A 56,551-nucleotide genomic window follows, 5' to 3' on the forward strand; every position below is an offset into this window, starting at 1 on the left:
GAGGAACTACGACCGATCGATGTCGCTCCTCGGGCGACCGATCCCCCGGATGGTCGAGCTGGCTGGTGAGGCGACGCGCGGTCTGCAGCGTGTGCTGGAGGTGGCGGCCGGCACCGGCCTCGTCACGCCTGCGCTCGCTGCTGGCGCACGAGAGGTGGTCACCACCGACTACTCGGCGGCGATGGTCGCCGCGCTCGAGCAGCGCGTGCGAGACGCCGGAGTGACAAACGTGCGATGTGAGCAGGCCGACCTCTACGCGCTCCGGTTCGACGACGGAACGTTCGATGCGGTCGTCGCGGCGAACGTCCTCCACCTCGTGCCGGACCTCCCGGGCGCCCTGGCTGCGCTGCGCCGTGTGCTGAAGCCGGGCGGGAGAGTCATCGTTCCGACCTTCTGTCACGACGAGACGGCGCTCTCGTGGGTCGTGTCGCGGGCGCTCGCCGTGACTGGCTTCCCCGGGCAGCGGCGCTTCACGACGAAGTCCCTCCGGCAGGCAGTCGAGGCAGCGGGCGTCCGCGTGACAAGGGTTGAGACGCTTCCCGGCCTCATCCCCGTCGGCTACGTCGAGGGGACGTCCGGGGCGGGGTGACCACCGCAACGTTCGCCCGCGTGGCGCAGTGAGGCCGCGGCCCCTCGGAAGTTGCGCCCAGGAGCCAGGGTGTGAGCGCCAGTCGCGCGTGGCCCCCCACTCGCGAGTGGACGCTGCGAATCCCGAGAGCTGTCCAGCGTTGGCGCCTCGAAGGCCGCGAAACGCAGGGCTTTGGCCCTCGGCTGGACGGTGCGATTCTCGGCGGTCTGTCCGCGAAAGAGCCCCAGAGAGCGGTTCGCAAACGGCTCCCCATGCGGAGCCAGTTTACCCCACTGCGAGTCGTCGACGGTGAGAGCCTCCACGGTCCTACCGTCGGGGCTCTCGCCGTTTTGGCCCCGTTTTTCGGGGCTTCCGCGCGATGCGGCGTCGGCGACGAGCGGCCGCGGTGCTCTCGTCGAGAGCGCGCGCGTCTCGTCGAAGACGCACGGCGACGCGCTCTCGGGACCGATCTGGGCCCGCGCGGGCCGAGAGACGCCCCGAGACGCCTCGCGGCGCTCAACACCAAAGAGCACCTGGTTGACTCGGGCGAGTGGGACACCTTGACGGCGACGTGCATCCCATCGTACATCGACGATGAACGTTCGCCGCTTGACGGGAGCCTCGTGAAGAAGACCAAGACCAGAGCGTGCTGCCCTCCGGCCGAGCCGATGCCGCCGGTGCCGAAGGACGAGGACGAGGCCAACGAGCATCTGGCCCGGCTGGCGAAGGCGATCGCACACCCTGTGAGGGTCGCCATCCTCCGCATGCTCGCGCACCAAGAGGGATGCATCGTCGGCGACATCGTCGACGAACTCCCGCTCGCGCAGTCCACCATCTCGCAGCACCTCAAGCAGCTGAAGGACGCGGGGCTCGTCCGCGGTGAGGTGGACGGACCGCGGGTCTGCTACTGCGTCGAGCCGGGCGCCGTCGCGCTCTTCAAGGCCCTGGTCGAGGCCTTGTGATGCGCTGCTCTTCGGTCACCTTCACATCGCACTTCGGCGATGAACGATTGTGGCTCTTCCATGGGAATTTTTGAACGCTTCCTCTCGCTCTGGGTCGCGCTGGCCATCGCCGCTAGCATCGGGCTCGGGCTCGTCGCCCCCGGGCTCTTCGAGGTGGTGTCCCGCCTCGAGTGGGCGCGGGTCAACCTGGTCGTCGCGGTGCTCATCTGGCTGACGATCTACCCGATGATGCTCAAGGTGGAGCCATCGTGCCTCAAGGACGTCGGCAAGAAGCCCAAGGGCCTCGCCCTGACCCTGGTGGTCAACTGGTTGATCAAGCCGTTCACCATAGCGGCCCTGAGCTACGGCAACTTCGCAATCTCCTACGGGCTCGCCCGCGTGCTCAAGCTGCCATTCAACGTCGCGGCACCGGCTGCGATGATCGGCAGGTCGAGTTTTTTCGAGTTGGCCGTCGCGGTCGCGATCAGCCTCTTCGGGCTCGCGTCGGGCGCCGCCCTCACCACCGTCGGGGGCGTGCTCATCGAGGTCCCGGTGATGCTCTCGCTCGTCGCCTTCGCCAACCGTACCAAGGGGCTGGTTCCCGGCTCCGTCATCCGCACCCGCCTGAGAGGACACCATGCCTGGACTTCACTTCGACTCCGTCCTGTTTCTCTGCGTCGCCAACTCGGCGCGCTCCCAGATGGCCGAGGGCCTCGCACGCGACATCTTTGACGACGCCGTACGCGTGCAGTCGGCCGGCTCCTCGCCCTCGCGGATCAACCCCTTCGCGATCCAGGCGATGGCCGAGCTCGGCTTCGACCTCCGGACCCACACCTCGAAGTCGGTGCAGACCATCGACCCTGGGAGCGTCGACCTCGTCATCACGCTCTGCGCCGAGGAGGTCTGCCCCGTGTTTCTCTCGAGCGCGCCGCGCATGCACTGGCCGCTGCAGGAGCCCGACCGCAAGCACGAGGACCTCACCGACGACGAGCGACTGCAGCACTTCCGGGTCGCGCGTGATCAGATCCGCGCCCGCCTCCAGGTGCTCGCCGCGTTGCGAGACGTCCCCGAAGGCCCCGACCCGCAGGAGTTCCACGCGAGCATCCGTGTGCTCGACCTTCCGGCCGCCGCACGCTTCTACACCTGGCTGCTCGGTGTGGCGCCGAAGGAGTGGACCCACCGGTACGTGACCTTCGTCAGCGAAGCGCTGCGGACCAACTTCGTGATCCTGGTCGACGACGGCAAGGAGCTACACCAGGACACGCTCTACCACCTCGGCGTCGACGTCGGGACCCGGGCTGCCGTCATCGACGCGCATCGACGCGCCGAAGTCGCGGGATGGCCGATCCACAAGCCGGCGCGCACCACCTGGCGAGGCACGCCGCTCCACGAGCTGTGGCTGAAGGACCCGGGCGGGAACCTCGTCGAGATCTACGCCCGCCTCACCGACGCCGAGCTCGCCGAGATGCCTGCGGACAAGGAGCCCGCGTTCCTCGTGGGGGGTGCATGAGTCTCCACCGCGCTAATCCGCCAGCTTTGGAGCCCGCCCCCTTTCCTGAGCTCCGCATTCGGCCCGATCCGCCGCGCATCCTGATGCTCTACGGCTCCCTGCGCGCGCGCGCCTACAGTCGGTTGCTGGCCGAAGAGGCGGCGCAGGGCGGGCGGATCACGCCGATCGGCTCGAGGCGTATCGCGGCCATCGGACCCACGCTCAGAGACCGCGGTGCATCATCGCGCGGTCATGGTGCCGTGCGGCGCGGTGCGTCAGCAGCACCTGCTCGGGCTCAGTGACCGCCGTGCATCATCGCGCGGTCATGGGGCGGACCCCGTCCTCGCTTGCCAGGTCGCGGCGTCAACGATGTCCTGGCGGTACGTCGCGTGGCAGCTCGTGCAGGCCTGGAGCGTGTTCGACGTGGCGCGCAGCACCGCCGTGGCGTCCTCGGCCTGCGCAGCGACGCCGATCGCGTCCGCGCGACGGTGGAAGTCGAGCGCGAGCTCGGTGAACCCGTCCGCGCCGGCCCCCATGTGCTCGCACTGCTGCTGCATGCTCGGCGAGAGACCGATGCGCCCCGACGCCGACGCGACACCTTCCCAGTCCTCGCGCCCGAGGGCGTCGGTAATCTGCTGGATGGCCACGAGGTGGTCCATCATGTCTTGCTTTTGGTGCCACGCCATCATCGGCTGGAGCGGCACCGGCCGTCGCGTGTCCATCGACGCGAGCTGCTCGAACGGGGCGCAGGCATTGGGGCTTGGTAGGTCGCTGGTCGCAGAGGCGGCAGCCCCCGGGGGTGCCGATTCAGTCGCGGACGGTGCGACCTGCTGCCTGTCGCACGCGGCGACGACGCATGCGGCGCCAAGGAGCAGCGCGGCCCCGCGTTGAGACGAAACAAGAAAAGCAGGGTTCATGCGCAGTTCTCCTGAGTGCTGGTGGAGCCCATCGCCCACGTGAGCGCGCCGAGGAGCTCGATGGCGCCAGCCACGTCGGCATCGAGTCGGCCGAGGACGAGGGCGAAGTGGTCGGTGCTCGATCGATCGACCGTCGCTGCCAGACGCTCGCCCTTGTCGGTCAGCTTCACGAGGCGGGCGCGCCTATCCTGCGGGTGGACGACACGCGCCACCTCACCATCCGACTCCATTCGAGCGCAGAGACGTGAGACGTTGGTCCGATCGATGTTCAGGCGCTCAGCGAGCGCGCTGACTGTGATCGAACCCGCGTCTCGCAGCTCCAGCAGCGCCCAGGCGTGGGACGTCGTGAGCGGCGCTCCGCAGGGGCGGCACGCTTCGTCGAGCGCCCCGTGAGCGACGAGCAGACGCCGCAGGGCGTCCCGCAGCGCGCGAGCGTGGTCAGAGACTGGGGCATCCGTGTCCTTGCCGGCAAGTTGCATGCAAACGCACGCAGTCTCTACGTGCGTTCGCACGTATTTGTCAAGGCTGCCTTGATTTCCCCCTGTTTTGGTTGTATTCAAGTCATCAATTGATTACGTGATGACTTGAAAATGTCCGAGGTCAAGGTGTCGAAGTCCGAGTCCCGAACGTTCAAGAACGCCGCCTACGCCCACCTCGCCGAGGTCGGCAAGGCGCTGTCGAGCCCGGCGCGGCTCGAGATCCTGGAGCTTCTCGCCCAGGCGCCTCGGACGGTCGAGGTCCTCGCCGGCGAGGTCGATCAGTCTGTGGCGAACACGTCTCACCACCTGCAAGCGCTCAAGCGCGCCCAACTCGTCACCACCGAGCGGGACGGTCTGCACGTCGTCTACTCAATCTCCGGCCGCGACGTCGCTGAGCTGCTCGTGCACCTCCAGGCGGTCGCGGCCCAGCACATGGCGGGGCTCGAGAAGCTGACGCGGGAGTTCTTCGACGACCCCGTCGACCTCGAGCCGGTCGACCGCGACACGCTGCTCGAGCGCCTTCGTGCGAGCGATGTCGTGCTGCTCGACGTCCGCCCCGAGCAGGAGTTCGCCGAGGGTCACCTGCCCGGCGCGCTCTCGGTGCCGCTGCCGCTGCTCGAGTCGCGGCTCGGCGAGCTCCCGCGCGACCGCACCATCGTCGCCTACTGCCGGGGGCCGTTCTGCACGCTCTCGGCCGAGGCCGTCCGGCGGCTGCGGAAACTCGGCTTCGACGCCCGCCGCAGCGATGTCTCCGTCCACAGCACGGGCGCCGCAGGAGTCACCGCATGACCACGCCAGCCATCCAGCTCGGTCTACGCGAGAGCTGGGCGCAGTTCTCGCTACTCGTCCTCGTCAACGCCTTCGTCGGCGCCATGGTCGGCATGGAGCGGAGCATCGTGCCGGCCATCGCCGAGGACGAGTTCCAGCTCGCCGCGCGCACGGCGATCTTCTCGTTCATCGTCGTCTTCGGCGTCGCCAAGGCGCTCACCAACGACTTCGCCGGCCGCTGGTCCGATCGCTTCGGACGCAAGCACGTCCTCAATCGCGGGCTGGCTCGTCGCGGCGCCAGTACCTTTCCTCCTGATGTGGGCGCCCTCGTGGTCGTGGATCCTCGCGGCCAACGTGCTGCTCGGCGTCAGCCAGGGGCTCACCTGGTCCGCGACGGTCATCATGAACATCGACCTCGCCGGCCCGAAGAACCGCGGCCTCGCCATGGGCCTCGCGAACCTGGTCGCCGCGCTGCGCGTGGCCGCCCGCGGCGATCTGCCCGGTCCGGTCATCACGGTGACGTGCGACAGCTGGGATCGCTACCGGGCGAAGTCGTGGATGCAGAACTGGGAGGAAGCGTGAGCACCCGCGAGCACTGGGACCAAGTCTACCGCAGCAAGTCGCAGGACTCGGTCAGCTGGTACCGACCGCATCTCGAGCAATCCCTCGCCTGGATCGACCGCTGCGGCCTCGACCTGGGCGCCCACGTCGTCGACGTCGGCGGCGGCGCCTCGACGCTCGTCGACGACCTCCTGGCGCGAGGGTTTGAGCGCGTCTCCGTCGCCGACATCTCGGCCGAGGCGCTCGCCCGCACCCGGGCTCGCCTCGGCCACGCCGCAGACTCGGTCCGGTGGGTCGTCGGCGACGCGACGACGCCCCTCTTCGATGAGGACAGCATCGACCTCTGGCATGACCGCGCCGTGTTCCACTTCCTCACCGAATCGGCGCACCGTGACGCGTACATCGAAGCGCTTCATCGGTCCGTGCGTCCTGGTGGCCACGCGATCATCGCCACCTTCGGCCCGAACGGCCCCGCGCGTTGCAGCGGGCTGCCAGTGACCCGATACGCATCGAGCGACATCGCGACCGCGCTCGGGGCCGGCTTCGAGCTCGTCGAGCAGGCCGACGAAGAGCACACCACGCCCTCGGGCGTGGTGCAGGCCTTCGCCTATGCGCTCTTCCAGCGGAACGCTCCATGAGCCAGCCCACCGCCCTCGATCCACGCCAGTACGCGGGCTGGCGTGCGACGCTGCTGGGCGCGATCACCGAGCGGCTCGAGCTCGACCTTGTCTTCGAGCTCGCCGGTCCGGTGGTGGGCAAGTCGGTGCTCGACGTGGGGACTGGTGATGGGACCTACGCTCTCGTGGCCGCCTCGCGTGGCGCCGAAGCGACCGGCGTCGACGTCGACCCGGAGATGCTGCGCGCCGCCGAGCAACGCGCGGGCGCGATGAAGCTCGACGTGTCCTTCGTGAAGGGCCGGGCCGAGCGGCTGCCCGTCGACGACCGGCGCTTCGACCTCGTGCTCGCGGTGACCGTGCTCTGCTTCGTCGAGGATCCCGCGGCGAGCTTCCGCGAGCTGGCCCGCGTGCTCCGCCCCGGGGGCCGCGTGGTCCTCGGCGAGCTCGGTCGCCACAACCTCTGGGCCGCGTCGCGTCGCGTCCGCGGCTGGCTTGGGTCGCCGACGTGGCGTGCCGCGCACTTCTGGACGCGCGGTGAGCTGCGACGACACCTGAGCGACGCCGGGCTCACGGTCGAGGCGGCACGCGGCGCCATCCACTACCCGCCGAGCGCAAGCGCGGCCCGGTTGCTCGGGGTCGTCGACCCGTGGCTCTCGCGCGCCCACGCGCCGGGCGCAGCCTTCCTCGCCGTCTCGGCGACCAAACCACAGTGAAGTCATGAGCTCGAACGACCCGATCGACCTCGACCACAACGCCACGACGCCGATCTTTCCCGAGGTGGTCGACGCGATGCTCCCGTACCTGCGCCCAGGATCGAGCCGAGGCCCATCCACACGGCGCCCCACAGCCCGACGACGCGCGCGAGGGAGGACGCGCTGACCGAAGCTGCCGCGTCCGAAGCAGGCGAGTTCATGGCCGCCTCCGCCGCTGGAGCGCCGCATCGAGGGCGAGCGGGCCCGCGCCGACGATGAGCAGGAAGGTCGACCCAAGGACCATCGCCCGCGCCTCGTAGGCCCCAGCCGGGACACCCAGAGGTCGAGGTCGTTCGTCGTGCGGGTCGAGGTGGTAGAGGTCGCCCTCGGGTAGACCGGCGGCCGCCCCCGGCTCGCAGCGCTGCAGTGAGAGCAGCGCGCGCGAGTGCTCTACGATGCCGACCTCCTCGAAGCGGCCGGCCACATCGGCCAGGGTCATCGGCTCGCCGCGCTCGAGCAACGCCACGGGCAGCAGCGCGAACGTGTTCGCCTCCGCGGTGGCCCGCGACCGAATCGAGCTTCGGCAGTGTGATGCCGAGGGTCTGCACCAGTCGGTCGACGTCATGACGGTCCCCAGCGCAGCGAGGCGATCACCGCGGGCACCTCGGGGTCGTCCATGTCCGCGACGACCACGAGCTCGATGCCGCCCGCCGGCGTGAATCCGACGAAGTCCACGCCCTCGAGCTTGAGCGAGGTTCTTCCACCCGCCGCGTCAACGACCTCGGCCAGCACCACACGTTCGCCATCGAGGAGACCGACCCGCGCGCCGAGGACCTCCCCGTCGCTGTAGGTGTCGGGCGAGTCCTCCGCGCCAGCGAGGAACACGACTCGTCCGTCGGGGAGCGCGGTCGCGTCGGTGAAACCGAAGGGCACTCCTCGGATGTTGCCGAGGTCGACGCGTTGGACCGAGCGCAGCCGGGGCGACGGGTCCCCATCGTCCAACCAGCGCAGAAGGGCGCCGAGCTCGAGATCGCCGACGGCGTTGGCCGCAGCGTTTCCGTCGACGACGGCACCGTTGCCGCGCTGGAAGAGCCGCAGCCGATCGCCGACGACGACCGCGCCCTCGAGGTTGAGCTCTGAGCCGATGAAGTCGCGTCGAGCCCGCAGGTGCTCGAAGAGCGGCGCGGCGTCGACCAAGCGGACGTGGCGGTCTGCGCCGACGACGACCAGGTGCTCGCGCGCCGGGGTCGATCCGGAGCCGATGGCGAGCAAGCGTCCGTCCGGGAGCACCACGCACGCCTCGAGGTCCATCTTCGCCGCCTTATTGCCGCGGCGCTCGCTGAAGTGGCGGCGCCCTCCGGCGCCCGCCGGGAGCACCAGGGGCGTGACGCTGCCGGCCCGCTCGTCGAGCAGCGCCAGCGCGTTCACGTCGTCCTGAACGACGACGAGGCGCTCACCCCAGCGGCGCAGCCCGCTCCCGGCGCGAACGTGGCCGGGGAGATCGCGGGCCTCATCGGCGCCCGCGAAGCGCAGCGATCGCGGCGGGCCGAGACGCGCGACCCAATCGTCGCCGATGGTCACCGTCGACCTCACGCGCTGAGCTCCGTCGCTTGCCGCAGGTGCGCGAGATAGTCCTCGAACGCGACGGTCCGGTTCTTCTTGCGCTCGCCCGTCGGGCGCACGATCCCCACGGCCTCGAGGACATCTGGTGCGACCCTTCGCGCGGCGGACTCGACAAGGCGCTCGTCCGCGAACTCGCCACCGGTAAGTGCATCGACCATCACCACAACATCATCGTCGTGGGCAAAACCGGCTGCGGCAAGTGCTGCCTCGCCGCCGCCCTCGCGGACGCTGCGTGCCGTCGGGACTACGCTCGCTCTGCGTGCGCGTACCCAGGCTCGCCCACGAGCTCGCGCTCGCCCACGCCGTCGGCTCGCTGTCCGCGCTCCTCGCCAAGCTCGCCAAGCTCGACCTCCTCCTCCTCGACGACTTCCTCCTCGCTCCGCCCAAGGACCAAGAGCAACCCGATCTCCTCGAGATCCTCGAGGACCGCTACGGCAAACGTTCGACGATCATCACCGGGCAGCTCCCCATCAAGAACTGGGACGAAGCGCTCGCCGACCCTACGATCGCCGACGCGATCTGCGGCCGCGTGGTCCCCATCGCTCCATCCGAAACCTCAAAGGACTCAACTCGGCCAAGACCAACCTTCAACCCGAAGATCCCAGAGGCGAAGATCCTCGAGCTCGCGACCGGCGCCTTCATCTCGCGCCGAGAGAACGTCTGCCTGGTCGGGCCGACCGGTGTCGGCAAGAGCCACATCGCGCAGGCGATCGGCCATCGCGCCTGCCTCGCGGGCGCCAATGTGGCCTACGTCTCCGCGCACGAGGTGCTGCTGCAGCTCCGCGCTGGCCGGGCCGACGCGACCTACGACCGTCGGCTGCTGCGCGGCGCTGGGCTCAGCGCGAAGGGCCGCGGCGCTCGGTCCGGCTGACGCACCACCGACGCGTTGGTATCGTCAGGTGTCGTGGCGCCCCAGCGCGACGGGCGCTGGGCCCGGCGCGAGCAGAAATTTGGCTCGTCGGCAATCGACCGCGGCCGTCGTGCATCACCCCCATGCGAGCAGCAGGTGTCGTGTCGATCGAAGATTCCAGCACGCCCTGCTCCACGCCGCGTACGCGCCGAACCAATCCCCCGAACGCATCCGACAGCTGATGAAGCTGGTCGACGAGGACCCCGAGCTGAGCGTGCGGCAGGCCGCGTGCATCCGACTCGCCAACAAGGTCTCGGATCCCGTCGCCGAGTTCGTCGCCGCCCGCGTGGCAGACCCGAAGGTGCCGCCGCGCCTCGCGACTTCGTGTTTCGCGGGCCTGGTCGCGATGTGGTCGGGACATCTGGTGAGGCCCGCTGCCAGGCGGCGTACATCGCGACGATTCGCCTGATCCGCACGCGTCCAAGCGGCGACGACGCGGAGTGGCTCCGCGTGGTCGACCAGCTCGAGGACGCGATCCGACGCGAGAACCCACCGCGGTGGTACGACGCCAAGGCGTTGCGCACCGCGCTGCTCGACCTTCGAGGTCCTTCGCCTCGGGCGCGGCGGCGACCGGTTCGGCGGGCATCTCGGCACACGGTACGGTGCCCGTTCGCGCGGCTCGATCTCCAGGATGCCGCGAACACCATCGCCCGCCGGCCGCGGGCGATGCGCGACCGCTTCACAGCGGCTGCGTCCACACCGAGCCGACCGGCCCGCCACCGGCGATCGCGTAGGTCGTCGCGGTGGCGCGGTCGACGATTGCTTGGCGTCGCTGCTGCATCGGCGTCCAGACGGAGTAGCCAACGTGTGAGCCGTCGGCGGTGAGCATGCCGCCGAACAGCTCCTCGTCGCGCGCAATGCCCTCGTCGATGCGAACCGGCGCGCCGGGCTCGGCGCCCGATACGTCGATCGCCCACGCATGCCGCACTGGGTCACCGGGCTCGTTGCCCGCGACGTAGAGCGTTCCGTCGTCGGCGGACAACAGCAGCTGCCAGACGCCGAGCAGCGTTGGCGTGAGGCTCTCCGGCGCGCTCGGTGTGTCACCCGCGAGCGAGACCCTCGCGACCTCCTCACCGTCGTCGTGATCGAGCACGAGGTAGAGAAACTGCGCGTCGGCGGAGAACACGACGCTCGTCGGGTCGCTCTGCACGCCCGCTGCCGCGACCGGCATCTCGGGACTCGCGACGCCGTCGACGATGTGCACGAGGAACGTCTCGGACGGGTCCGAGGTCGCGAGCGCGACCCAGCGCGCGTCGTCCGACCATGTTGCGCCGCTCGCACGACCCGCGCTCGCGCCGGCGGACAGCTGCACGGGCGCGAGCGGCATGCCGTCGGCGATCGGGATCCAGGCGAGATCGGAAGCGTCCCCGGCGCGGAGGTGCAGCACGGTGACACCGCTGCTGTCAGGCGCCCAGCGCAGCTGACCGAGCAAGAGCGTGTCCGGCAGCGCGCCGAGCTCGATCGGCGCTCCAACGGGATCGCTGGCGAGGTCGACGAAGTGCGCCGCGAGCGACGCGGGGATGATGCCGCCCGTGCGGTAGATCAGGCCCGCGCGATCGGGTGCGAGCATGGGGCCGTAGAGATCGGTGCCGGGATGCTCGACCAGCGGGAACGCCATGGGAGCGTCTTCATCGGCCGGCGCGAGCCAGATCGCGCTGGTGTTCGCCATCTCGTCGTCGGCCGCGAACAACACCTGCTGTCCGTCGCGCACGAACGCGATGTCGCTCCCGACGGCGCTCGGTGTCAGGTCGTCGTCGACGTGCCACGGCGAGGACGCCGAGCCATCGTCCGCGACCGCGTACACATGGAGATCGGCGGCGGCGCCGTAAGTCGCGACCAACCAGCGATCGCCCGCGAGATCGAGCACGCGCGCATCGTCCGGGCTTCCCTGCAGCTCGAGCGGGTGACGATCGAACGGCGGTGGCGTGTCGAGATCGAGCAGGGTCAGCGTCGCCGGGCTCGCGAACTCGCGCGCGACCAGCCAGCGATCGGTGACCAACGTCGCCACGGCGTCGACCTGGGTGGGAAAGTACGCGATCGGATCTCCGAGCACGCCGTCGATCAGATCGACGAGCGTCAATACACGGACGTCGGGGTCGCTCTCGTCCTTGTAGAACACGCGCAGATCGGGACCCGGCGTCGCGCCCTCGGTGGTCTCGCCGCCGCTGGACCCACTGCTGCTGCTGGTGTCGCTGCCGTCGACGGCGGTGGTGGGTGTGCCGTCGCTGGTGCCGGAGGTCGTGCCGGTCGTGGGATCGTGCGTCGTGCTCGCATCGGTCGACCCGTCGGCGTCCGCACCACCGGTGGTTGTGTCGCCGGCACATGCCGCCAGCGCCGCGACCGCGACTGTTACCCCTACGCGAGCCCTCGATGAGACCATGGCAACCCCCATGGTCGACGAGCTGCGAGAGGATGACGAGGCCTGACCGGCGACCCCAACGCCGACGCCAGGGCCAGCGTCCCAAGATCCGGAGTCCCACCGATGCCGACGAACTCGCCTTCGAAACGGCCGATCGCCCGGCGTGCACCGCGGTTCAAGGAGACGCCAGGTCCGGTCGATGGGACGAGCCCGTGCAGGTCTTCGTCGCGCACAGCATCGACCCCTCGACCGAAGATGCGGCAAACGAGCTCGCAGATGCGCTGCGCGCCCAGATCGGCGACGCGCGCCCGGTCGTGGCCGTGGTCTTCGCCGCGGTCGACTACGACCATGAGCGACTGCTTCGAGGGCTACAGCGGGTCGTCGGCGACATCCCCATCGTCGGGTGCACCACCGACGGCGAGCTCAGCAGCGCGGGCGGTTTCGCCGAGGACTCGGCGGTGGTCGCCGTGTTCTGCGGAGACGACATCCGTGCTCGGATGGTCGTCGCGACGGGACTCTCGGCCGACGTCGACGGTGCGGTCGCGCGGGCGTTCGCGGACGAGCCCGACGTCGGCGCCCCGGCGGCCTGCATGGTGTTCGCAGACGGCCTCACCGTCGACGCGGTCGCGGTGGTTCGAGCGATGGGTCGTCGACTGCCCGCCGGCACCCCGATGTTCGGCGGGACGGCGGCGGACCAGCGGCGCATGACCGCGACCCGGCAGTTTGCCGGCACCCGCGTGCTCGGCGACTGCGCGGTGGCGGTCATGCTGTACGGCGAGGTCGCGATCGGCGTGGGCGTGCAATCGGGTTGGGCACCGCTGGGCAACGCTGGCACCGTCACTCGCTCGCGCGACAACGTGGTCTACGAGATCGACGGCCAGCCCGCCGGCGAGTTCTATCGCAAGTACTTCGGCGAGGGCGTCGAGCTGAGTCCCGATCACCCGCTTGCGGTCGGCGACGGGGCCACGTTCTATCTGCGCGCACCGCTCGGGCCCGGTGACTCGCCCGGTGCGATTTCGTTTGCCGGAGCGGTCCCCGAGGGCGCGCAAGTGCGGATCACTGCAGCGTCGCGCGACGAGGTGGTCTCCGCCTGCGAACAATCCATGGTCGAGGCGCTCGGGACGTACCGCGGCGGTCCCCCGACCGCCGCGATGATCATCTCGTGTGCAGCGCGTCGACGACTGTTGGGCACGCGCACCACCGAGGAGTTTGCCGCCGTCGACCGATGTCTCGGCGGCGTGCCGGCGTTCGGGTTCTACAGCTACGGCGAGATCGGGACCCGGCAAGGCTCCACCGTCGTCGACTTCCACAACGAGACGTTCGTCGCGGTTCTATTCGGACAGCGCGCACCGTCATGACAGAACTGCCGCCCGGCGTCGCGCGTCAGCTCCGGATCCTGGAGGCCAGCCTCCGACGGTCCGAGGCAAACCGCGTCAAGCTCGAGGAGCAGCGCGACTTCAACGACGCGCTCCATCGGCGGGTCATCCAGCAGATGCTCGAGACGGAGCTGCGCCTGCGTGAGTCCGAGCAGCGGGCAAACGCCGCGAGCCACGCGAAGTCCGAGTTCTTGGCGAACATGAGCCACGAGATCCGGACACCGCTGACCGGGGTCATCGGTCTTGCAGAGCTGCTCTCCGCCACGTCGCTCGATCGGCGACAACAGGAGCTGGTGAGCAACCTGTCGCGGGCCGCGAGCGTGCTCGCGCGACTGATCGACGACGTCTTGGACTTCTCCCGCATCGAGGCCGGAAAGCTCCAGTTGGAGGAGACGGAGTTCGACCCCAGCATCCCGCTGCGCGAGGCCATCGATCTCGTCGCCGAACGTGCCGCCGGGCAAGGCCTCGCGCTGGCCTACGACCCACCCCCGCCGTGCCTCGTGCTCGGCGATGCGTTTCGGCTCCGCCAAGTCTTGATCAATCTGCTCGGCAACTCACTCAAGTTCACCGCCGCGGGTGAGATCCGAGTCCACGCGGAACTCGTCACCCACGCGGACGGCTGCGATGTCGTGGTCGAGGTCGCGGACACGGGCATCGGAGTGCGGCCCGATCAAGTCGAGGTGATCTTCGAGGCGTTTCGCCAGGCCGACGGCTCGACCACACGACGCTACGGCGGCAGCGGACTGGGCTTGGCGATCTCGCGCGAGATCGTACGCGCGATGCGGGGAGCGCTCACCGCCGCGCCGCGGGTCGGCGGCGGGTCGGTGTTCACGTTGACTCTCCCGGCGACCGCCGCGGTGCCGGGCGCCAGCGCGGTCACGGCGTCGCAAGCGGTCCCCACGTCGCGCGGCATCCCGAGCATCGCCGGCTGTCGGATCCTCGTCGCCGAGGACAACGTCGTGAACTCGGAGGTGATTGCGAGCATGTTGCGCGATGCTGGCGCGATCGTGGTTCAAGCGGTCGACGGTGAGCAAGCGGTTGCCGCGCTCGGGAGAGAGCCGTTCGACCTCGCGTTCATCGACTTGCACATGCCCGGATGCGACGGCCTCACCGTCGCCCGATTCGCCCGCGGCTCGGCGACCGAGACGAGTGGCGTGGCGGCATCGCGGAATCCGACGACGCCGCTCCTCGCGTTGACCGCGGCCGTGCTCCGCACGGACCGCGAGCGTTGCGTCGAGGCAGGGATGTGCGACTTCGTCGCGAAACCCTTCACGCGCGCGTCACTCGGCGCAGCGCTCGATCGATGGTGCAGGCCCAGGGTCAGCGGCGCGATCGATCGGGCGGTGATCGCCGAGCTCGCCGAGTGGACCGGCGACGCCGCGCTGGATCGCGCCGTCGCGCGCTTCGGGACCACCACCGAGCAGGCCGTCGCAGCGATCGCCAGCGCGGTCGCCGACGGTGCCGCGTCGCGGGTGGGCGACCTCGCCCACGCGACGCAGTCCTCGGCGGGGCAGCTGGGCGCACGCGATCTCGCCGAGCAGCTCGAGCAGATCGAGCGGGGCGCACGCGAGGGTCGCCTGCCGAGCGCTGACGCGGTCGCGAGGTGTCATCAGGCCGCGTGCGACGCAGTGGCAGAGCTGCCCCGGGCGGTCGCAGCGACTCGCCGCTGACCGTGCACCGGTCGGGCGAACGGACCAACGCGATCGCGTCTCTGCGCGCGCGCAGCACGATCGCGATCGCCTGCGCTTCGGTCGCGAGCGCACGCCGGTGATGCGCGAGTACCCCGTCGAAGCGCAGGCGTCCCGGCTCTGTTCATTCGAACCGCCTGCTCGTACAGCGGAGATGATCTCGACATCGCGCGCGAGTGCGCACAGCGAGAACCCGGTCACTGCTCGGCATGGGCAGCCCGTCGTCGCGGCACCGCTCGACTCGAGCACGCGCAGGCGCGCGCACTCCCACGCGACACGCAACGATGGTCGGCTCGCCCCTTGCACGAGCGCAGAGCCCAATGCTCGATCGCACTTTGCACCTACTCCTCGTCGCGGGCATCGCCGCCGCCGCCTGTGCCTCCGCCGACTCCGCCGACAGCAGCGATTCCGCCGACGCATCCACCTCCAGCGGATCGTCGGTGACCACCGACGCCGGCGAGTCCGCTCCGACGTCCTCCGCTGGTGCAGCGTCGAGCAGCTCGGACGGAGATGCACCCACGGGCTCGGCCGACGACGGCAGCACGGGTGCAGACGGCGGCGAGTCGGGGGAACAACCGACCGGCGACGTCTGGGTCGACGCCGCCGGAACCGTGCTCGGGCTGTCGCGCACCCTGAACGACTTCCGCGACGACGCGGTAGCCGGCCTCATCACCCCCGACGGCGCCTCGTGGCAGGTCGTCGACGACGCGCAGATCCAAGAGGTGGTGGCGCTCGATCGCTACCTGGCCACCGCATTCTACGCGTCGATGGACTGCAGCGGACCGCCGATGTTCGCGACCGGCTGGGTCGCCGAGATCCGAACCGAGGTCGTCACCTCGGCACTCGCGGGCGACCTCAGTGAGGTCGAATTCGTGGTGCCCGAGGGCGTCGATCCCGTGCCGGCCGAGTTCGCCTCGTGGGTGGGCGACATCGGCTGCGTCACCCATGAACACAGCGATCCTCCGGCGGCGCTCTACCGCGCCGAGGACATCGTGCTGGTCGAGCCCCCCGCATTCGTCGCGCCGCTCGCGGTCGAATACCACTGATTCAGCGCGGCTCGTGCATCGATGCGCTCGCCGCCGCGGCCGCGGCCTCCTTGCTCGCCATCGCTCGATGCTCCTGCGCGTCGCGCGGACAGGCTACGCTGGTGCCGTGTCGACGACCGCGATCGTTCTCATCGTGTCGGCAGCGATCGGCCTGCTCGTCGCCCTGCTCTGGCTCGTCAAGCGGTGGCTCATGTCGATGGTTGCGACCGCCCGCACGAAGCTCGACGGCATCGCCGCTGGCCGGGTCGCGCAGCGCATCGACGAGCGCGCGAACTTCTTCGGCGTGGCGTCGGGGGCTGCGATGCAGGCACGCGGCAACGGCGTGCTCGCGCTGTACGACACCGAGCTGGTGTTCGTGCAGCTGATGATCGATCGCGTGATGCGGATCCCGGTGGTCTCGATCACCGAGGTCACGACGACCAAGGGCTTCAAGGGCAAGACGATCTTCCGCGACCTGCTGAAGGTGACGTGGTCGACCGCGGGGGCGACCGAGACGGCGGCGTGGTTCGTCGTGGATCTGCAGGGCTGGCTCGATGCGCTGCGGCGCGCTCAGCCGGCGGCGGCCTCCGCTGCAGCGCAGTAGCGGCCGAACGACGCCTCTGCATCGCCCATCGCGGTGCAACTGCCTGTCCAGGCGTCCGTCAGCCGTGCGTGACCCGATCCGCACTGTTCTGCGCGCTCGCGCCCCTGTTGCTGGCCTGCGGCAGCTCCCCGGCCTCGGACGGATCGGGATCGACCGCGACCGACGGCGAGACCGAGGCCTCGAGCGTCTCGACACCGAGCGGAACCTCGGAGGATCCCGACGGCACCGGTCCCGGCAGCGCCGACGCGACCGATGCCACCGACACGAACGACACGGGCGACACCGACGACACCGGGCCGTCGTGCGAGGCGAGTCACACCAGCGCCGAGCCCGGGTTGTGGTCGCTGCCGCAGCCCACTGCCAACGTGCAGTACGAGCCGTTCACCCAGCTGGGCGGCAGCACCTACTGCGTGGGTCAGGACTACGCCGACTTCAACTACACCACGATCGACCTCACCGGCGACGGCGCGCTCGACCTCGTGGTGACGTCGGCGTGCGACGACGCGGACGTCGGCACCGATCTCTGGTTGGTGTATGCCGGCGGTGTCGACGGCTTCGCCGACGACGCCGCCGTGTGGTCGCTGCCGACGCCGACCGCGAACGTGCAGTACGAGCCGTTCACGCAGCTGGGCGGCAGCACCTACTGCGTGGGCCAGGACTCCGCCGACTTCAGCTACACCACGACCGACCTCACCGGCGATGGCATCGTCGATCTCGTGGTGACCTCCGCGTGCGATGCGGGCGATGTCGGCACGGACGTGTGGCTGGTCTACGCCGGCGGCGCGGATGGATTCGCCGACGACGCCGCGCTGTGGTCGCTGCCGACACCGACCGTGAGTGTGCAGTACGAGCCGTTCACGCAGCTGGGCGGCAACACGTACTGCGTGGGCCAGGACTCCGCCGACTTCAGCTACACCACGACCGACCTCACCGGTGATGGCATCGTCGATCTCGTGGTGACCTCCGCGTGCGACGCCGGCGACGTCGGCACGAACGCGTGGCTGGTCTACGCCGGCGGTGCGGATGGATTCGCCGACGATGCCGCGCTGTGGTCGCTGCCGACGCCGACCGTGAATGTGCAGTACGAGCCGTTCACGCAGCTGGGCGGCAACACCTACTGCGTGGGCCAGGACTCCGCCGACTTCAGCTACACGACCACCGACCTCACCGGTGATGGCATCGTCGATCTGGTGGTGACCTCCGCGTGCGATGCCGGCGACGTCGGCACGGACGTGTGGCTGGTCTACGCCGGCGGCGCGGATGGCTTCGCCGACGATGCCGCGTTGTGGTCGCTGCCGATGCCGACCGTGAGCGTGCAGTACGAGCCGTTCACGCAGCTGGGCGGCAACACCTACTGCGTGGGCCAGGACTCCGCCGACTTCCACTACGTCACCACCGATCTGAACGCCGATGGTGCGCTCGACCTCGTCGTCACCTCGGCCTGCGACGCCGGCGATGTCGGCGCGGATCTCTGGCTGGTCTACGACGGGGTCGCAGGTGGCTTCGCCGACGAGCCCTCGGTGTGGATGCTGCCCCAGCCCATTGTTGACGTGCAGTACGAGCCATACACGCAGCTGGGTGGGGCCACCTACTGCGTGGGCCAGGACTCCGCCGACTTCCACTACGCGAGCGTCGATCTGAACGGCGACCGGATCCTGGACCTGGTGGTGACCTCGGCCTGCGATCCGGGGGACGTCGGGACCGAGGTGTGGATGCTCTACCCGGGCGCGTGCGACTAGCCGGCGAACTCACCAAGGCGCGCTTGGGTCGCGACTTGACCAGGGTTCCTATTTCGACTATCGTGGAAACGTACGATGGGCGCCAAGCTCGAACGACATGCCGAGCAGCTCGCGGCGCTCGGTAGTCCGATCCGCCTCGCGATCCTCCGGCTGGTCGTTCAAGGCGATGCCGAGGGCACCGTGGTCGGCGATCTGCAGGCGAAGCTCGACATCCCATGGTCGACGCTGAGCCATCACCTCGAGCGGCTCTCGTCCGCCGGCTTGCTCAAGCAGCGCGCGGCTGGCCGCTTCATCCACTATCGCGCGGAGTACACCACGCTGCGCGCACTCACGGACTACCTGTGGGAAGACTGCTGCAAGGGCGGTGGCGGCGGTGGCTGCTGCTGATTTTTTTGCTCAAACATTTCGACAAAACCGGAAACAGGACCTCGACCATGCAGATCCTCGAGCCCCACGTCTCGCTCGACGTCACCAACATCGATGCGTCGGTCGCCTTCTGCCGCCGGCCGGGGAGCGCCGCCGATGGCACCCGGTAGAGGCGCGGCCGGGCACCGCCTCGCGGCCTCGCTGCTCTACATCGCCGGGTGCCACGCCGCGGGGCCGACCGGCGGTGCCGAGGCGCGTCCGCCAGCCCGCGTCGCAACGGAGTCCACCATGCAAGCCGCAATCGTCGAGAGTCTCGAGCAACTGGTCCCGTCGATCGACGAGATTCCCGCCGAGCGACGCAAGGCGCTCGACCAGATCGCCGCGTTCGTGCGCGCTCACCGATCGGCCGGCTCGCCCGCGAAGCTCACGTTCATCTGCACCGGCAACTCCCGCCGAAGCCACCTCGGGCAGCTGTGGGCCGCTGCAACCGCGCGCTACTACGGCATCGATGGCGTGGAGACGTACTCCGGCGGCACCGAGCCGAGCGCGATCAACCCGCGCACGATCGCTGCCCTCGAGCGTGCGGGCTTCGTCGTCGAGCCACCGGCGCAACTGGGCGAGAACCCCCACTACCGCGTTCGCTTCGCCGCCGAGGCCGAGGCGATCGAGTCGTTCTCGAAGCGCTTCGACGATTCCACCAACCCCCATGAGGACTTCGTCGCAATCATGACGTGCAGCGAGGCCGACGAGGGGTGCCCCTTCGTACCCGGGGCGACGTTGCGGATCTCGCTCCCCTATGACGACCCGAAGGTCGCCGATGGGACCCCGGAGGAGTCGGCGCGATACGACGAACGGTCTCGGCAGATCGCCACCGAGATGCTCTACTTGTTCGCCCAGGTACGTGCATCGTGACGACGCAGCGGCGGCTCTCCTTCCTCGACCGCTGGCTGACCGCGTGGATCCTCATCGCCATGGTCGGAGGCGTCGCGCTGGGGCACTTCGTGCCGGCGACGCCGGCGTTCCTGCACCGCTTCGACGTCGGCACCACCAACGTGCCGATCGCGATTGGACTCGTGTTGATGATGTTCCCGCCGCTGGCGAAGGTCCGCTACGAGGAGCTGGGGCAGGTCTTCCGCGACAAACGCGTCCTGGTGCTCTCGCTCGCGCTCAACTGGATCGTCGGGCCGCTGCTGATGTTCGGACTCGCGGTGGCCTTCCTCTCGGATCAGCCGGACTACATGGTCGGGCTGATTCTCGTGGGACTCGCACGCTGCATCGCGATGGTGCTGGTGTGGAACGACCTCGCGCGCGGCTCGAGCGAGTACGCGGCGGGTCTCGTCGCATTCAACAGCATCTTCCAGGTGCTCCTCTACAGCGTCTACGCGTGGCTGTTCGTCGCCGTCTTGCCGCCGCGACTCGGCCTACCGGGCACGAACGTGTCGGTCGGGGTCGGCGAGATCTTCGGCAGCGTGCTCGTCTACCTCGGCATCCCGTTCGCGGCCGGCTTCGTCACACGGCTCGTGCTGCGACGGCGCAAGGGCGACGCATGGTACAGCTCGAGATTCGTCCCCGCGATCGCACCGCTCACCCTCGTCGCACTCTTGGCGACGATCGTCGTCATGTTCAGCCTACAGGGCGCAACGATCGTCCGTGCGCCCCTCGATGTGCTGCGCATCGCGGTGCCGTTGGTCCTCTACTTCGCGCTGATGTTCTTCGCGAGCTTCTGGGCGGCACGTCGTGCCGGTGCCGACGACTCGCGCACGACGACGCTCGCGTTCACCGCGGCGGGCAACAACTTCGAGCTCGCGATCGCGGTGGCGATCGCCGTGTTCGGCCTCGACTCGAAGGTCGCCTTTGCAGCCGTGATCGGACCACTGGTGGAGGTACCCGCGCTGGTGGTGCTCGTGCGCGTGTCCCTGTGGCTCCGTGATCGCGGCCGTGCGCGGCCCGAGCCAAGCGATGCGTTCTCGTCGTCGGAGTGATCGTTCGCGTCGGCAGCGCGGCTCGTTCTCGAACTGCCGAGCGATCGTCGGCCGAATCGACCCAGCCTGGCGTTGCGACGGCCTCGGTCCGCCGCCGCATGCGCTCGCGCCGATGGCCACTCGGCCGCACGTTGCGAACGTCGACGTGCTCGCCACGGGCGGGCCACCGTCGGCGAACTCGGGCGCCGTCCGACGCGAGGTGTCATGCCCAACGAGCCCCCGCGTCGCGGCGGCGAAGGACCAAGATGGTTGCCGCCACCGAACCCCGCCTGTACAGCGTCGGTGTGTCCCTCGCCCCGGGGGATGCCGAGGTCGAGGTCGCGCCGCCCGATGGTGCGCCGCCGGGCCCGTGGACGGTGGCGTCGGGCTACCACTGGTGCGAGCGGGTCGCCGCGTCGCACGACGAGAACTTCCCGGTCGCGAGCCGCTTCCTACCCGCGTATCTGAGGCCCCACGTCGCGGCGATCTATGCGTTCGCACGCACGGCCGACGACTTCGCCGACGAGCCGCGCTTCGAGGGCCGTCGCGCGCAGTCGCTCGACGCCTGGGAGGCGCTGCTCGAGGATTGCTACCGTCGCGAGGTCCAGCACCCGGTCTTCATCGCACTGCGCGACACCGTGCGCGCGCACAACATCCCGATCGGCCCGCTGCGGGCGCTGCTCACCGCCTTCCGCATGGACCTCGTGAAGCACCGCTACGGCACATTCGGCGAGCTACTCGAGCTCTGCGCGAACTCGGCGAACCCGGTGGGCGAGCTCGTTCTGCTCGTGCACGGACACCGCGAGCCCGAGCTGCACCGCTTCAGCGACGCGATCTGCAGCGCGCTGCAGCTCGCCAACTTTCTGCAGGATCTGTCGGTCGACATCCCGCGCGGCCGGTTCTATCTCCCGGTCGAGGATCTCGAGCACTTCGGCGTCCGCACCGAAGACCTCGAGGCGCGACGCCCGACGCGGGAGCTCGACGAGCTGGTGCGCTTCGAGATCGCGCGCGTGCGGGCGATGTTCCACCGCGGCCGCCCGCTCGTGCGCAAGGTGAGCCCCGGCCTCCAGATGGAGCTCGACGCCACGTGGCGCGGCGGCATGGCGATCCTCGACCGGGTCGAGGCCCTCGGCGCGAACACGCTGGTGACGCGACCGACGCTCGGCCGCGGCGACATGGCCGGGATCGCGGCACGGTCGCTGCTCTCGTTCGCGCGCCGCTTCCTCCGCGGCGACGCGTAGCGCACCGACGGGATCGGACGCGGGTGCTCCAGGCACCGGCGGGCAACCCGACGTCAGCGCGCGCGCCGGTAGTGCATCGCCACCGCGCCGTTGCGAAACGGCGTCGCCGCGAGCAGCTCGAGCCGCCGCGTGCTCGGCAGCCCGCCCTGGTAGAGCGTGGGGCCGTGGCCGGCGATCCGCGGATGCACGAGGAAGCGGTACTCGTCGATGAGATCCAAGCGATCGAGCGCGGCGGCGAGCTGGCCGCTCCCGAGCAGAACCCCGGCCTCGGTCGCATCCTTGAGCTGCTGCACGCCGGCTCGCAGGTCGCCGACGATCGCGTGGCTGTGTGGCCAGGGGAAGTCTCGCCGCGTGCTCGACACGACGTACTTGGGTTTGACCTCGAGCTTGGCCGCCCACGCCCGCGTCGCCGGTGCCGCCTGCACGTCGCCGCGGGCGACCGCGGGCCAGTAGCTCTCCATCATCTCGTAGGTGACGCGGCCCCACAGCATCGCGCCGGCCTCGTCCAGCAAGCGGGTGAAGAAGGCGTGCGTCTCGTCGTCGACGATGCCCTCCTGGTGGTCGACACAGCCGTCCAGGGTGACGTTCATGCTGAAGGTCAAGCGTCCCACGTGGCCTCGGATCCTACGCGGATTCGATGCCGTCAGTTCGCGACCTTGCTGAGCACGAGCTGCAGCTTGCCCCGCGGCGCATCGCTGCCCGCCAGCTCGAGCGTGTCGCCGAGCTTGCCGGTGACGTCGCCCGTGATCTTGCCGGTCGTCAGGTCGACGATGAGCGCGATCGACCGACCGAAGTCCTGGTGGTACGAGGTCTGCGTGTACGCCCGTGGACTGAAGTCGATCTCGTTCCACGTGTCCGGGCACACCCCGTAGAACACGCCCTCCGGGGACGTGCCGCACGGGAACCAGTGGTCGTTGTCGGCGGGCATCCACGCCGGGCCCGCGTCGAAGTCGGCGATCTGGATCGAGACGATGACCTGGTTCGCCGCGAGCTTGCGCCGCACCGCCCACGCCTGGGGATGAGCGTCATCGTTCTTCGCGAACTCGTGCACGAGCGACGCACCACCGATGTCGACCGTCGCCGAGAGGTCGTCGCCGCCGGCCTCGGGATCGAGCGAGTGGAGGTTCTTCACCGTCACCTGCAGGTTGGTCGTCGCCGCCCCTGCCGGCGTGGGTGCGTCGATGTAAAGCTTGTAGCGGCCGACCGGCAGATCATGGTCGTGGATCAGCTTGAAGGGGATCGCGCCGTCCATGCTCGCGGGCGTCGCGGCGAGCGAGGCAACACTCGCGTTGGCGGTCAGGACGGTCTTCTGCACGGCCCCGATCGGCCACCGCTGCGGCGCGGAGACCGAGAGCAGCCATGCGGTCTGATCGAGTGCGAAGACGAAGCGAGCGAGGCTCTTGTCCACCGAGTCATCGGGCTGCGCGAGTTGCTCGGCGAGCCCCTGCGCATACACGATCATCGCCTGGTACTCCTCGCGCGCGGTCGCGTCGTCGCCATCGCTCTCGAACACAGCGGACACGAGCATCGATCGCGAGCCGTTGTTCGGCATGCCGTCGTAGACCTTCGCGTCGAGCGGCATCGCAACGCCGCCCATCGCGCCCTCGACCGTCGGGACGGAGACCGTATCGATCTCGTAGGTCGCCTCGCCGTCGCCGCAGCGCACCATCGTGAGCATCGCCGCCACCTCGTCGCCGTCGGCCTCGGTGGTCTCGACCGCCACCAAGCCGCTCGCGCGCAGGCGGAAGGACTTCGGTGGCGTGACCTCGGCGGGCAGGTCGGTCGTCGAGGTGGTGCCGACACCCCCGAAGACCGGCACGAACCTCGCCGCGACGTCACGAAAGGCGGCGACGTCGGGGACACGCTGCGCGGAGCCGCTGCCGAAGGCCGCGGTCCTGCGGGAGGACGGCAGCGCATCGATGCGTGCGATGATTCGCTTCGCGATCACCTTCGCGTTGCGAACCCGTGCCATGCGCTTGGCGAGCGCGCGGTCGAAAGCAGTCGGATCGGCGGCCGCGTTCGCGAAGCGTCGCAGCGCCGCGAGCGTCAGGGCCGCCGCGGCGGGGTCTGCATGACCGACCGCGCGACGCAGCGCATCGTTGGGCGACGACGGACCGAGGTGGGGTGCCGGCCCCGGCACCCCAGCCGCCTGCACATGGGGCACCGCCGTCGCGGGCTTGCTCGGTCGGGCGGCGGTCGCCGAGGACGTGATGGCGACCGCCCCGAGGGCAGTGAGGGCGAGCGGGTTCCGGCACCAGGGGCGCATGGAGCGGTCGACGGGTGCCGTGGCCGATGTGACAGGGCCAGATCGCGCCGCCTGTGGCGCACGCGCCCCTGGTCGCGCGAATTTTCTGAGCCGCACGCGTCGATCGGAGCACCGCTCGTTCGTCGCCGGGGTATGGACGCCGTCGACGACGGTCGCCCGACCCCAACCCACGAGAAGGAGCGAACGATGCGAGTGATGGTCTGTGTCCCCGCGAGTGCCGAGTCCGAGGCCGGCGTGATGCCGTCGACCGAGGAGCTCGAGAAGATGACGCGATTCAACGAGGAGCTGGTCAAGGCGGGCGTCATGCTCGACGGCCAGGGCCTCACGCCGACCTCCCAGGCCAAGCGCATCCGCTTCGAGGCCGGCAAGCGCACCATCATCGACGGGCCGTTCGCCGAGACCAAGGAGCTCATCGCCGGCTACTGGATCTGGCAGGTGAAGTCGATCGAGGAGGCGGTCGCGTGGCTCGAGCGGGCGCCGTTCGACGGCGGCACCGAGGTGACCATCCGTCCGATCTTCGGTCTCGAAGACTTCGGTGCCGAGATGACACCCGAGCTGCGCGAGCGCGAGGCGGCGATGGCGGCCGAGATGTCGCGCCGCAGCGAGCGATGAGCGACGCTGCGTCTCCGATCCGCCGCGCGATCGCGGCGGTTTGGCGCATCGAGTCGCCGCGCATCCTCGGCGGCCTGGTGCGGATGGTCCACGACGTCGGGCTCGCCGAGGACCTCGCCCAGGCGACCCTGCTCACGGCGCTCGAGCGGTGGCCGAGCACCGGCGTGCCCGACAATCCCGGTGCGTGGCTGATGGCCACCGCAAAGCGTCGGGCGATCGATCACCGCCGCCATGAGCACATGGTCGCGCGGCGCTCGGCGATGATCGCCGACGACGCGCTCGACGATGCCGCGCATTTGTCGGCACTCGAGGCAGCGCTCGACACCGACGTCGACGACGACGTGCTGCGGCTGATGTTCGTCGCGTGTCATCCGCTGCTGGCGACACAGGCCCGCACGGCGCTCACGCTGCGGCTGCTGGGCGGCCTCACCACCGAGGAGATCGCGCGCGCGTTCCTGGTGCCGACGCCGACGGTCGCACAGCGCATCGTGCGGGCGAAGCGAACGCTCGCCGAGGCGCGCGTGCCGTTGCAGGTCCCCCACGCGGCCGAGCGCGCCGAACGGCTGCCATCGGTGTACGAGGTGCTCTATCTCATCTTCAACGAGGGCTATGCGGCCAGCCGCGGCGACGACTGGATCCGCGTGGAGCTCTGCGACGAGGCGCTCCGGCTGGGGCGCATCCTCGCGGCGCTGGTGCCCGAGCAGCCCGAGGCCCACGGGCTGCTCGCGCTGATGGAGCTGCACGCCTCGCGGCTGCGCACCCGCGTCGACGCGCACGGCGATCCGATCCTGCTGCTCGACCAGGACCGCGCGCGATGGGACCACCTGCTGATCCAGCGCGGACTCGCGGCGCTCGACCGCGCCGAGGCGCTCGCACGTCCGCTGGGGCCGTACACCCTGCAGGCCGCCATCGTCGCCTGTCACGCCCGTGCGCGCACCGCCGACGCGACCGACTGGCCCCGCATCGTCGCGCTCTACGACGCCCTGGTCGAGCTCACGCAGTCGCCGGTGGTCGCGCTCAACCGCGCGGTCGCGGTCGGCATGGCCTTCGGTGCGCACGAAGGCCTCGCGGCCGTCGACGCGCTCGCCGACGAGCCGGCCCTGCAGGGCTACCATCATCTGCCAGCCGCCCGCGCCGACCTGCTCGTGAAGCTGGGCCAGCTCGCGCAGGCGCGCGGCGAGTTCGAGCGCGCCGCCGGCCTCACGCAGCACGACCGCGAGCGCGCGCTGCTGCTGCGACGCGCAAAGGACTGCGCGCTGCCGCCCCGGACGCCGGACTGACGCACGCGGGCCGCGAGCGCCGTCGTCGAGTGACGACACCGTCGGCGAGCGTGCTCCCCACCCACGACCCCTTTCGGATCGGGCAGAAGAACCCGCACATCGGGCGGCAGCGATCCCGCAATGCCGCCCGCTCGAGCCCAGCGCGGGACGTCCCCGGGGACAGCCGACGCGACATCCCGCGCCGTCGTTCGTCCGCGACCAGGCGTGCGTGCGCGGGATCGTTGCGCTCCGCGGCGCGGAGGGCTCGCGGCGCGGGCCTTGCTCGGACATCAGCGCAGGAGCCCCTGCACATGTCACGACCGCCACGCACCATCCTCGATCTGTTGCTCGCGTCCACCCTGCTCACGGCGTGTTCCGCCGATGCCGAGCCATCGCCGCGCGAGCGCGTCGAGCTGCGGAAGTCCGGCGTTGCCGCGGCGGGATCGTGCGGCGGCGTCGAGTCGTGCGGGCAGGCCTCGCCCGACGGCTGTTGGTGCGACGAGCTGTGCGTGCAGTACGGCGACTGCTGCGGCGACGCGTTCGAGATCTGCGGCGTCGACGAGTGCGCACCCAAGGGCGCGAGCTGTCCGCCGGGCTCGACGTGCACCGCGATCGACGACGGCTTCGACTGCGTCGCGCCCGACCCGTGCGACGACGCGCGCATCGGCATCGCCTCGTACGAGTGCCCCGCGGGCTGGCGACTGGCGCCCAACCACGCCGGTGCAGCGTTCTGCCTGCGCGAGCAGCTGCCCGTCACCGCGGCGGTCAGCCCCCGCTGTGATCACCTCGACGACGGCTGGATCGGCTACGTCGACGCCGGCGCGGCGGCGTGCACCGCCGACGCCACCACCGTCGCGAACGCGCCGCTGCAGTGTCGCTACGACTTCACGCCGGCCAAGCGCGCCGATCCGTACTGCCACTGGATCGACCAGGGCTACTTCGGCTTCTCGTGGGACGTGTGCCCCGCTGGATCGCACTTCGAGCTCGGCCCCGGCAACGAGCAGCGCTGCATGGTGCGCCCGAAGCGGCTGCCGGTCGGCGCCACCGCCTACTGCGACTACGCCGAGGACGGGTACTTTGGCTTCTACTGGAACACCGCCGCCGATCCCGGCTACACGTGCCCAGCCGGCATGCGCACCGCGGGCAACGGCGGTGCACAGACCTTCTGTCTCGCCGAGGACGCCCAGTGGCCGGCCGCCGTGCGCCCGCTGTGCGATCTCGGATCCGGGTTCGTCGGCGTCGAGTGGGGCCTGGCCTGCGGCGCGTGAGCCAGCTCCAGAGCGACGACGGACGCCGCGCCACCGACACCGCGCAAGTGTCGTCGTGCCCGCGACGCCAAGGGCCGCACATCTTGCTCGAACCCTCGGGAGCACCGCACGGCCCCCACCCACGTGGGCATGCGCGCGTCGTCATCGATCTTCCTGTGCACCCTCGTCGCCTGCCGGGCCGGCGGGCATGGGCCTGCCCACGTCGATGGCGGGGGCGACGGGGGCGACACGATCTCGGGGGGCAGCAGCGGCGTCGGCTCGAGCAGCGGTGACGGCAGCGATGCGGACGGCGGCTCGGCCGACAGCAGCGAGTCGAGCAGCGGCAGCGGCCACCCCGACGATGCGCACTTCGATCTGCCGGCCCCGGTGACCGTGAACGACGGCAACTTCGCGACCTCGTCGGTGTGCGCGGTGTGCCATGCCAACGTCGACACGGCGACCGCCATGCGCACCGCGAGCGGCGACGCGATCGCCCCCTACGAGCTGTGGCAGGGCACGATGATGGCCAACGCCGCCCGCGATCCGGTGTGGTGGGCGGCCGTGCGGGCGGAGGTCGCGGCCACGCCGACCCGGCAGGCCGAGATCGAGGCCGAGTGCACGCGGTGTCACGCGCCGATGGCCGCGATCCGCAACGACCTGCACGGTGACGTCCCCGGGAGCTTGGCCAACCTCGCGTCCGGTGACGATCGATCGCAGCTCGGCCTCGACGGCGTCTCGTGCACGGCGTGCCACCAGATCGGCACCGCGGGGCTCGGCACCGAGGCGAGCTTCGGCGGCCACCCCGAGCTGACCACGGTTGGCGTGATCTATGGCCCGCACCTCGATCCCTTCGCGATGCCGATGCTCAACCACAGCGGCTTCACGCCGAGCTTCGCCGCCCACACCGACACCTCGGCGCTGTGCAGCAGCTGCCACACGCTCGACACGCCGACGCTGGCGCCGGACGGCACCGCCACCGGCACGCACTACTCCGAGCAGGCCACGTACCTCGAGTGGCGCAACTCGGCGTTCGACACCGAGCGTGCGAGTCCCGGACCGGATGCCCGCAGCTGTCAGGGCTGTCACATGCCGTCGTTCGACGACGACGGCCAGCCGATCGCGACCCGCATCGCGCACAACCCCATGGGTGGGGACTTCGGCGCCATCGCGGCGCGCAGCCCCTATCACCAGCACGCGTTCGTCGGCGGCAACGCCTGGGTCCCCACCCTGCTGCGCGATCATTCGGACGAGCTGCGACCGCGGGGCTCGGCCGCGGCCTTCGACGCCACCGCGGCCTGGGCCCGCGATCAGCTGGCGAACACCACCGCCGTCGTCGCGCTCGAGGGGCCAGCGCGCAGCGGGGACACGCTGGTACTGCCCGTGCGGGTGAGTAGCGCGGTCGGGCACAAGTTCCCCAGTGGCTACCCGGCTCGACGCGCGTGGCTGCGCGTGGTCGTGCGGGCAGCCGACGACGCGATCGTGTTTCGCTCGGGCGAGAGCGACGCGCTCGGGCGCCTGCTCGATCGCGCCGGTGGCGTGTTGCCGATCGAGCAGCTCGGCGGGCCGTTCGAGCCGCACCACGCCGAGATCGACGACGACACCCAGGTGCAGATCTACGAGACCGTCATGGCCGACCAAGACGGCGCGCCGAGCTTCCGGTTGCTCCGCGCGCACCACGACGCGAAGGACAACCGCCTGCTCCCACGCGGCTGGGACCCCGGCGGCCCGAACCTCGATCGCACCGCGCCGGTGCTCGGGATCGACGACGCGGACTTCGTCGGCGGCAGCGATCGCGTGGTCTACCGCGTGCCCGCCCCGATCGCGTCGGGCCCGTACACCGTCGAGGTCACGCTGATGTACCAGCCACTGTCGGCCCGCCACCTCGCGGAGCTGCTCACCAACGATGCCGCGGAGATCGCCGCGCTCGCCGGCATGCTCGCACCGCTCGACCGACGCGGCGAGGTCATCGCGAGCACCGCGACGACGCTGCCGTAGCCCCCGCCGATGGCACGACGGCGGCCGTGGGCGGCCCCCGCTGGGATCGGCGGCGAGCGCCGGACGCGAGGCCGCGCCGCGTCGCGCATCGCGAGCGCGGAGCAGCGCCGTCATCGGGGCCGGCGGCGCGTCAATTTGCGAGACATCTCGACGCCACCGGACTAGGGTGCCCGCGATGTCCGATCTCTTCCGTGACAAGGCGGCCGACTGGGACACGCGGCCGGTGCCCGCACAGATCTCGGAGGGCGTGTTCGAAGCCCTGCAGGCCCGCGTGCCGCTGACGTCGGAGCTGTCGGTGCTCGACTTCGGCGCTGGCACCGGGCTGTTGGTCGCCAAGCTGGTGCCACGGGTCGCGCGCGTGATCGCGGTCGACATCTCCGCGGCGATGCTCGAGCGACTCGCGGCCAAGCCCGAGCTCGCCGACAGGGTCGAGATCGTCTGCCGCGACCTGCTCCGAGCACCGCTCGATCGCCGCGTCGATCTCATCGTCAGCGCGATGGCAATGCACCACGTGGAGGACACCGCCGCCCTGCTCGCGACCCTGCGCGCCCACCTCGAAGCCGGCGGTGGGCTCGCGCTCGCCGACCTCGATCGCGAGGACGGCAGCTTCCATGCCCCGGGCACCGAGGGCGTGTTCCACCACGGCTTCGACCGCGACGCTCTGGCGGCTGCGCTCGCGCGCGCAGGCTTCGACGCGATCGAGTTCGGCACTGCGTGCGTGGTGCACCGCGACGAACGTGCCTATCCGGTGTTCCTGGTGACCGCGCGCGCGGCCTGACGCCAACCACCTCGTCGAGGCCCACCACCCATGCGCATCGCCGTCATCGGAGCCCTCGGTGGGCTCGGCGCCAACGTGGTCCGCGACGCGCTCGCGCGCGGCCATCGGGTGCGCGCACTGGTCCGGCGCGAGCCCCCGAGCGATGCGCCTGCCGGCGTCGAGTGGGTCCGCGGCGACGCCCACGACGTCGACACCGTGGCTGCGCTGGTGCGCGGCTGCGAGGCGCTGGCCCACTGCGCCAACGTGAACATCGGCCCGACGTGGGCCAAGACCGTGCTCGGCATGCTCGACACGGCGATCGCCGGCTGCCGACGTCACGACACCAAGCTGGTGTTCCCGGCCAACGTGTGGGTGTTCGGTCGCGGACGACCGGGCGAACGCGTCGACGAACAGGTGCCGTTCTCGCCCTGCTCCGACAAGGGCCGCGTGCGCGCGGAGCAGGAGCGACGGATCCGCGTCAGCGGCATCCGCCACGTGATGGTGCGCCTGCCGGAGTTCTACGGGCCGCACGTGGTGACGCTGACCGGCCCGATGTTCCGTGCCGCGCTGCGCGGCGACACCGTGCGGTGGTTCGGCGATCTCGACGCCGAGGTCGAGTTCGTGTTCATGCCCGACGGTGCGCGCGCGCTGGTCGAGGTGGCGGCCGCGCGCGGCATCGACCGCGGCCTCTTCCACCTCCCCGGCGCGGCCCCGATCACACCGCGGGCCCTGCTCGGCGAGGCCATTCGCCAGGCCGGCACCGCGTCGAAGCTGCGCGCGCTGCCGCCGTGGCTGGTGCGGACCGCCGGCGTGTTCGCCCCCAAGGCGCGCGCCTTCGCCGACATCCTGCACCTGTGGGAACACCCGATCGTGCTGGACGGCAGCAAGTACCGCGCACAGTTCGGGGAGCTCCCGGCCACGCCGTACCACGATGGCATCGCGCACACCTTGGCGTGGCTGCGCGAGCACCTCGACGTGCCCATGTACTACTGACCGCGGCCGCGGGTCGTGCCGTTCACACGCGACGCCGCTCACCGATCACACGCGCAGGGCTGCCGGCCACGATCGCGAAGGCCGGCACGTCGCGCGTGACGATCGCGCCCATGCCGATCACCGCACCGTCGCCGACGCGCACGCCGTCGGTGATGCCGGCGTTGGCCCCGACCCACACGTCGCGCCCGAGCGTGATGCCGTGCGAGGTCACGGCCTGCTCGGCGATGGGGCGGTCGACTGCGAGCCCGTGGTCGAAGGCGTAGATCGTCGCACCGGTGGCGATCCGACAGCCATCGCCGATCACGATGCCGGCGGCGCCACCATCGAGGCTCGCACGCGCGTTGATGCTCACGCCCGCGCCGATCGTCAGCGGACCGTGCAGGAACGCGAACGCAGCGACGGTGCAACGCGGACCGAACACGATGCCCCGCCGCGGCTCGGCGAACACCGCCGCCTCGGGTGCGACGAAGCAGTCCTCACCAAACGTGACCGCCTCGCGCCGCATCAGCTCCGCCTGCAGCTCGACCTGCCACGGTCGCACCCACGCCGCGAGCTCCGGCTTGAGCCCGTGGAAGAGCCACGGCATCCACGACAGCCGGCGTTGGTGCTGCTCGCGATAGGGGTCGATGGACTCGGGCTCCATGGGCCGGCGCTAGCACGGCCGAGCGCGTGACGTCCATCTCATCGCGACGCGGGCACCGAGCTCCTCGACGCCGCCGGTCGAGCCCGCCCGAAGCGACGCAGGTGCGCGCGGAGGATCTGCTCGAGCCAGTCGAGCACGGCCCGCACGCGCCGGGGCACCCGCCGCCCGTGGGGATGCAGCAGGAACACCGGCAGCGGCGCCGCGCGATGGCGAGGCAGGACCTCGACCAGTGCGCCGCTCGCCAGCCGCTCGGCCACGCCGGTGCGGGGCACCTGCACGATGCCGAGGCCAGCATCGCAGGCCGCCGAGAACGCATCGGCGTTGTTGACGGTGATGGCCGCGCGCATGGGGTGCACGCGATGGCGATGGCCGTCGTGGTACTCGAACTCGGGCACGCCGCTGCCGAGATCGGCGGCGTAGTTCACCAGCGTGTGGTCATCGAGGTCCTGCAGCGTCCGCGGGATCCCGCGCGCGCGCAGGTAGCTCGCGGCCGCGCAGTTGACCAGCTCGAGCTCGCCCAGGCGCAGCGCCACGAGGCCCGAGTCGCGCAGCTTCGCCACACGCACGACGGCGTCGAAGCCCTCGCGCACGACATCGACCAGACGATCGGTGGTGGACAGCTGCAGCTCGAGCCGAGGATGACGCGCGAGCAGCTCGGGCAGCCGCGGGATCACGGCGTTGCGCGCGAGCCCGACCGGCAGATCGACCCGTACGCGGCCCGCGAGCGCCTCGTCGGCGGCGAACAGGCCCGAGAGTTCCTCGGCCTCCAGCAGCAGTGGCCGCGCGCGCGCCAAGAAGGTCTCGCCATCGGGGGTGAGCCGAACCGCCCGCGTGGTCCGGTGCAACAGACGCGCACCGACGTCGGCCTCGAGTCGCTGCACCTGCTGCGAGACCCTGGCCTTGGGCACGCCGAGCTTCGCCGCGGCGCGGGTGAAGCCACCCTGCTCGGCCACGTGCACGAAGGCGCGGACCGTGTCGAGGTCGATCGGCATTGTCTGATCTCGTGCGTCAGTGTGTCGTGTTTATGCGCCTTCCGCAATCCACCGGATCGACGAAGACTGGCGCCATGACCGAGCGAACCACCCCCGCATCGAAGCCCGTCACCCTCGCCCTCGTCACCGGCGGCAGCCGTGGACTCGGCCGCAGCATGGCCTTGCACCTCGCCGCCCGCGGCACCGATGTGATCCTCACCTACCGCACCAACGAGGCCGAGGCCCAGCGCGTCGTGGAGCTGATCCGCGGCCAGGGCCGCAAGGCGGTCGCGTTGCAGCTCGACGTCGCCGACGCCAGCAGCTTCGCCGCATTCGTCGAGCGGGTGCGCGGGCAGCTGCGCGAGCAATGGCAGCGCGCCGACCTCGACGCGCTGGTGAACAACGCCGGCAACGGGGCCTACGCGCCGTTTGCCGAGACCACCGAGGCGCAGTTCGACGACATGGTCGCCACCCATCTGAAGGGCCCCTTCTTCCTGACGCAGCGCCTGTTGCCACTGGTCGCCGCCGGCGGCCGCATCCTCAACGTGTCGAGCGGCCTCGCCCGCTTCTCGCTGCCGGGCTACGCCGCCTACGCGGCGGTCAAGGGCGCCGTCGAGGTGCTCACGCGCTATCAAGCCGTCGAGCTCGGAGCCCGCGGCATCACGGTCAACACGCTGGCCCCCGGCGCAATCGAGACCGACTTCGGTGGCGGTGCGGTGCGCGACAACCCGCAGCTCAACGCGATGATCGCCGGTCAGACCGCGCTCGGCCGCGTCGGCGTCGCCGACGACATCGGTGGCGCCGTGGCAATGCTGCTGGCGCCCGAGAACCGCTGGCTCAACGGCCAGCGCATCGAAGTCTCCGGCGGCATCCACCTGTGATGCAGGTACTAGTCGTCGACCGCGCGGTGCCAGGCGTCGATCGCTCGGCTGCGCCCCTGCGCCGCGAGCTCTCGGGCGGAGGCTGCGGCCTGATCGGCAAACGCCGTGAGTTGCTCGGGTGACGCCGCGCCCTTGACCGCCGCGACCTCGTCGTCGACCACGCCGGTGAAGCCGAGCACCGCGCGCCCCGAGGACGTTTGCGCCAACTCGCCGCGCCAGTCGATCTTGGCCATCGTGCGCAACAGGTAGCCGCCGACGATCCGCGCGACCAGCAGCTTGTCGGTGATCTTGCGCAGTGCCGCGTCCGGGTCGCGGTCCTCGAGTGCAGCGATGGTGTCGCGCACCAGCTGCCGCTCGTCATCGCCGAGCAGCGGGCTGGCCTCGAGCTTGCGCAGGTTGGCAAGCGCGCGCTCCGGATCTTCGCGACGGATGCCGACGTAGGCACCGATGAGCCACACACCCTCGTCCTCGAGTCCGAGCGTCTGCGCGTCGGCGAGCCCGGCCTCGAGATCGACGAGCGCCTCGTCCTCGCGCTCGAGCTCGAGGCGGACGAGCCCCCGCAGCAGCACGCCCGGCAGGTGCCACTGCGCGTGGACGAGCGCCGGCTCGGGAGCCGGTGGTGCCATCGTCTCGATGAACGCCTGCAGCTCGTCACCATGTCCCTCGAGGTCGTCGAGGTACGCGGTGAGTGCCTCGTCGGCGAGGTTGGGCCAGTGGTACTGGTAGAACGTGCCGGCCCTGAGCAACCGCGCCAACAGCCGCACGCCGACCACGTCGATGCTCGCGGGCTCGAGCTGCGAGAGCTCGTAGACCACGAACGGCCGCGGCGCGGCCTGGCTGGCCGACCACAGGGTCGCGAGCACCAGGTGCTCCCAGTCGGGGCCGTACCACGGCAGCACCGCGTTCGCGCTCCGCGGGTCCCCCGACGCGGTCAGGAACTGCTGCAGCAGCGTGGGGTAGTCGTCCTCTTCGGTCACGCGCAGCTCACCGCGCAGGTCGTAGAAATCCTGCGCCAACGCGATGTAGTCCCGCGGCGCGAGCGTCGGCACGCCCTCGCTCGACGCCGTGGGTCGCAGCAGCCGCGTGAAGATGCCGGCGCTGAGGCGCCGGATCTCGCTGGCGGAGGGATCGATCGCCGCGCCGGGCTCGACCGGCGCCGAGCGCAGCGTGATCTTGAGCCCGCGGTACAGCACCGTCTCGGGCGACTCGGTCAGCTCCCGCAGCTCTCGACGTTCGCGCTCGATCGGCGTCTCGCAGGTGGTGAAGCCGCACGCGACCACGAAGAGCAGAATCACGGCGGCGACGGTGCGCGCGGCGGGGGACGGCGAACCCGGCATCGGCGGATCGTAACGCTCCACGGGCGTCGGGGGCTCCGGGACCATGCGAATCCTCCGACAACCGCGGATGAAAGCCGTGTCAGCTGCCGGCCGCGAGCGCGGCGATCTCCTCGGGCGGGAGCACGCGTCCGTACAGCCGCACGTCATCGAGTGCGCCGTGGAGGAAGCGCGCGATGCCGATGTCGCCGTGCTCGTCGTCGCAGCCGAGGTAGACCGGCTGCTCATCGACCTCGTAGAGCGAATTGTCGACCTCGTCGATCAACACGCCGTCCTGCCACAGCTGCATGTGCGCGCCGTCCCAGGTGCCGACCACGTGGCTCCACTGTTCATCGGGCAACGGCGTGGTGAGGGTGCCGCCCGTGTCGTCGACCAAGCCGACGTGGAAGCGCGCGACGTCGACATCGGACGCGTCGACGGTGACCGCCAGCCGCCAGCTGTTGTAGGGCAGATCGCCGACCGGCTTGGTGACTGCGCCCATGAACCCGTAGCCGGTGCCCTGGCGTTGCACCCACGCCGCGAGCGAGAACCCATCCTCGAGTCGGAGCGCGTCGACGAAACCGAAAACCGCACAGTCGTCGACGCCGTCGAACTGCGCCCCATTGCCCACGCGCCCCGGCACCACCGCGGGGCAGGTCTCGGTTCCGCAGACAGCGACACCACCGAGACTACCGGCGTTCTCGAAGCCCTCGGTCGACGCCGCCTCGAACTCGAACCACAGCAGAGGCTCGCTCGGCACCGGCGTGCCGGTGGTGCTGCCGACCGAGGTGGTATCGAGCGACCCACCCGACGAGCTCTCGCCGACGACGCCCGAGCTCTCGAGCGCGCCGACGGTGCTGCTGCTGCTGCCGAGCCCACCGGAGTCGGCGACTGCGCCGGTGCTGCCGGCCCACGGCACGCACATGCCGGACAGGCCACCGCTGTGCGCCCCATAGCGCTGCCCGGAGTCGCAGGCCACGTCGGGGAAGCTGCACACCGACTCGGGCTGACACACGCCGTCGCCACCGGCACCACGGCACTCGTCATCGCTCGCACACGCAAACCGCTCGAGCGTGCATGCACCGAACGAGAGCGGCGTGCAGACGCACGCCAGCCCGATGGCCGCCACTCGCAGCATGTCCGACCGCCAGGCTAGCACGCCGTTGGTCTCGCCGCTGCGCGATGGGCCTGCCGCGAGTGTCGTGCGCGCTACCGCGAGTGCGGCCGCGCGACCCCGATCGTCGTCGCGACGCCTGCGAATCGTTGGATTCGCGAGGCCACGAGAGTGGCGGCCTCGCGCACCGATGCCCGCCCGCGCTCCGCCACCTACGGCGCGACGCCTGGGCTAAGGCGCGAGTCCACGCTCGATCGCGGCGCGCAGTGACGGCGGGTCGTCGTCGCGCAGCAGGTCGCGCGCGTCGTGCAGCGCGGCGCGGGCCAGGTCGGGTCGAGCGCAGGCGCGATGGGCTTCGCCGAGGTGGACCAAGAACCGCACACGCGCGCGACGATCGCTGGCGGCGCTGCGCTCGACGACGTCGAGCGCACGCGTCAGCGCGGCAACTCCTGCCTGGCAATCGCCGCGCCGCTCGGCGACCTGTGCGAGGTTGCCGAGCGTGTCCGCGACCGCCGGATGATCGGCACCGAGGGCGCGCTCGCGGATCGCCAGCGCGCGCTCGAAGTCCGACTGCGCTGCATCGAGCTGGCCCTGCGCGAGCTCGACGTAACCGAGCCCCGACAACGAGGTCGCGAGCTCGGGATGTTCCGGTCCGAGGGCGCGTTCGCGGATGCGGAGGCTCTCGGCGAGATCGCTGCGGGCCGCGGCGACATCGCGCATCGACAACGCGGCCATGCCGCGGCCGTGCAGTGCCGCCGCGACATCGAGGTGATCGGAACCCAGCGTCGCGCGCAGGATGCCGTGTGCACGATCGAAGGCGGCGCGCGCCTGTGCGGGGCGATCACGACGACCTGCGATGCTGCCCAGCACCTGCACCGCAGCCGCCACCGCCGGGTGGCGGTCCCCCAGTAGGCGCTCACGCAGGGCCAACGCGGCGGCGGCGTCGAGCTCGGCCTGCTCGAGCGCACCGCGACGCGACGCGATCGCGGCGCTGACCAGCAGCGCCCGCGCCCGCAGCTCGCCCTCGCCGAGACCGGCGTGGGTGATCGCGAGATCGGCGTGGCGCAGCCACGCATCGCCGGCGTCGAACCTCGCCATGCGCTGGCCGACCAGCTCCGCGAGTGCGAGCGCAGCGGCGGCCGCCAGCTCGTCGTCGGCCGCCTCGGTGGCTGCGAAGTAGGCCCCTTCGAGGGTCGCCTCGGCGCGCTCGAGCTCGCCCTCGTCGACCTCGAGGCGCCCCTTGGTGAGCGCGACCGCGGCGTCGAGCGACGGCCACGCGACCGCGCGCGCCTCGAGCGATGCCGCCGCGAGACGCGTACGAGCCTCGTCGAAGCGGCCGGCGTCGGCGACGATCTCGACCAGGCCGAGCCCGCGCTCCACCGCCCGCACCGTCGTCGCGACCGCTGGATCGTTCGCGCGCGGACGAACGATCGCGAGCCACGCGTCGTCGTCGCATCGCGCCGGCGACGGCAGGTCGGCGGCCGCGAGCACGGCCCTGCCCGCGACCAACGGGTCGGGGTCACCGAGCACCTCGACCAGGCCCGACACGCGCGCGAGGTCGTCGGCGTAGCAGCCGCTACGCAGGGCATCGAGCGCCTCCGGCGGCTCGCCCGTCGCCGCCCGCAAGCACGCCTGCATGCGCCCCTCCTGCCACTGCGCGACGTGGCCGTCGAGCCACGGGCGCGCGAGCGCGAGGCTGGTCGCCGCCGACGGCGACAGCTCCGCTGCGATGGCGTCGTTCCACGTCGCCGTCATCGCATCGCGGGCTCGCTCGCACTCGAGCACATGGGCCCCCTGACGCTGCTCGTGCACGAGCTGCCGCGTCGCGAGCCCGGCGAGCACCGCGGTCATCGTACCGCTCGCGATCGCGAGCGTCCGCCGTCGCCGCGTCCGACGACGCCGACGGGCGGGCACCGCCGCCAACGCGTCGAGTGCGGCGCGCATGCTGGGGTAGCGCCGCCGGGGATCGACGCTCAGACCCCGCGCCACCACCCGCACCAACTCGTGTGGCACCCGAGCCCTCAGCTCGCTGGCATCGAAGCCGCGCTGCATCGACCGCAGCAACGCGACGAGGCTGCCGCCGCCGGCGAACGGTCGCCGACCGAGCAGCAGCTCCGCGAGCGCGACGAAGAACGCAAACTGATCGGCGCTGGGCTCCCGCTGCGTGGTCGACCAGCACTCCGGTGCGAGATAGGCCGGCGAGCCGACCAGCTCCGCCGCGGGGTCGTCCGCGGTGTCGCGCTCGGCCGTCACCGCCGCGGCGCCGGCGATCGCCCGCGACAGGCCGAAGTCGACCACGCGCGACCGACCATCGACGCCGACCAGCACGTTGTCGGGCTTGAAGTCGCCATGCACGATGCCGACCGCGTGCGCGGCGGCGAGCGCCTCGCCGGCCGCGATGCAGACCTGCAAGGTCTCCGACCATGCGCGCGCCCGCGTCTGCGACCATCGGCGCAGCGACTCACCGGCGACGTAGGCCATCGCGATGAAGATGCCGCCAGAGGTCGCGCCGACGTCGTAGACCTCGACGATGTTGGGGTGCGCGACCTTGGCCAGCGCGCGCGCCTCGGCGAGCAGCTGCTCGTCGCCGCCGGTCAACAGCGACGCGACCGTGGCGTTGGCCCCGAGCCGGTCCCACGCGAGCGCGCTGTCGCTGGCCCGCGCGTGCCGTCGGTGCACGATGAGCTTGACCGCCAGCTCGCGGTCGAGGTCGGGATCGTGTGCGAGGTAGACCACCCCCATCGCGCCACGCCCGAGCTCTCGCACGAGCCAGTAGCGCCCAACGTGCGTGGACGTCGCGCCGCGCAGGCTCGAGGTCGACACGTCGGCACCGACCACGGTGCCGACGTCGCGCGGGCTGTGTTGCTCGGGCTCCACGGGTCGCGAGCGGCAATCAAACCACGGCCGCGCCCGCTTGTACCCCTGCCGCGCCGGGTCGCCGGGGGTTTGCACGCAGGCCCGTGACAGACGCCGCGGTCTCGCGCCACACTGGCACCCTTCCCGTGGCCGAATCCGACGACGCCGCGACCCGCCCGAGCGTCGCCAGCAGCAGCGGCGCCCCCTGCCTGGTGGTGTTCGACGAGCAGGGCCTGCGACAGATCGCCCTGAACGACGGCGCCGAGCTTCGCATCGGGCGCGGCGCCGACGTCGAGGTGCGCCTCGATCGCGAGGCGATCTCGCGACGCCACGCGGTGCTGCGGGTGGGCCCGCCGATGACGATCGAAGATCTCGGCAGCAGCAACGGCACCCGCGTCGCCGGCGTGCGACTGCCCGCCAACGTGCCGACGCCGATCGCCCCCGGCGACGTGATCGCGATCGGCGAGGTCACGCTCTTGGTGCAGGGCGCCAGCGGCACACGCGGCGGCGGCAACATGGTCCGCGTCGGGGGTGCCGGCCTGGCCGACGACGACGTGCTGCGACGCATCGCCCACAGCGACATCAACGTGCTCCTCTTCGGCGAGACCGGCGTCGGCAAGGAGGTGATGGCCAAGAACCTCCACGAGCGCTCGCGCCGGGCCGGCGGTCCGCTGGTCGCGATCAACTGCGGTGCGGTGCCCGACCACCTGCTCGAGAGCGAGCTGTTCGGGCACGAGGCTGGCGCGTTCACGGGCGCGACCACGACCAAGCCGGGTCTGCTCGAGACCGCCGGTGGCGGCACCGTGTTCCTCGACGAGGTCGGTGAGTTGCCTGCGGCGGCACAGGTGAAGCTGCTGCGCGTGATCGAGGAGCGCAAGCTCGTGCGCGTCGGAGGGATCGCGTCGCGCAGCATCGACGTGCGATTCCTGGCCGCCACCCACCGCGATCTGCGGGCCGACGTCACCGCCGGCCGTTTCCGCGAGGATCTCTACTACCGCCTGTCCGGCATCACACTGGCGATACCGCCGCTGCGCGAGCGTCTCGGCGAGCTCGCGGGTCTGGTCGAGCAATTCGTGGCGACCGCGAGTGCGCGCCTCGACCGTTCGCCGCCATCGGTCGCGCCGGCCACGGTCGCGCGGCTGCGCAGCCACGCCTGGCCGGGCAACATTCGCGAGCTCCGCAACGTGCTCGATCGTGGGCTGGTGTTGTGCGGCGGCGACGTGCTGTTGCCGGAGCACATCGTCTTCGACGCGGTGTCGACGACGACTGCGCCCGCCGACGACGAGCGCGGTCGAATCCTCGCCGCGCTCGCGTCGTGCGCCGGCAACCAGACCCGCGCGGCGGAGCTGCTGGGTATCGCTCGCAAGACGCTGGGCCTGCGCATGGACGCGCTCGGCATTCCGCGGCCCCAGAAGAGCCGGTGAACGAGAGCCGCTGGACCCGCCGCCGCGCGCCGGGGCCGGTGGATTCGACCCGATTGCGCGATCGAACGCATGATTGCGCGACGATCGAAACATGGCGCCGATTCTCGATACGATGCGGACATGCGTGACACAGGAATGCTGTCGCGGTGGGTGATCGCGTGCTCACTCGTGGCGAATGGTTGCAATGACGTCGTCGAGGCCTCGGATACCGGTGAAAGCGGTGATTCGAGCACCAGCCGGACGACGACCGACACCAGCGGTTCGACGACGACGGCGATGACCGCCGACAGCAGCGGTGGGGGCAGCACCAGCAGCGCGACCTCGGAGGCGTCGTCGAGCGAGGGCTCGAGCGGGCGCGACGACACCACCCGAGGCAGCTCGAGTTCGAGCTCGACCGGCGACGGCAGCTCGAGCTCGACCGGCGACGGCAGCTCGAGCTCGACCGGCGACGGCAGCTCGAGCTCGACCGGCGACGGCGGCTCGAGCTCGACCGGCGACGGCGGCTCGAGCTCGACCGGCGACGGCGGCTCGAGCGGAGCCTCGTCGAGTGGTGATGCGAGGGGCACCAGCTCCGGCGATGGCGGCTCCACCGGCGGCTCGGGCTCCACCGGCGGCGCGAGCTCCGACACCGCCACCACCACCGACGGCGGTGGCTCGGGCGGTGCCACCGACGCGAGCAGCTCTGGCGGCATCGAGCCGTCGTGTGGCAACGGCGTCGTCGAGCCCGGCGAGATCTGCGACGACCAGGGCGAGTCGGCGGCGTGCGATCTCGACTGCACCGCGGCGTCCTGCGGCGACGCCGTGGTGAATGCCTCTGCGAGCGAGCTCTGCGATGACGGCAACGGGGCCGATGCCGATGGCTGTGACGCCGACTGCACCACCACCGACGTGGCCGCGATCGCGGCCGGCGGCCAACACACCTGCGCGCTGTTCGACGCCGGCGCCCTGCGCTGCTGGGGTGCCGGCGCCAGTGGGGCGCTCGGGTTGGGCGACACCGCCGACATCGGCGACGACGAGGCGCCCGCGAGCACCGACGTGATCGATCTCGGGGGCTTCGCCGCCGCGATCGGTGCCGGCTACTTCCACACCTGCGCGCTGCAGGACGACGGCTTCGTGCGCTGCTGGGGCGACTCGACCTACGGCCAGCTCGGCCTCGGCGACACCGCACACATCGGCGACGACGAGCCGCCGGCGGCGGTCGGGCCGATCGATCTCGGTGGCCCGGCGACGCAGCTGATGGTGGGCGCCTTCCACAACTGCGCCATCCTGGCCAGCGGCGACGTGGTCTGCTGGGGTGCGGGTGACCACGGGCAGCTCGGCCTCGGCAATACCGAACACATCGGCGACGACGAGCTACCCAGTACAGTCTCGACCGTCGACATCGGCGGCACGGTGCTGCAGCTGACCGCCGGCGTGCAGCACACCTGCGCGCGGCTCGACGACGGGTCGGTGCGGTGCTGGGGCGAGGCCAGTGAGGGACAGCTCGGCTACGGCAACACCGACGATCTCGGCGACGACGAGCTGCCCGGCAGCATCGGCGTGGTCGATCTCGGCGGTGACGTGGTGGAGCAGGTGGTCGCGGGCGGCTTCCACACCTGTGCGCGGGTCCAGGACGGCGGCGTGCGCTGCTGGGGTGCGAACAACTTCGGGCAGCTCGGCTACGGCAACACCGAGAACCTCGGCGACGACGAGCTGCCCAGCACCGCCGGGCTCGTGGACGTCGGTGGCGTCGCCATCGATCTCGCGGGCGGCTTCTTCCACAGCTGTGCGCTGCTCGAAGACGGCAGCGTGCGCTGTTGGGGCTTCGCGGACTTCGGCGAGCTCGGCCGCGGCGACACCGTCGCGATCGGCGACGATGAAGTCCCCGGAAGCGTGGCGCCGATCGACCTCGGCGGCCCCGCGGATGCACTGAACTCACGCAACGATCACACCTGCGTGCGACGGCTCGATACCCACGGCGTGCGCTGTTGGGGGCTGGGCGGTGCGGGTCGCCTCGGCTACGTCGGCGTCGACGACGTCGGCGACGACGAGGCGCCCGCCGTCATGGGCGACGTCACCGTGTTCTGACGGCGTCGCGTCAACGACCGAACAGCTGCCGCAGCCATCCGCCGCCGCCGCCCGCCGGGTCGGCCTTGCCGTCCTGCGCGGTCTCGCGGCAGCGGCAACGCTCGGCCGCGGGCACGTCACCCAGGACCTGCTCGATGTGCGCGCCGCAGCCGGCGAAGGTGGGACGCTTGCAGGTTGGACATTGGACTCGTCGACACATCACGCACCTCCCATGGGGGCTTGCGACGCCCCTCGTTCGAGCTCGATCGTTCGCCGCACCTCGTCCATGTCGAGCGCGGCCACCTTGCGAAGAACCTCGTCGAGCACGCCACCGGGCACCGCGCCCGCTTGCTGCAGCAACAGGACGCCGTCGCGCAGCACCAGCAGCGTCGGAATCGATCGGATGCCGAACGCCGCCGCCAGACCCGGCTCGGCCTCGGTGTCGATCTTGCCGAACACCACGCCGGGGTGCCGCGCGGCCGCAGCCTCGAACACCGGTGCGAACATCCGGCACGGGCCGCACCAGGCTGCCCATACGTCGAGCAGCACCGTGCCCTGGCCCACGATCGCCTCGAAGTTCGACTCCGTCACCGTCACGACTGCCATGCGCTGGACTCCCCGCAGGTGGGAGCCGCGGGCGACGAAAAGGATTCAGCCCGACGTGGGGCCGAGCAGGCCGCGCAGCGCGACCCGCACGCTGGCCTGCACCGCCGGCGGGACCGCCGTCGTCGGCCCGGCGGTGCGACACAGCGCCAGCGTTCGCTTGAGCGAGTCGCAGGCGCCGCGGCAGCGCTCGCAGCCCGCCAAGTGGCGCTCCATCTGCGCGCACACGTCCGCGCTGATCTCGTCCTCGAGGTGCTGGGAGAAGGTCGTGAGTACGTCGGGGCAGCTGGTCGCGGCCGCCGGCGGCGCGACCCCCAACGACGGCGCGAGCGCGGCACGTACGGCCAGGCGCGCGCGATGAAGTCGGCTCTTCACCGCCGCGACGCCGATGCCGAGCACCTCGGCGACCTCGGGCGCGGTGAGCCCCTCGACATCTCGCAGCACCAGCACCTCGCGCTGCGCCGGATCGAGCGCGGCGATCGCCTGCTCGACGGCCTGCTCGATCTGCCGGCCCGCGACGGCCTCGTCGGGCGCGCGCGCGCCATCGGGCACGCGCTCGACCTCGTCGGCGGCCTCGCGCTCGACCGATGCGGGACCGTGGGGCGCGAACTTGCTGCGGCGGCGCTTCTTCGCGCAGTAGCTCCGCGCAACCACGTACAGCCATGTGGAGAGCGAGGACGCGCCACGGAACTCCCGCACGCCGCGGGCCATCGCGAGCAACGTCTCCTGCAGGACATCGCGGGCGTCCTCGGGATCGCGGCACATGCGTAACCCGAAGCGATAGATCCGTGCCTGCTGCCGCTCGAGCAATTGCTCGAGCGCGGCGCGATCCCCCTCGCGGGCGGCGGTCAGCAGCGCTTCGTCGGTGGCTGGCGTCGGGGACTCGCTCACGGCTCCACGGGGCTCGCCTGCGTATGTCCCACGAAATCGCGGTGGCGGCCACGTCGACACGTCCGCGCCAACCCAGCGAGGGGAATCGACCGAGCGCCGCGCGCCACGAGGGCGTCCCAGGGTGGACCTCGGCGCTCGGGCCCACGGCCCCATGTGCCGCGCGCGTCGCGTCAAGCCGATGGGCGCACCGCCGATGGTTGCTGGCGCGCCGTCGTCGATGCGGCGCGAGCGGTCGACCCCCGATGATCTTCGAAGACCCGACGCGACGACGACGACGATGGAGCTCCCGACTCGCCCTCGCCGTCGTCACGGCGGCGGCGCTGGTGGGACTCGGGGTGCTCGCAGGGCGAGCGCTGCCCACCGCGCGCAGCCTGCCGGCGACCGTGGTGGCCCCGCACGCCACGACCACGTGGGCCGAATCGCCGCCGTCCGACCCGACGGGCCCGGACGACGACGCGATCGCACCGCCGCCGACGCGCGAGTACCTCGCGCTGCTGCGGGCCCGCGAGCAGGCGGCCGATCGCGCGCTCGCCCGCATCGACGACGCCGCGCTGCCGCTGCCCGAGGGCACCCACCTGGTCTTCCACGTCGACGCCCCCGACGCCGACGCCAGCGTCGTTGCGCACGCCGAGGACATCGACGCGATCTCGCCCGATTGGTTCCGCGTGCGCGGGGCCGACTGCACCGTCGAAGTGATGCCCGGTGCGGGCCACGAACCGCGCCCTTCCCACGCGCTGCTGCTCCCGCGCGTGGCCAACCTCGACGGCGATCGCTGGACCAGTGCCGAGACCTCGAGCTTGCTGGCCGACGACGACGCCCGCGCCTGCGTCGCGTCGACGCTGGCGGCGGAGCTCATCGAGCGCGGCGCCGACGGGGTCAACCTCGACCTCGAGGCGCTCGCACCCGAGGACGCCGGCGGTGTGGTGCAGCTGCTCGTCGAGCTGCGCGAGGCCCTGCACCCTGCCGGGTTGCGCGTGACCATCGACGTCGCGGCCGGCGATCCCGCGTTCGACCTCGCCCGCATCGATCGAGTCGCCGACGCCGTGGTGTTGATGGCCTACGACCAGCACCACGCCGACGGTGCGCCTGGCCCGATCGCGGCGCGTGCATGGCTGGGCCAGCAGGTCGACTCCGCACTGGCCGCGATCGACCGCGAGCGTCTGGTCGTCGCGCTCGGCGGCTACTGCTACGACTGGCCGCGCAGCGGCGCTGCAACCTCGCGCACACTGGACGAGGCGTGGATCCTCGCGGCGCGCCACGGCCTACGCCCGCGGACCGTCGCTGAGACCGGCAACCTCGCGTTCGCCTACGATGGCGATGCGGGCGAGCATCGCGTGTGGTGCCTCGATGCCGCCGCAGGCGCCGACGCGCTGGCGTCGCTCGATGCCCGCGGGCTGCACCGCACGGCGCTGTGGCGCGCCGGCACCGAGGACACGCAGTGGTGGCCGGTGCTCCGCGCCGCCACGCCCGAGGGCCGCGCCGCCGCGCTCCGCCAACTCCCGGCGCCCGCCGGAGTCGTGACGCAGGGCCGCGGCGACGTCATCGTGCGGCAGGCGGAGCGTCGGTCGGGTCGACGGGTGGTCGAGCTCGACGCGGCTGGCTTCGTGCGCAGCGCCGAGCTCGAGCCACCGCATCCGACGCTGTTGCAGCGCGTCGGCGATACGGAAGGCGCCGGCGTCGTGCTGACGTTCGACGACGGACCGGATCCGACCTGGACGCCGGCGCTGCTCGACGCCCTGGCCGAGCTGCGGGCCCCGGCGAGCTTCTTCGTGGTCGGCGAGCAGGCGCTCGCGCATCCCGAGCTGGTGCGACGCGCCGCCGCCGACGGCCACGTGGTCGCGAGCCACAGCTGGAGTCACCCCGACATGGCCGCGCTGCCGCGCGCCGACGCCGACGGCGAGCTCGAGCGCACCGCACGGCTGCTCGAGGCCCTGCTGGGCCACGGGGTGTTGTTCTACCGCGCACCCTTCACCGCGTCGTTCGACGATGCCGACGCCGATCAAGTCGAGCAGCACGCCGCGGCCTTCGACCACGGCTACGCCTACGTCGCGGCGTCGGTCGACCCCGCCGACTGGGACCACGCCGACGCCGATGCGATCGTCGCGCGCGTGCTGGCGCAGGTCGACGACGGCGGCCGCGTGGTGGTCCTGCACGACGGCGGTGGCGATCGCGGGGCCACCGTGGAGGCCGTGCGTCGCCTGGTGCCGGAGCTCGCGCGACGCGGCCATCCCATCATCGGGCTCGACAGCTACCTCGGGCACCCGCCCGCCGCGCTGGCGCCCGCCCTGCCCCTGCCCCACGCGGCGATCGGCGTCGCCAACGGCGTGTGGTCTTCGCTCTACGCCGGCTCGGCCGCCGTGCTGCCGTGGCTGTTCGCGATCTGCACCGCGCTCGCGGCCGCGCGGATCGTCGCGCTGGCGGGGCTGGTCCTGCGACGCCCACCGGCGCAGCCCCGCCGCGCGCCGCCGCGGCGACCGCTGGTCAGCGTGCTGCTGCCGTCGTTCAACGAAGCCGCGGTGATCGAGTCGAGCGTGCGGTCGTTGCTCGCCGGCGACTACGGTGAGCTCGAGGTGATCGTCATCGACGACGGCTCCACGGACGACACCGCCGCGATCGCACTGCGCCTGGCCCGCGAGGACCACCGCGTCCGCTGCCTGCGCAAGCCCAACGGTGGCAAGGCCTCGGCTGCCAACCTCGGCATCGCCGCGGCGCGCGGCGAGATCATCGTGGCCGTCGATGCCGACACTCAGATCGCCGCGGACGCCATCGCCCGCATGGTCGCGCACTTCGACGATCCCGAGGTCGTGGCGGTGTGCGGCAACGTCGAGGTCGGCAACGTCTGCTCGGCGCTGACCGCCTTCCAGGCCATCGAGTACATCACCAGCCAGAACTTCGACCGCCGCGCCTTCGCGGCACTCAACTGCATCGGCGTGGTCCCCGGCGCCCTCGGTGCGTGGCGACGCAGCGCCGTGCAGGCGGTCGGCGGCTACAGCCACGACACCCTCGTCGAGGACGCCGATCTCACGCTCACGGTGCTGCGCAGCGGCGGTCGCATCACCTACGAGCCGCGCGCGGTCGGTCGTACCGAGGCACCACTGTCGCTGGGCGCGCTGTGGAAGCAGCGCTTCCGCTGGACCTACGGTACCTACCAGTGCCTCGCGAAGCACCGCGGTGCGCTGCTGCGCGGCACGCTCGGCTGGGTCGCGCTGCCCAACGTGCTGCTGTTCCAGGTGCTGTTCCCGCTGGTCAGCCCCATCGGCGACGCCGCACTGCTGTTCGCGCTCGCGACCGGCTCGTGGAGCGCCGTGCTTTCGGGCTACCTCGGGTTCCTCGCCATGGATCTACTGGCCTCGGTGCTGGCGTTCGCGCTCGACCGCAAGCCCATGCGCTGGCTGCCGCTGCTGCTGATCCAGCGCTTCACGTACCGCCAGTTCCTCTACCTGGTGAGCCTGCGGGCGATGATTGCCGTGCTCGCGGGTGGGCGCCACGGCTGGCGCAAGCTGGAGCGCACCGCGACGGTCATTCCGTTGGGCGCGCCGCAGACGGCGACGCTCGATCGCGCGGCGTGACGGCGAGGCGCCCACGCAGCAAGTGGACACGTCGCGTTCATCCACGGCTCAGTACTCCCGCTCGCCGTCGTCGTCGGCGAACGTCACGGCGTAGAGATCGCGGCGACGGTCGTGCCAGGTCCGCACCGATCCGGTGCGGAACGATCGCTGCAGCGTCGCCATGTCGAGGTCGTGGACCAGCATGACCTCGGCGTTCGGGGTCGCCTCCGCCGCGATGCCGTCGCAGGGGAAGGGAATGTCCGAGGGCGTGAGGATCGCCGACTGGGCGTAGTGGATGTCGGCGCCCTCGACCATCGGCAGGTTGCCGACCGCGCCGGCGGTCACGCAGTAGACGTGGTTCTCGATGCAGCGCGCCAGCGCGCACGAGCGCACGCGGATGTGCGCCGAGCGGATGTCGGTGTTGTAGGGCACGAACAGCACCTTCGCGCCCTTCGCCGCGGCCACCCGCGCCAGCTCGGGGAACTCGACGTCGTAGCAGATGAGGATCGAGACCAGCCCGCAGTCGGTCTCGATGGCTTCGACGCGATTGCCCGGCGAGACCCCCCACCAGCGACTCTCCGACGGCGTGATGTGGATCTTGTGCTGCTCGGCGATCGAGCCGTCGCGTCGGAACAGGTACGCGACGTTGAACAGGCGATCGCCGACCACGTTGAGGTGGGTGCCGGCGACGATGTTCACGTTGAAACGAATCGCCATGTCGACGAACGCGTCGACGTAGCCCTGCGTGAACTCGCTGAGACGACGGGCCGCCAGCCCTGGGCGCTCCGCGGGTACCAGCGACAGCAGCTGGTTGGTCAGGAGCTCGGGGAACAGCACGAAATCGGCGCGGTAGTCCGATGCGGTCTCGACGAAGAAGCGACACTGCTTCACGAACGCATCGAAGTCCGCGACCGTGCGCATCTGGTACTGCACCGCGCAGACCCGGATGCGCTCGCGGGCGGTCGCACGCGAGTGCGCGGGCGCGTAGTTGGGGTTCAACCACTCCATCAGCACCGCGTGGCCACGGGACTCGCGGTCGCTGGGCAGGTACTCCGGCAGCACGCGGATCAGCACGAAGCCATTGGCGACCTGAGCGGTGAGCACGGGGTCGCGCAGTCGCTTGTCGAGCACGCTGCGCACGTAGGCGTCGGCGTCGAGCCGATCGGCATGCGCGGCGTAGCCGGGGATGCGCCCGGCGATGAGCATGCGCCGGAGGTTGCGCGAGGTGACCAGACGTTGGCGGGCCTCGTACAGGCGTCGGGCCAGGCGCAGGCCCTGATGCTCGGGATGCACCGCGATGTCGATGCCGTACAGCGAGTCACCGTCGGGGTTGTGGTTGCCGATGCGTCCGCCGTCGCAGGCTTGGGCGAAGGTGTGGCGGCCCTCGTAGTCGCGGCCGTCGACCAACAGCGAGCTCGAGGTCGCCACCAGCTGGCCGTCGACCTCGACGCCGATCTGGCCCTCCGGGAAGATGCGAAGCTGGCTCTCGAACTGCTCGGCCGACCACGGCGCCATGCCCGGGAAGCACAGTGCGTGCAGCGCCTGGACCCCGGCCAGATCGGCCGGCAGCAGCGGTCGCAAGATCACGCTGCGCTTGCTCTTCTTCGCAGGACGGCCACTCATCCCGCGGAGCGTGCCAGCTCCGCGCACGAAACGCACGGCGTGTCTGCGGTCGGCGAACGCTGGTAGCCTCGCGCGGTGACGCCAGTGACCACACCGAGCGCCACCGAGGCCTCTGCGCCGCCGGCGACCTCGCTGCCGCGCCGCCTCGCCAGCTTCACCGTGCGGGTGATGCGGGAGTTCCGACGCAACCGCGGTTTCCTCTTGGCCGGCGCGCTCGGCTACAACACGTTGTTGTCGATCGTGCCGTTGTTCGCCTTGGTGGTCGTGGTGCTCTCCACCATCGTGGATCCCGCGGTGCTGGTCGAGGCCATCGCGCTGCAGGCCGATACCCTGCTGCCGGGGCGCGGCGATGCGATCACCGAGGTCTTCGAGGCCTTCGTCGCCCGTCGCACGACCATCGGCGCGGTGGGCTTCGTGGCACTGGTGCTGTTCGCGGCCATGGGCTTTCGCATGCTCGACGAGGCGTTCTCGGTGGTGTTCGAACGCAGCCCGCGTCCCCGCACGCTGCACCGGCTGCGCGCGTTCGTGCTGCCGCTCGCCTACGTGCTGCTGATCTCGACCGGCATCCTCGCGCTCACGTTGCTGATGGTCGCCTTCGATGCGTTGCCACCGACGGGCATCCGCGCGTTCGGGCTCGCGATCGACAGCGACACCGCGGTGCCGCTGGTGAAGGCGCTGGCGCTGCTCGGCCTGGTGCTGCTGTTGTCGTCGTTCTACTGGTTCATGCCGCAGGTGCACATCAAGCCCCGGCGGGCCATCGTCGGCGGGGTGGTGGCAGCGCTGCTCTGGGAGATCGTGCGCTCGATCATGATGTGGTACTTCGCGACGCTGTCGCTGGTCCACGTCGTCTACGGGTCGCTCGCGACCGTGGTGGTCTCGCTGCTCGGCCTCGAGGTGGCGGCGATCATCCTGCTGCTGGGCGCGCAGATCATCGCCGAGCTCGAGCGCGCCGCCGCCCACGGCCGCCGCTGGTACGAGGCCGCGCCGCCCACGACCGCCGCGGCGCCGGCGACCGACGGCGTTGCGACGCAGTGATTGCGCGCGGCCCCAGAAGCGGTCACAAGCCAGGGCAGCACCGGCCCCAATGCTGCTCACGCGAAGATTCCCGATCCGCCTGCTGCTCCTCTTCTCGGCCCCGACGGTGTTGCGCGCAGCCGCGTGGGCCACGGTGGTGTTCGCCCTCTACGCCTGGGCGGAGCTGACCTTCCTGCGCGTGCCGTTCCTGCCGATCGGCACCGTCGGCACCGCAGTCGCGTTCTACGTCGGCTTCAAGAACAACGCCGCCTATGATCGCTTCTGGGAAGGCCGCAAGATCTGGGGCGGCATCGTCAACGTCTCGCGCACGTGGGCGACCGCGGTGACCTGCTATGTCCACGCCGGGCACGACGACGACGACGCTCGTGCGGCCCGCCGCGCCCTGGTGCTGCGCCACCTCGCATGGGTCAACGCGCTGCGCCTGCAGCTGCGGCGGACCTCACGGTTCCACGAGCGCCCCTCGCGGACCACACGCGCCCGGCTCGAGCGACACGCCGAGCTCATGCGCAACGACTGGGAGCTCGAGCTTTCGCCGCTGCTGGCCGACGAGGAGCTCGCGGCGACCCGCGCGGTCGCCAATCCAGCGGCCCACCTGCTGCAGCGCCAGGGCGAGCAGCTCGCGACCATGGTGCGAGCGCAGCGGCTCGACCTCTTCCACCAGATCTCGATGATGGAGGCGATCCGCGAGATGTACTCGTTGCAGGGGATGTGCGAGCGCATCAAGAACACGCCGCTGCCCCGTCAGTACGCCGAGTTCAGCCGCCTGTTCACGCGGGTGCTGGCGGTGCTGCTGCCGTTCGGCATGCTCGACGTCTTCGCCACGCACATCGAGGCGGCGACCCGCGCGGGCCTGGTGCTCCCGGGGCTCACGATGGTGCTGTCGTCGAGCCTGGTCACGTGGGTGTTCATCATGATGGAGGGCATCGGCGACTCGAGCGAGGACCCCTTCGAGCGCAGCATGAACGACGTGCCGATGAACGCGCTCTCGCGGGGCATCGAGATCGACCTGCGTCAGATGTTGGGCGACACCGCGGTGCCGGCCCCCGAGCGCGCCGTCGATCACATCCTGTACTGATCCTCGGATCGCGGCCGACGAGCGCGTGGGCGCGCAAGCCCTCCGACGCGGTCCTACAGGGCCGTACGCCGCAATTCGGCGACCGCGTGCGTGCGTCCTGAAGGGCGCGATCCCGGGGATCTCACCCGCGGTCCCGGATTGGAGCCTCGCTGCGGTGCGAATTCCCGCTGGCGTGGGCAAAACGTCGCTTGCTCGTCCTCGTCGATCGCACCTTCGCCCGTCATGCTGAATTCGCACGAGGGACGATGCCACAGTCGATGCACGACGATGAAGCCGCGGCCCTGCTGCGCGCCGCCGAGCGCAGCCTCTTCGACGCCACCTCGCGGGTCGAGCAAGCCGTCGCCGCGCTCGCGGCCCACCCGGACGTCGACGGCGCTGCGGTCTACCGCCAGGCCCAGCTGTGGTCGAAGCTCATCCAGGCCGGGCTCGAGAAGCTCGGCCGTGGCATGGCCGCCCGCGCCGCCTGACGAGGCCGTCAGGCGAACGAGGTCGGTAGCCCGGCGTTCTTGAACAGGCCCACCAGGCCGGCCTTGTCGACGGCCTTGAGGTAGGCCTCGCGCGGCTCGACCAGATCACGCTGCACCAGGGCCAGCAGCGCGTCGTTCATCGTGACCATGCCCAGCGCCTTCGACGTCTGCATGACGTTGGTGAGCTGGAAGGTCTTGGCATCGCGGATCATCGCCGATACCGCCGGTGTCGACAGCAGTACCTCCTGCGCCGCCACCCGCCCGCCGCCCTTCTTCTTGCACAGCACCTGCGCGATGACGCCCTTGAGCGACTCGCTGAGCATCACCCGGATCTGCGCCTGACGATCGGCAGGGAACTGGTCGATGATGCGATCGACGGTGCTGGTCGCGGTGGTGGTGTGGAGCGTGCCGAACACCAGGTGGCCGGTCTCCGCGGTCTCGATCGCGATGGCGATGGTCTCGAGGTCGCGCATCTCGCCGACCAGCACGACGTCGGGATCCTCGCGCAGGGCCGCGCGCAGGGCCTGCTTGAAGCCCTTGGTGTGGGTGCCGACCTCGCGCTGGTTGATCAGGCACTTGATGTTGGTGTGCACGAACTCGACCGGATCCTCGATCGTGATGATGTGGTCGGTGCGGTGCTTGTTGATGTGGTCGATCATCGCCGCCAGCGTGGTCGACTTGCCGGAGCCGGTCGGGCCGGTGACGACGACCAGGCCCTTCGACAGGTTGCAGAGGTCGAGACACGCCTTGGGCAGTCCGAGCTGCTCCGCCGGCACGATCGCGATCGGGATCTGCCGCAGCACCGCGCCGACGCCCTTGCGATCCTCGAACACGTTCACGCGGAAGCGGGCCAGCCCGGGCACCTCGTAGGCACAGTCGGCATCGCGCAGCTCGGCGAAGTCACGACGCGTGCGCTCGTCGAGCAACGGCTCGACGAGCGCGAACACCTCGCGCGACGACAGCTGCGGCCGCTGCGTGAGCGGGGTGATCTCACCGTGCACCCGCAGCACCGGGTGGTTGTCGGCCGACAGGTGCAGGTCCGAGGCGCCACGCGCGATCATCTCGCGCAACAGCTCGTCGATGCGCTGGCCACCGGCTCGCTCCGGCGCGCTCGCCCGCTCCGGCGCGCTCGCTCGCTCCGGCGCGCTCGCTCGCTCCGGCGCGCTCGCTCGCTCCGGCGCGCTCGCTCGCTCCGGCGCGCTCGCCCGCTCCGGCGGCGGCGACCGCCGCTCCGGCGGCAGCGGTCGATCGGGCAGCGGCGTGCGATCGGCCGCGAAGCTGCGCTCGGGGACGCCAGCGGCGCGAGACGGGGCCGGAGCCGCCGTCGCGACGCGGGCGGGCGTCGACGCCTCGGGCGGCACGGGCGTGTCGATGCCCCGCATCGAGAGCGACAGCTCGCCGCCGCGACGCGAGGCCTCGATCACGTACTGCTCGCCTGCGTGCTCGAAGGTCACCGCGACGGGGGCGCGCAGCTCCGCGAGCTGGGCCGGCGAGAACACCTCCTGCGCGGCGGCGAGGATCGCCCGCGACGCCACCGGTGCACCGCCCGAGGCCGGCGCACGCCCACGGGTGATCACCGAGACCGGCGCACCGGCCTCGAGCCGCACGAGATCGGCGTTGGTCTGCCGCAGGATGTCGAGGTAGGGCGCGAGGCTGGACATGGGGGCCTTCAGTAGATGCCAGGGACGATGCGCCAGCGCACCCGTCGACAGTACGCTTCCCACAATGGGCCGTACTTCGCGGCGCAGCGGCGATGGTCGTCGCGCTCGCGCGGGACCAGCAGCACCACGTAGTAGAGCGGGTACAGCCACGGCCCGAACGCGGCGAACCAGCCGTGCGCCGACGTCTGGGCCGCCCAGTCCGGCGGCCACGACAGCGCGAGCGCGAGCCCCGACGCCATGAGGATCTCGCCGAGGTAGTTGATGTGCCGCGACAGTCCCCAGAAGCCGCTGCACAACAGGCGTCGATCGCCGTGCTCGAGCGCGACCGGCTCGAACAATCCGAGGAAGCGGTGGTTGGGGTCGAGCTTGAACAGGTACTTCTGCAGGTTCGCGCCGCGGGCGAGGCACCAGCCGGCGACGAACGCGGCCATCGCCAGCACCAGTCCGCCGGGCGGCGTCGTGCCGCCGCCGCAGTCCGCCACCGCCCATAGCCCCACCGCGTAGAAGCTGGGATAGAAGGCCAGGCAGCCCCAGCCGAGCTTGAAGCCCACGCGCTCGGCGAAGAAGTCGTAGGTGTAGAGGTGCACGCGCTCGAAGAAGAGGTAGTCGAGCACGAAGAACGAGAACGCCGCCAGGTGCAGCGCAGCCCCCGGCACCGCGGTGCCGCCGCGCAGCAACACGTGGTGGGCGAAGAACGACTGCAGGTTGAGCTGCAGCAGCACCGCACCGGCGAGGTAGAGGAACATCTTCACGTCGACGCGACCGCCGAGCAGTCGTGGGTTCTCACGGCGGCCCAAGAACAGCTCGCGCAGCAGCGCTCCGCCCTGCGAGGGTGCGGTGAGCACGACCACCAGCGTGAACACGAGGCCGATCGTCACCACGCCGGCGAGCACGCCCACGCGGTGCTGCCACCAGAAGTCCCACGCGATCACGCCGGCGTTCGCCGCCAGTCCCTGGATCGTCGCGACCGCGATCAGCACGAGCATGCCGTTGCAGCGGTAACGCAGCGGCGCACCGTCGTCGTCGCGCACGTAGCCGGCGATCCACGGGGTCGGGATCGCAAGGTGCAGCAGCAACGTCAGCGCGTAGAGGCACAGCGGTGCCGCGAAGCCCACGAGATCCATCACGACAACCCCTCGGTCGACGAGGCCATGATCGCGATCGCGACGCGGCGGGGCAACATGCGCCCGAGGATCCAGCTGGCGATGCGGTTGAGCCAGCCGGGAATGACCCGAGGGCCGCGGCCCAGCGCGCGCAGGGTCGCGGCCGCGACCGCCGCGGCGTCGAGCGTGCCCGGTGCCTCGCGGACACCCGCCCGCGCCTGGTAGCCGGGCGTGCGGATCGCCCCCGCACAGACCGCGAGCACGTCGACCCCGAGCCCGCGCAGCTCGGCCCACAGGCCCTCGGCGAGCACGCTCGAGAAGGCCTTGCTCGCCGCGTAGCTGGCCAGCCGCGGCGTGCCCTGCTGCCCCGCCAGCGACGACACCAGCACGATCCCGCCGCGACGGCGCACGCTCATCGGCGCTGCGAAGGCGCGGGCGAACTGCAGTGGTCCGCGGACGTTGACCGCGACCACGCGATCGAGCTCCGCGGTGGTCCGCTCGAGCAACGGCCCGAGCGGCGCATAGGCAGCGTTGTAGATCGCGAGCCCGACCTCGAGGGTCGCAGTCGCGGCGACGAGCCGCGTGATCGCGTCGGTCTGCGCGAGGTCCAGCGCGAGCGTGCGGACCTCCACTCCGCAACGATTGCGGAGCTCGTCGGCGCGAGCCTCGAGCATGTCGACACGACGGGCGACCAGCACCAAGTCGAAACCTGCACGGGCCAAGGCCTCGGCAAACGCCGCTCCGAGCCCCTCCGAGGCCCCTGCGACCACGGCCCAACGTCCCAGACGATCGTGCAGCGAGGAGGAGGTCGACATGGTGCGAACGACGATGGTACCCGCGATCGTCGGTCGCCTGGGGCCTGCGAACACCCGCATGCGCACGCGCGTGGGTGCCCTCGACCCCGTCGTCTCCCACGTCGCGTGCACGCCTCGCGTGGGTGCAAGTGGTTGCCCGTCGTCAGCGCCCCTGGCTACCTTGGAGGCGGGGGCGGACGGGGAACCAACACCCGTCTTCGACAACGACCATGAAGCATCACGATCGCAGCACGACGACGAGAATTCCCACCTGGTTGTACGCGAGCATCGTGATGGTCGCCTGCGAGCCCGCGACCGTGGACGACGACGGTTTCGGGTTCCAAGCCTCGGGCAGCACCGGCGTGGTCGCGACCGGCGGCAGCAGCAGCGGCGCCGGCGAAGCCGCCAGCGCCACGCTCTCGGCCTCGTCGACGATCTCGACCTCCGCCGACGAGTCGAGCACCGGCGTCGACGAGTGCGGCGTCGGGGCCCACTGCGGCGACCCGGCGCCCGCGAGCTGGTTCGGCCCCACCGTCATCGCCAAGGTCGGTGACGGCGTCGCGATGCCGGACTGCCCCACCGACTACCCCGAGGCGGGCCCCACCATGCTCGAGGGCTACCACGACCCCGGGCCAGCGCAGTGCGACTGCACCTGCGATCTCAACGTCTCGCAGACCTGCACCTCGTACACCTATTCGTACAGCGGCGCGGCCTGCAACACGTACCTCAACTTCCAGCAGTTCTCCCAGGACTGCCACGACTTCGCGATCGGCGGCAGCACGTACTTCTACATGTACCAGGCGCAGCAGCCCTTCTGCATGCAGAACAAGGTCGAAGAGTTCCCCGAGGCCACGTGGGACGCGACGATCCGCAGCTGCAAGCTGCCCGACGACGCGGTCGCATGCGGCAACGGTGGCGCATGTCAGCCCGATGCCCCCGAGGGCTTCGAGGCGGGCCTGTGCATCTACAAGCAGGGCGACGCGCTGTGCCCCGAGGGGCAGTACAGCGAGAAGTTCAGCTACTGGGCGGGCGTCGACGATCAGCGCGACTGCAGCAGCTGCACCTGCGGCACCGCGACCGCGACCTGCACCGGCAGCATGCACGTGTTCGACGGCATGGCCTGTGGTGGCAACCAAGTCGCCGACGTGCCGAGCAACTACACCTGCGTGCCCGCGACCGGTGCGTCGGTCGGGCTGAACTTCACCGGCATGTCGGATTGCCCGATCGCAACCGCGCCGGAGCCGACCGGGACCATCGCGCCGTCCGGCAACTTCACCTTCTGCTGCCAGCCGTAGCGCGTCGCCAGCAACGGCGTCACAGGCCGGCGAGGAACTTCGGGATCTCGGGGTTCATCCACGTGCGCCAGGTGTGCGTCGCGGCGTGGGTGCAGAAGGTCGTGCGCTCGGCGCAGCCCTGGTAGTCGAGGCACTCGGTCGGCAGGCCGTCGGCG

General features: G+C 71.0%; 51 protein-coding genes and 3 pseudogenes (1 of these 54 only partly in view). 34 read left to right on the top strand and 20 right to left on the bottom strand.

The window, feature by feature from the left end; all coding sequences use genetic code 11:
* Positions 1 to 19: 19 nt before the first annotated feature.
* The 4 genes from IPH07_25155 to IPH07_25170 all read left to right on the top strand — a co-directional run bounded on the left by IPH07_25155 (position 20) and on the right by IPH07_25170 (position 3,019).
* The gene (locus IPH07_25155; GenBank protein MBK6920711.1) at positions 20 to 589 is read left to right on the top strand and encodes a class I SAM-dependent methyltransferase; all 570 of its coding nucleotides are present in this window, start codon (positions 20 to 22) and stop codon (positions 587 to 589) included.
* A gap of 647 nt (positions 590 to 1,236) precedes the next feature.
* Complete coding sequence (locus IPH07_25160; GenBank protein MBK6920712.1) at positions 1,237 to 1,530, top strand: winged helix-turn-helix transcriptional regulator; 294 nt, start codon at positions 1,237 to 1,239, stop codon at positions 1,528 to 1,530.
* 60 nt (positions 1,531 to 1,590) lie between these two features.
* A complete protein-coding gene (locus IPH07_25165) occupies positions 1,591 to 2,241 on the top strand; it encodes a hypothetical protein (protein MBK6920713.1) in 651 nt (216 codons plus the stop codon).
* Positions 2,242 to 2,443: 202 nt separating this feature from the next.
* Positions 2,444 to 3,019, top strand: coding sequence for a VOC family protein (locus tag IPH07_25170; protein ID MBK6920714.1), 576 nt, complete (start codon positions 2,444 to 2,446; stop codon positions 3,017 to 3,019).
* A gap of 302 nt (positions 3,020 to 3,321) precedes the next feature.
* Here the strand turns inward: IPH07_25170 and IPH07_25175 are convergent, their stop codons facing one another.
* Both IPH07_25175 and IPH07_25180 read right to left on the bottom strand, forming a co-directional pair.
* On the bottom strand, positions 3,322 to 3,915 hold the full coding sequence (locus IPH07_25175; protein ID MBK6920715.1) for a cytochrome c: 594 nt from the start codon (positions 3,913 to 3,915) through the stop codon (positions 3,322 to 3,324).
* A complete protein-coding gene (locus IPH07_25180; protein MBK6920716.1) occupies positions 3,912 to 4,394 on the bottom strand; it encodes a MarR family transcriptional regulator in 483 nt (160 codons plus the stop codon). The genes IPH07_25175 and IPH07_25180 overlap by 4 nt, the downstream gene beginning before the upstream one ends.
* 111 nt (positions 4,395 to 4,505) lie before the next feature.
* On the opposite strand from IPH07_25180, the gene IPH07_25185 reads away from it, so the two are divergent.
* From IPH07_25185 to IPH07_25200, 4 genes and pseudogenes are all read left to right on the top strand, one after another.
* Positions 4,506 to 5,183 carry a metalloregulator ArsR/SmtB family transcription factor gene (locus IPH07_25185; protein ID MBK6920717.1) on the top strand — a complete coding sequence of 226 codons (678 nt, stop codon included), beginning with the start codon at positions 4,506 to 4,508 and terminating at the stop codon, positions 5,181 to 5,183.
* Positions 5,180 to 5,615: pseudogene (locus tag IPH07_25190) on the top strand (MFS transporter). Before IPH07_25185 ends, IPH07_25190 begins: the two are co-directional and overlap by 4 nt.
* Before the next feature lie 125 nt (positions 5,616 to 5,740).
* Positions 5,741 to 6,361, top strand: a complete 621-nt coding sequence (locus tag IPH07_25195; protein MBK6920718.1) for a class I SAM-dependent methyltransferase — start codon at positions 5,741 to 5,743, stop codon at positions 6,359 to 6,361.
* The gene (locus IPH07_25200) at positions 6,358 to 7,053 is read left to right on the top strand and encodes a methyltransferase domain-containing protein (protein ID MBK6920719.1); all 696 of its coding nucleotides are present in this window, start codon (positions 6,358 to 6,360) and stop codon (positions 7,051 to 7,053) included. Before IPH07_25195 ends, IPH07_25200 begins: the two co-directional genes overlap by 4 nt.
* Positions 7,054 to 7,249: 196 nt before the next feature.
* Here IPH07_25200 and IPH07_25205 read toward each other — a convergent pair whose 3' ends face one another.
* Entirely contained in the window at positions 7,250 to 7,552 is a 303-nt protein-coding gene (locus tag IPH07_25205) for a hypothetical protein (protein MBK6920720.1), read from the bottom strand.
* Between the two features lie 101 nt (positions 7,553 to 7,653).
* On the bottom strand, positions 7,654 to 8,625 hold the full coding sequence (locus IPH07_25210) for a hypothetical protein (protein MBK6920721.1): 972 nt from the start codon (positions 8,623 to 8,625) through the stop codon (positions 7,654 to 7,656).
* Positions 8,626 to 8,642: 17 nt separating this feature from the next.
* Between IPH07_25210 and IPH07_25215 the strand changes: the two are divergent.
* The 3 genes and pseudogenes from IPH07_25215 to IPH07_25225 all read left to right on the top strand — a co-directional run bounded on the left by IPH07_25215 (position 8,643) and on the right by IPH07_25225 (position 9,974).
* Positions 8,643 to 8,903 (top strand): annotated as a pseudogene (locus tag IPH07_25215) (ATP-binding protein).
* Positions 8,904 to 8,914: 11 nt separating this feature from the next.
* Complete coding sequence (locus IPH07_25220) at positions 8,915 to 9,526, top strand: ATP-binding protein (GenBank protein MBK6920722.1); 612 nt, start codon at positions 8,915 to 8,917, stop codon at positions 9,524 to 9,526.
* Positions 9,527 to 9,746: 220 nt separating this feature from the next.
* Positions 9,747 to 9,974 carry a hypothetical protein gene (locus IPH07_25225; GenBank protein MBK6920723.1) on the top strand — a complete coding sequence of 76 codons (228 nt, stop codon included), beginning with the start codon at positions 9,747 to 9,749 and terminating at the stop codon, positions 9,972 to 9,974.
* Positions 9,975 to 10,244: 270 nt separating this feature from the next.
* On the opposite strand, the gene IPH07_25230 is transcribed toward IPH07_25225, so the two are convergent.
* A complete protein-coding gene (locus IPH07_25230; GenBank protein ID MBK6920724.1) occupies positions 10,245 to 11,945 on the bottom strand; it encodes a hypothetical protein in 1,701 nt (566 codons plus the stop codon).
* Positions 11,946 to 12,136: 191 nt separating this feature from the next.
* Here IPH07_25230 and IPH07_25235 point away from each other — a divergent pair, with 191 nt between their 5' ends.
* The 9 genes from IPH07_25235 to hpnC all read left to right on the top strand — a co-directional run bounded on the left by IPH07_25235 (position 12,137) and on the right by hpnC (position 21,924).
* On the top strand, positions 12,137 to 13,282 hold the full coding sequence (locus tag IPH07_25235; protein ID MBK6920725.1) for an FIST C-terminal domain-containing protein: 1,146 nt from the start codon (positions 12,137 to 12,139) through the stop codon (positions 13,280 to 13,282).
* Positions 13,279 to 14,970: a response regulator gene (locus tag IPH07_25240; GenBank protein MBK6920726.1), complete on the top strand. Its 1,692-nt coding sequence runs from the start codon at positions 13,279 to 13,281 to the stop codon at positions 14,968 to 14,970. The genes IPH07_25235 and IPH07_25240 overlap by 4 nt, the downstream gene beginning before the upstream one ends.
* Positions 14,971 to 15,308: 338 nt before the next feature.
* Positions 15,309 to 16,034 (top strand): hypothetical protein, encoded by a 726-nt coding sequence (locus IPH07_25245; GenBank protein MBK6920727.1) that lies wholly within the window; start codon positions 15,309 to 15,311, stop codon positions 16,032 to 16,034.
* 106 nt (positions 16,035 to 16,140) lie between these two features.
* Positions 16,141 to 16,617: a hypothetical protein gene (locus IPH07_25250; GenBank protein MBK6920728.1), complete on the top strand. Its 477-nt coding sequence runs from the start codon at positions 16,141 to 16,143 to the stop codon at positions 16,615 to 16,617.
* Positions 16,618 to 16,685: 68 nt separating this feature from the next.
* A complete protein-coding gene (locus IPH07_25255) occupies positions 16,686 to 18,356 on the top strand; it encodes a hypothetical protein (protein MBK6920729.1) in 1,671 nt (556 codons plus the stop codon).
* A gap of 75 nt (positions 18,357 to 18,431) precedes the next feature.
* Positions 18,432 to 18,743, top strand: coding sequence for a helix-turn-helix transcriptional regulator (locus IPH07_25260; GenBank protein MBK6920730.1), 312 nt, complete (start codon positions 18,432 to 18,434; stop codon positions 18,741 to 18,743).
* Between the two features lie 267 nt (positions 18,744 to 19,010).
* The gene (locus IPH07_25265; protein ID MBK6920731.1) at positions 19,011 to 19,634 is read left to right on the top strand and encodes a protein-tyrosine-phosphatase; all 624 of its coding nucleotides are present in this window, start codon (positions 19,011 to 19,013) and stop codon (positions 19,632 to 19,634) included.
* The gene (arsB, locus tag IPH07_25270) at positions 19,628 to 20,704 is read left to right on the top strand and encodes an ACR3 family arsenite efflux transporter (GenBank protein ID MBK6920732.1); all 1,077 of its coding nucleotides are present in this window, start codon (positions 19,628 to 19,630) and stop codon (positions 20,702 to 20,704) included. The genes IPH07_25265 and arsB overlap by 7 nt, the downstream gene beginning before the upstream one ends.
* 245 nt (positions 20,705 to 20,949) lie before the next feature.
* Entirely contained in the window at positions 20,950 to 21,924 is a 975-nt protein-coding gene (gene hpnC, locus IPH07_25275) for a squalene synthase HpnC (GenBank protein MBK6920733.1), read from the top strand.
* Positions 21,925 to 21,977: 53 nt separating this feature from the next.
* Here the strand turns inward: hpnC and IPH07_25280 are convergent, their stop codons facing one another.
* Entirely contained in the window at positions 21,978 to 22,535 is a 558-nt protein-coding gene (locus tag IPH07_25280; protein MBK6920734.1) for a dihydrofolate reductase family protein, read from the bottom strand.
* Positions 22,536 to 22,567: 32 nt separating this feature from the next.
* A complete protein-coding gene (locus tag IPH07_25285; protein ID MBK6920735.1) occupies positions 22,568 to 24,190 on the bottom strand; it encodes a hypothetical protein in 1,623 nt (540 codons plus the stop codon).
* A 186-nt stretch (positions 24,191 to 24,376) separates the two neighbouring features.
* Here IPH07_25285 and IPH07_25290 point away from each other — a divergent pair, with 186 nt between their 5' ends.
* The 6 genes from IPH07_25290 to IPH07_25315 all read left to right on the top strand — a co-directional run bounded on the left by IPH07_25290 (position 24,377) and on the right by IPH07_25315 (position 31,053).
* Entirely contained in the window at positions 24,377 to 24,802 is a 426-nt protein-coding gene (locus IPH07_25290; GenBank protein ID MBK6920736.1) for a YciI family protein, read from the top strand.
* The gene (locus IPH07_25295; protein MBK6920737.1) at positions 24,799 to 26,082 is read left to right on the top strand and encodes an RNA polymerase sigma factor; all 1,284 of its coding nucleotides are present in this window, start codon (positions 24,799 to 24,801) and stop codon (positions 26,080 to 26,082) included. Before IPH07_25290 ends, IPH07_25295 begins: the two co-directional genes overlap by 4 nt.
* Positions 26,083 to 26,372: 290 nt before the next feature.
* The gene (locus IPH07_25300) at positions 26,373 to 27,329 is read left to right on the top strand and encodes a hypothetical protein (GenBank protein MBK6920738.1); all 957 of its coding nucleotides are present in this window, start codon (positions 26,373 to 26,375) and stop codon (positions 27,327 to 27,329) included.
* 129 nt (positions 27,330 to 27,458) lie between these two features.
* A complete protein-coding gene (locus IPH07_25305; GenBank protein ID MBK6920739.1) occupies positions 27,459 to 29,303 on the top strand; it encodes a hypothetical protein in 1,845 nt (614 codons plus the stop codon).
* Positions 29,304 to 29,478: 175 nt separating this feature from the next.
* Entirely contained in the window at positions 29,479 to 30,081 is a 603-nt protein-coding gene (locus IPH07_25310; GenBank protein MBK6920740.1) for a methyltransferase domain-containing protein, read from the top strand.
* Between the two features lie 30 nt (positions 30,082 to 30,111).
* A complete protein-coding gene (locus IPH07_25315; GenBank protein ID MBK6920741.1) occupies positions 30,112 to 31,053 on the top strand; it encodes an NAD-dependent epimerase/dehydratase family protein in 942 nt (313 codons plus the stop codon).
* A gap of 22 nt (positions 31,054 to 31,075) precedes the next feature.
* On the opposite strand, the gene IPH07_25320 is transcribed toward IPH07_25315, so the two are convergent.
* Positions 31,076 to 31,696 (bottom strand): acyltransferase, encoded by a 621-nt coding sequence (locus IPH07_25320; protein MBK6920742.1) that lies wholly within the window; start codon positions 31,694 to 31,696, stop codon positions 31,076 to 31,078.
* Between the two features lie 38 nt (positions 31,697 to 31,734).
* Positions 31,735 to 32,688 (bottom strand): LysR family transcriptional regulator, encoded by a 954-nt coding sequence (locus IPH07_25325; GenBank protein MBK6920743.1) that lies wholly within the window; start codon positions 32,686 to 32,688, stop codon positions 31,735 to 31,737.
* Positions 32,689 to 32,762: 74 nt separating this feature from the next.
* Between IPH07_25325 and IPH07_25330 the strand changes: the two genes are divergently transcribed.
* Positions 32,763 to 33,548, top strand: coding sequence for an SDR family oxidoreductase (locus tag IPH07_25330; protein ID MBK6920744.1), 786 nt, complete (start codon positions 32,763 to 32,765; stop codon positions 33,546 to 33,548).
* Positions 33,549 to 33,556: 8 nt separating this feature from the next.
* On the opposite strand, the gene IPH07_25335 is transcribed toward IPH07_25330, so the two are convergent.
* The 3 genes from IPH07_25335 to IPH07_25345 form a co-directional block, all read right to left on the bottom strand.
* The gene (locus IPH07_25335) at positions 33,557 to 34,843 is read right to left on the bottom strand and encodes a hypothetical protein (GenBank protein ID MBK6920745.1); all 1,287 of its coding nucleotides are present in this window, start codon (positions 34,841 to 34,843) and stop codon (positions 33,557 to 33,559) included.
* Between the two features lie 121 nt (positions 34,844 to 34,964).
* Entirely contained in the window at positions 34,965 to 35,999 is a 1,035-nt protein-coding gene (locus tag IPH07_25340) for a LamG domain-containing protein (GenBank protein MBK6920746.1), read from the bottom strand.
* A 207-nt stretch (positions 36,000 to 36,206) separates the two neighbouring features.
* Positions 36,207 to 38,852 carry a serine/threonine protein kinase gene (locus tag IPH07_25345; protein ID MBK6920747.1) on the bottom strand — a complete coding sequence of 882 codons (2,646 nt, stop codon included), beginning with the start codon at positions 38,850 to 38,852 and terminating at the stop codon, positions 36,207 to 36,209.
* A gap of 245 nt (positions 38,853 to 39,097) precedes the next feature.
* Between IPH07_25345 and IPH07_25350 the strand changes: the two are divergent.
* Both IPH07_25350 and IPH07_25355 read left to right on the top strand, forming a co-directional pair.
* Positions 39,098 to 40,255: pseudogene (locus tag IPH07_25350) on the top strand (sigma 54-interacting transcriptional regulator).
* Positions 40,256 to 40,375: 120 nt separating this feature from the next.
* Positions 40,376 to 42,322, top strand: coding sequence for a hypothetical protein (locus IPH07_25355; protein ID MBK6920748.1), 1,947 nt, complete (start codon positions 40,376 to 40,378; stop codon positions 42,320 to 42,322).
* Between the two features lie 10 nt (positions 42,323 to 42,332).
* On the opposite strand, the gene IPH07_25360 is transcribed toward IPH07_25355, so the two are convergent.
* Genes IPH07_25360 through IPH07_25370 form a run of 3 tightly spaced genes read right to left on the bottom strand, consistent with a single transcriptional unit; the run spans position 42,333 to position 43,948 of the window.
* Positions 42,333 to 42,521, bottom strand: a complete 189-nt coding sequence (locus IPH07_25360) for a hypothetical protein (GenBank protein MBK6920749.1) — start codon at positions 42,519 to 42,521, stop codon at positions 42,333 to 42,335.
* Positions 42,521 to 42,907 carry a thiol reductase thioredoxin gene (locus tag IPH07_25365; GenBank protein ID MBK6920750.1) on the bottom strand — a complete coding sequence of 129 codons (387 nt, stop codon included), beginning with the start codon at positions 42,905 to 42,907 and terminating at the stop codon, positions 42,521 to 42,523. The genes IPH07_25360 and IPH07_25365 overlap by 1 nt, the downstream gene beginning before the upstream one ends.
* A gap of 45 nt (positions 42,908 to 42,952) precedes the next feature.
* Complete coding sequence (locus IPH07_25370; GenBank protein MBK6920751.1) at positions 42,953 to 43,948, bottom strand: sigma-70 family RNA polymerase sigma factor; 996 nt, start codon at positions 43,946 to 43,948, stop codon at positions 42,953 to 42,955.
* Between the two features lie 89 nt (positions 43,949 to 44,037).
* Here IPH07_25370 and IPH07_25375 point away from each other — a divergent pair, with 89 nt between their 5' ends.
* On the top strand, positions 44,038 to 47,364 hold the full coding sequence (locus IPH07_25375; GenBank protein MBK6920752.1) for a glycosyltransferase: 3,327 nt from the start codon (positions 44,038 to 44,040) through the stop codon (positions 47,362 to 47,364).
* 48 nt (positions 47,365 to 47,412) lie between these two features.
* On the opposite strand, the gene IPH07_25380 is transcribed toward IPH07_25375, so the two are convergent.
* Positions 47,413 to 48,966 carry a GNAT family N-acetyltransferase gene (locus IPH07_25380; GenBank protein ID MBK6920753.1) on the bottom strand — a complete coding sequence of 518 codons (1,554 nt, stop codon included), beginning with the start codon at positions 48,964 to 48,966 and terminating at the stop codon, positions 47,413 to 47,415.
* 75 nt (positions 48,967 to 49,041) lie between these two features.
* Here IPH07_25380 and IPH07_25385 point away from each other — a divergent pair, with 75 nt between their 5' ends.
* The 3 genes from IPH07_25385 to IPH07_25395 all read left to right on the top strand — a co-directional run bounded on the left by IPH07_25385 (position 49,042) and on the right by IPH07_25395 (position 51,543).
* The gene (locus tag IPH07_25385; protein MBK6920754.1) at positions 49,042 to 50,001 is read left to right on the top strand and encodes a YihY/virulence factor BrkB family protein; all 960 of its coding nucleotides are present in this window, start codon (positions 49,042 to 49,044) and stop codon (positions 49,999 to 50,001) included.
* A 49-nt stretch (positions 50,002 to 50,050) separates the two neighbouring features.
* Entirely contained in the window at positions 50,051 to 51,076 is a 1,026-nt protein-coding gene (locus IPH07_25390) for a hypothetical protein (protein MBK6920755.1), read from the top strand.
* A 257-nt stretch (positions 51,077 to 51,333) separates the two neighbouring features.
* Positions 51,334 to 51,543, top strand: coding sequence for a hypothetical protein (locus IPH07_25395; GenBank protein MBK6920756.1), 210 nt, complete (start codon positions 51,334 to 51,336; stop codon positions 51,541 to 51,543).
* 8 nt (positions 51,544 to 51,551) lie between these two features.
* On the opposite strand, the gene IPH07_25400 is transcribed toward IPH07_25395, so the two are convergent.
* The 3 genes from IPH07_25400 to IPH07_25410 form a co-directional block, all read right to left on the bottom strand.
* Positions 51,552 to 52,925 carry a PilT/PilU family type 4a pilus ATPase gene (locus IPH07_25400; GenBank protein MBK6920757.1) on the bottom strand — a complete coding sequence of 458 codons (1,374 nt, stop codon included), beginning with the start codon at positions 52,923 to 52,925 and terminating at the stop codon, positions 51,552 to 51,554.
* Positions 52,926 to 53,212: 287 nt separating this feature from the next.
* Positions 53,213 to 54,328 carry an ergosterol biosynthesis protein gene (locus IPH07_25405; GenBank protein MBK6920758.1) on the bottom strand — a complete coding sequence of 372 codons (1,116 nt, stop codon included), beginning with the start codon at positions 54,326 to 54,328 and terminating at the stop codon, positions 53,213 to 53,215.
* A complete protein-coding gene (locus tag IPH07_25410; protein MBK6920759.1) occupies positions 54,328 to 55,122 on the bottom strand; it encodes an SDR family NAD(P)-dependent oxidoreductase in 795 nt (264 codons plus the stop codon). The genes IPH07_25405 and IPH07_25410 overlap by 1 nt, the downstream gene beginning before the upstream one ends.
* 209 nt (positions 55,123 to 55,331) lie before the next feature.
* On the opposite strand from IPH07_25410, the gene IPH07_25415 reads away from it, so the two are divergent.
* On the top strand, positions 55,332 to 56,396 hold the full coding sequence (locus IPH07_25415) for a hypothetical protein (protein ID MBK6920760.1): 1,065 nt from the start codon (positions 55,332 to 55,334) through the stop codon (positions 56,394 to 56,396).
* Positions 56,397 to 56,415: 19 nt separating this feature from the next.
* On the opposite strand, the gene IPH07_25420 is transcribed toward IPH07_25415, so the two are convergent.
* Positions 56,416 to 56,551, bottom strand: partial view of a hypothetical protein gene (locus IPH07_25420; GenBank protein MBK6920761.1) — the end only. 863 nt of this gene lie beyond the right edge of the window; 136 of the gene's 999 nt are visible here — the last part of the coding sequence; its start codon lies off the right edge, out of view — the gene reads right to left on this strand; its stop codon occupies positions 56,416 to 56,418.

Source organism: Deltaproteobacteria bacterium, assembly GCA_016709225.1.
GTDB classification, from domain to species: domain Bacteria; phylum Myxococcota_A; class Polyangia; order Nannocystales; family Nannocystaceae; genus Xiheibacterium; species Xiheibacterium phototrophicum.

Excerpts from the sequence above, each read along its gene's own strand:
- IPH07_25155 (MBK6920711.1), top strand. The coding sequence starts at position 20 with ATGTCGCTCCTCGGGCGACCGATCCCCCGGATGGTCGAGCTGGCTGGT.
- IPH07_25160 (MBK6920712.1), top strand. The coding sequence starts at position 1,237 with ATGCCGCCGGTGCCGAAGGACGAGGACGAGGCCAACGAGCATCTGGCC.
- IPH07_25165 (MBK6920713.1), top strand. The coding sequence starts at position 1,591 with ATGGGAATTTTTGAACGCTTCCTCTCGCTCTGGGTCGCGCTGGCCATC.
- IPH07_25170 (MBK6920714.1), top strand. The coding sequence starts at position 2,444 with ATGCACTGGCCGCTGCAGGAGCCCGACCGCAAGCACGAGGACCTCACC.
- IPH07_25175 (MBK6920715.1), bottom strand. The coding sequence starts at position 3,915 with ATGAACCCTGCTTTTCTTGTTTCGTCTCAACGCGGGGCCGCGCTGCTC.
- IPH07_25180 (MBK6920716.1), bottom strand. The coding sequence starts at position 4,394 with ATGCAACTTGCCGGCAAGGACACGGATGCCCCAGTCTCTGACCACGCT.
- IPH07_25185 (MBK6920717.1), top strand. The coding sequence starts at position 4,506 with ATGTCCGAGGTCAAGGTGTCGAAGTCCGAGTCCCGAACGTTCAAGAAC.
- IPH07_25200 (MBK6920719.1), top strand. The coding sequence starts at position 6,358 with ATGAGCCAGCCCACCGCCCTCGATCCACGCCAGTACGCGGGCTGGCGT.
- IPH07_25225 (MBK6920723.1), top strand. The coding sequence starts at position 9,747 with ATGAAGCTGGTCGACGAGGACCCCGAGCTGAGCGTGCGGCAGGCCGCG.
- IPH07_25230 (MBK6920724.1), bottom strand. The coding sequence starts at position 11,945 with ATGGTCTCATCGAGGGCTCGCGTAGGGGTAACAGTCGCGGTCGCGGCG.
- IPH07_25240 (MBK6920726.1), top strand. The coding sequence starts at position 13,279 with ATGACAGAACTGCCGCCCGGCGTCGCGCGTCAGCTCCGGATCCTGGAG.
- IPH07_25245 (MBK6920727.1), top strand. The coding sequence starts at position 15,309 with ATGCTCGATCGCACTTTGCACCTACTCCTCGTCGCGGGCATCGCCGCC.
- IPH07_25260 (MBK6920730.1), top strand. The coding sequence starts at position 18,432 with ATGGGCGCCAAGCTCGAACGACATGCCGAGCAGCTCGCGGCGCTCGGT.
- IPH07_25265 (MBK6920731.1), top strand. The coding sequence starts at position 19,011 with ATGCAAGCCGCAATCGTCGAGAGTCTCGAGCAACTGGTCCCGTCGATC.
- hpnC (MBK6920733.1), top strand. The coding sequence starts at position 20,950 with ATGGTTGCCGCCACCGAACCCCGCCTGTACAGCGTCGGTGTGTCCCTC.
- IPH07_25285 (MBK6920735.1), bottom strand. The coding sequence starts at position 24,190 with ATGCGCCCCTGGTGCCGGAACCCGCTCGCCCTCACTGCCCTCGGGGCG.
- IPH07_25290 (MBK6920736.1), top strand. The coding sequence starts at position 24,377 with ATGCGAGTGATGGTCTGTGTCCCCGCGAGTGCCGAGTCCGAGGCCGGC.
- IPH07_25295 (MBK6920737.1), top strand. The coding sequence starts at position 24,799 with ATGAGCGACGCTGCGTCTCCGATCCGCCGCGCGATCGCGGCGGTTTGG.
- IPH07_25300 (MBK6920738.1), top strand. The coding sequence starts at position 26,373 with ATGTCACGACCGCCACGCACCATCCTCGATCTGTTGCTCGCGTCCACC.
- IPH07_25305 (MBK6920739.1), top strand. The coding sequence starts at position 27,459 with ATGCGCGCGTCGTCATCGATCTTCCTGTGCACCCTCGTCGCCTGCCGG.
- IPH07_25310 (MBK6920740.1), top strand. The coding sequence starts at position 29,479 with ATGTCCGATCTCTTCCGTGACAAGGCGGCCGACTGGGACACGCGGCCG.
- IPH07_25315 (MBK6920741.1), top strand. The coding sequence starts at position 30,112 with ATGCGCATCGCCGTCATCGGAGCCCTCGGTGGGCTCGGCGCCAACGTG.
- IPH07_25320 (MBK6920742.1), bottom strand. The coding sequence starts at position 31,696 with ATGGAGCCCGAGTCCATCGACCCCTATCGCGAGCAGCACCAACGCCGG.
- IPH07_25325 (MBK6920743.1), bottom strand. The coding sequence starts at position 32,688 with ATGCCGATCGACCTCGACACGGTCCGCGCCTTCGTGCACGTGGCCGAG.
- IPH07_25330 (MBK6920744.1), top strand. The coding sequence starts at position 32,763 with ATGACCGAGCGAACCACCCCCGCATCGAAGCCCGTCACCCTCGCCCTC.
- IPH07_25340 (MBK6920746.1), bottom strand. The coding sequence starts at position 35,999 with ATGCTGCGAGTGGCGGCCATCGGGCTGGCGTGCGTCTGCACGCCGCTC.
- IPH07_25355 (MBK6920748.1), top strand. The coding sequence starts at position 40,376 with ATGCGTGACACAGGAATGCTGTCGCGGTGGGTGATCGCGTGCTCACTC.
- IPH07_25360 (MBK6920749.1), bottom strand. The coding sequence starts at position 42,521 with ATGTGTCGACGAGTCCAATGTCCAACCTGCAAGCGTCCCACCTTCGCC.
- IPH07_25365 (MBK6920750.1), bottom strand. The coding sequence starts at position 42,907 with ATGGCAGTCGTGACGGTGACGGAGTCGAACTTCGAGGCGATCGTGGGC.
- IPH07_25370 (MBK6920751.1), bottom strand. The coding sequence starts at position 43,948 with ATGGGGCCGTGGGCCCGAGCGCCGAGGTCCACCCTGGGACGCCCTCGT.
- IPH07_25375 (MBK6920752.1), top strand. The coding sequence starts at position 44,038 with ATGATCTTCGAAGACCCGACGCGACGACGACGACGATGGAGCTCCCGA.
- IPH07_25380 (MBK6920753.1), bottom strand. The coding sequence starts at position 48,966 with ATGAGTGGCCGTCCTGCGAAGAAGAGCAAGCGCAGCGTGATCTTGCGA.
- IPH07_25390 (MBK6920755.1), top strand. The coding sequence starts at position 50,051 with ATGCTGCTCACGCGAAGATTCCCGATCCGCCTGCTGCTCCTCTTCTCG.
- IPH07_25395 (MBK6920756.1), top strand. The coding sequence starts at position 51,334 with ATGCACGACGATGAAGCCGCGGCCCTGCTGCGCGCCGCCGAGCGCAGC.
- IPH07_25400 (MBK6920757.1), bottom strand. The coding sequence starts at position 52,925 with ATGCGGGGCATCGACACGCCCGTGCCGCCCGAGGCGTCGACGCCCGCC.
- IPH07_25405 (MBK6920758.1), bottom strand. The coding sequence starts at position 54,328 with ATGGATCTCGTGGGCTTCGCGGCACCGCTGTGCCTCTACGCGCTGACG.
- IPH07_25410 (MBK6920759.1), bottom strand. The coding sequence starts at position 55,122 with ATGTCGACCTCCTCCTCGCTGCACGATCGTCTGGGACGTTGGGCCGTG.
- IPH07_25415 (MBK6920760.1), top strand. The coding sequence starts at position 55,332 with ATGAAGCATCACGATCGCAGCACGACGACGAGAATTCCCACCTGGTTG.